The organism is Achromobacter veterisilvae, from assembly GCF_900496975.1.
Lineage (GTDB): Bacteria > Pseudomonadota > Gammaproteobacteria > Burkholderiales > Burkholderiaceae_B > Achromobacter > Achromobacter veterisilvae.
The window spans coordinates 1-55270 of record NZ_UFQC01000009.1 but is presented as its reverse complement, the minus strand read 5'-3'; the positions used below and the strand labels follow the sequence as shown (position 1 = coordinate 55270).

At 69.5% G+C, this 55270-nt stretch carries 56 protein-coding genes (1 of these 56 cut by a window edge); 38 read left to right on the top strand and 18 right to left on the bottom strand.

Annotation, left to right across the window (positions count from 1 at the left end):
- Both AVE30378_RS10005 and AVE30378_RS10000 read right to left on the bottom strand, forming a co-directional pair.
- Positions 1-609: the 5' portion of an Ldh family oxidoreductase gene (locus AVE30378_RS10005; protein ID WP_129240701.1), read on the bottom strand. It extends 444 nt beyond the left edge of the window; 609 of the gene's 1053 nt are visible here — the first part of the coding sequence; its start codon is at positions 607-609; its stop codon lies beyond the left edge, outside the window.
- A 43-nt stretch (positions 610-652) separates the two neighbouring features.
- The gene (locus AVE30378_RS10000; RefSeq protein ID WP_129240700.1) at positions 653-1651 is read right to left on the bottom strand and encodes a Bug family tripartite tricarboxylate transporter substrate binding protein; all 999 of its coding nucleotides are present in this window, start codon (positions 1649-1651) and stop codon (positions 653-655) included.
- 108 nt (positions 1652-1759) lie between these two features.
- On the opposite strand from AVE30378_RS10000, the gene AVE30378_RS09995 reads away from it, so the two are divergent.
- The gene (locus tag AVE30378_RS09995; RefSeq protein WP_129240699.1) at positions 1760-2662 is read left to right on the top strand and encodes a LysR family transcriptional regulator; all 903 of its coding nucleotides are present in this window, start codon (positions 1760-1762) and stop codon (positions 2660-2662) included.
- A 33-nt stretch (positions 2663-2695) separates the two neighbouring features.
- On the opposite strand, the gene AVE30378_RS09990 is transcribed toward AVE30378_RS09995, so the two are convergent.
- From AVE30378_RS09990 to AVE30378_RS09965, 6 genes are all read right to left on the bottom strand, one after another.
- A complete protein-coding gene (locus AVE30378_RS09990) occupies positions 2696-4426 on the bottom strand; it encodes an ABC transporter substrate-binding protein (protein ID WP_129240698.1) in 1731 nt (576 codons plus the stop codon).
- Between the two features lie 116 nt (positions 4427-4542).
- Entirely contained in the window at positions 4543-4851 is a 309-nt protein-coding gene (locus AVE30378_RS09985; RefSeq protein ID WP_129240697.1) for a DUF2160 domain-containing protein, read from the bottom strand.
- 28 nt (positions 4852-4879) lie between these two features.
- Positions 4880-5692 (bottom strand): carbohydrate ABC transporter permease, encoded by an 813-nt coding sequence (locus tag AVE30378_RS09980; RefSeq protein WP_129240696.1) that lies wholly within the window; start codon positions 5690-5692, stop codon positions 4880-4882.
- Positions 5685-6575, bottom strand: a complete 891-nt coding sequence (locus AVE30378_RS09975; RefSeq protein WP_129240695.1) for a carbohydrate ABC transporter permease — start codon at positions 6573-6575, stop codon at positions 5685-5687. Before AVE30378_RS09975 ends, AVE30378_RS09980 begins: the two co-directional genes overlap by 8 nt.
- Entirely contained in the window at positions 6572-7660 is a 1089-nt protein-coding gene (locus AVE30378_RS09970) for an ABC transporter ATP-binding protein (protein WP_129240694.1), read from the bottom strand. The genes AVE30378_RS09975 and AVE30378_RS09970 overlap by 4 nt, the downstream gene beginning before the upstream one ends.
- Entirely contained in the window at positions 7660-8751 is a 1092-nt protein-coding gene (locus AVE30378_RS09965) for an ABC transporter ATP-binding protein (RefSeq protein ID WP_129240693.1), read from the bottom strand. Before AVE30378_RS09965 ends, AVE30378_RS09970 begins: the two co-directional genes overlap by 1 nt.
- Positions 8752-8961: 210 nt before the next feature.
- Here AVE30378_RS09965 and AVE30378_RS09960 point away from each other — a divergent pair, with 210 nt between their 5' ends.
- Together AVE30378_RS09960 and AVE30378_RS09955 are read left to right on the top strand one after the other, a co-directional pair.
- Positions 8962-9753: a DeoR/GlpR family DNA-binding transcription regulator gene (locus tag AVE30378_RS09960; protein ID WP_244235012.1), complete on the top strand. Its 792-nt coding sequence runs from the start codon at positions 8962-8964 to the stop codon at positions 9751-9753.
- Positions 9754-9758: 5 nt separating this feature from the next.
- Complete coding sequence (locus AVE30378_RS09955; RefSeq protein ID WP_129240691.1) at positions 9759-11354, top strand: glycerol-3-phosphate dehydrogenase/oxidase; 1596 nt, start codon at positions 9759-9761, stop codon at positions 11352-11354.
- A 725-nt stretch (positions 11355-12079) separates the two neighbouring features.
- Here AVE30378_RS09955 and AVE30378_RS09950 read toward each other — a convergent pair.
- The 3 genes from AVE30378_RS09950 to AVE30378_RS09940 form a co-directional block, all read right to left on the bottom strand.
- Complete coding sequence (locus AVE30378_RS09950; protein ID WP_129240690.1) at positions 12080-12679, bottom strand: HD-GYP domain-containing protein; 600 nt, start codon at positions 12677-12679, stop codon at positions 12080-12082.
- Between the two features lie 129 nt (positions 12680-12808).
- A complete protein-coding gene (locus AVE30378_RS09945; protein WP_129240689.1) occupies positions 12809-13489 on the bottom strand; it encodes a type 1 glutamine amidotransferase domain-containing protein in 681 nt (226 codons plus the stop codon).
- Positions 13486-14535 (bottom strand): NADP-dependent oxidoreductase, encoded by a 1050-nt coding sequence (locus tag AVE30378_RS09940; protein WP_129240688.1) that lies wholly within the window; start codon positions 14533-14535, stop codon positions 13486-13488. Before AVE30378_RS09940 ends, AVE30378_RS09945 begins: the two co-directional genes overlap by 4 nt.
- 166 nt (positions 14536-14701) lie before the next feature.
- On the opposite strand from AVE30378_RS09940, the gene AVE30378_RS09935 reads away from it, so the two are divergent.
- The 10 genes from AVE30378_RS09935 (at position 14702) to AVE30378_RS09890 (ending at position 24772) form a co-directional block, all read left to right on the top strand.
- The gene (locus AVE30378_RS09935) at positions 14702-15430 is read left to right on the top strand and encodes a TetR/AcrR family transcriptional regulator (protein ID WP_129240687.1); all 729 of its coding nucleotides are present in this window, start codon (positions 14702-14704) and stop codon (positions 15428-15430) included.
- A gap of 4 nt (positions 15431-15434) precedes the next feature.
- Positions 15435-16403 (top strand): HlyD family secretion protein, encoded by a 969-nt coding sequence (locus AVE30378_RS09930; protein ID WP_129240686.1) that lies wholly within the window; start codon positions 15435-15437, stop codon positions 16401-16403.
- The gene (locus AVE30378_RS09925) at positions 16400-17359 is read left to right on the top strand and encodes an ABC transporter ATP-binding protein (RefSeq protein WP_129240685.1); all 960 of its coding nucleotides are present in this window, start codon (positions 16400-16402) and stop codon (positions 17357-17359) included. Before AVE30378_RS09930 ends, AVE30378_RS09925 begins: the two co-directional genes overlap by 4 nt.
- The gene (locus AVE30378_RS09920) at positions 17356-18501 is read left to right on the top strand and encodes an ABC transporter permease (RefSeq protein ID WP_129240684.1); all 1146 of its coding nucleotides are present in this window, start codon (positions 17356-17358) and stop codon (positions 18499-18501) included. The genes AVE30378_RS09925 and AVE30378_RS09920 overlap by 4 nt, the downstream gene beginning before the upstream one ends.
- A 6-nt stretch (positions 18502-18507) precedes the next feature.
- Positions 18508-19986, top strand: coding sequence for an efflux transporter outer membrane subunit (locus AVE30378_RS09915; protein ID WP_129240683.1), 1479 nt, complete (start codon positions 18508-18510; stop codon positions 19984-19986).
- Between the two features lie 152 nt (positions 19987-20138).
- Positions 20139-20858 (top strand): response regulator transcription factor, encoded by a 720-nt coding sequence (locus AVE30378_RS09910; protein WP_129240682.1) that lies wholly within the window; start codon positions 20139-20141, stop codon positions 20856-20858.
- 79 nt (positions 20859-20937) lie between these two features.
- The gene (locus tag AVE30378_RS09905) at positions 20938-21420 is read left to right on the top strand and encodes a YbaK/prolyl-tRNA synthetase associated domain-containing protein (protein WP_129240681.1); all 483 of its coding nucleotides are present in this window, start codon (positions 20938-20940) and stop codon (positions 21418-21420) included.
- 15 nt (positions 21421-21435) lie between these two features.
- Entirely contained in the window at positions 21436-23415 is a 1980-nt protein-coding gene (locus AVE30378_RS09900; protein ID WP_244235011.1) for an FUSC family protein, read from the top strand.
- A gap of 3 nt (positions 23416-23418) precedes the next feature.
- Complete coding sequence (locus AVE30378_RS09895) at positions 23419-24210, top strand: NRDE family protein (protein WP_129240680.1); 792 nt, start codon at positions 23419-23421, stop codon at positions 24208-24210.
- A gap of 127 nt (positions 24211-24337) precedes the next feature.
- Positions 24338-24772, top strand: a complete 435-nt coding sequence (locus AVE30378_RS09890) for a carboxypeptidase-like regulatory domain-containing protein (protein WP_129240679.1) — start codon at positions 24338-24340, stop codon at positions 24770-24772.
- A gap of 7 nt (positions 24773-24779) precedes the next feature.
- Here the strand turns inward: AVE30378_RS09890 and AVE30378_RS09885 are convergent, their stop codons facing one another.
- Complete coding sequence (locus AVE30378_RS09885) at positions 24780-25154, bottom strand: MAPEG family protein (protein WP_129240678.1); 375 nt, start codon at positions 25152-25154, stop codon at positions 24780-24782.
- A gap of 302 nt (positions 25155-25456) precedes the next feature.
- On the opposite strand from AVE30378_RS09885, the gene AVE30378_RS09880 reads away from it, so the two are divergent.
- A complete protein-coding gene (locus AVE30378_RS09880; RefSeq protein ID WP_129240834.1) occupies positions 25457-26260 on the top strand; it encodes a CPBP family glutamic-type intramembrane protease in 804 nt (267 codons plus the stop codon).
- 13 nt (positions 26261-26273) lie between these two features.
- Here AVE30378_RS09880 and AVE30378_RS09875 read toward each other — a convergent pair whose 3' ends face one another.
- The 4 genes from AVE30378_RS09875 to arfB all read right to left on the bottom strand — a co-directional run bounded on the left by AVE30378_RS09875 (position 26274) and on the right by arfB (position 28894).
- On the bottom strand, positions 26274-27329 hold the full coding sequence (locus AVE30378_RS09875; protein WP_129240677.1) for an alkene reductase: 1056 nt from the start codon (positions 27327-27329) through the stop codon (positions 26274-26276).
- 45 nt (positions 27330-27374) lie between these two features.
- Positions 27375-27716: an ArsR/SmtB family transcription factor gene (locus AVE30378_RS09870; protein ID WP_129240676.1), complete on the bottom strand. Its 342-nt coding sequence runs from the start codon at positions 27714-27716 to the stop codon at positions 27375-27377.
- 75 nt (positions 27717-27791) lie between these two features.
- Entirely contained in the window at positions 27792-28475 is a 684-nt protein-coding gene (locus tag AVE30378_RS09865) for a DUF2238 domain-containing protein (RefSeq protein WP_165360140.1), read from the bottom strand.
- Positions 28476-28477: 2 nt separating this feature from the next.
- Complete coding sequence (gene arfB / locus AVE30378_RS09860; protein ID WP_129240675.1) at positions 28478-28894, bottom strand: alternative ribosome rescue aminoacyl-tRNA hydrolase ArfB; 417 nt, start codon at positions 28892-28894, stop codon at positions 28478-28480.
- Positions 28895-29021: 127 nt separating this feature from the next.
- Between arfB and queE the strand changes: the two genes are divergently transcribed.
- The 11 genes from queE (at position 29022) to AVE30378_RS09805 (ending at position 40026) form a co-directional block, all read left to right on the top strand.
- A complete protein-coding gene (queE, locus tag AVE30378_RS09855) occupies positions 29022-29654 on the top strand; it encodes a 7-carboxy-7-deazaguanine synthase (protein WP_129240674.1) in 633 nt (210 codons plus the stop codon).
- A 28-nt stretch (positions 29655-29682) separates the two neighbouring features.
- On the top strand, positions 29683-30126 hold the full coding sequence (gene queD / locus AVE30378_RS09850; RefSeq protein WP_129240673.1) for a 6-carboxytetrahydropterin synthase QueD: 444 nt from the start codon (positions 29683-29685) through the stop codon (positions 30124-30126).
- Between the two features lie 135 nt (positions 30127-30261).
- Entirely contained in the window at positions 30262-30738 is a 477-nt protein-coding gene (locus AVE30378_RS09845; RefSeq protein WP_129240672.1) for a MarR family winged helix-turn-helix transcriptional regulator, read from the top strand.
- Positions 30735-32786: an FUSC family protein gene (locus AVE30378_RS09840; RefSeq protein WP_129240671.1), complete on the top strand. Its 2052-nt coding sequence runs from the start codon at positions 30735-30737 to the stop codon at positions 32784-32786. The genes AVE30378_RS09845 and AVE30378_RS09840 overlap by 4 nt, the downstream gene beginning before the upstream one ends.
- The gene (locus AVE30378_RS09835) at positions 32783-32995 is read left to right on the top strand and encodes a DUF1656 domain-containing protein (protein WP_129240670.1); all 213 of its coding nucleotides are present in this window, start codon (positions 32783-32785) and stop codon (positions 32993-32995) included. Before AVE30378_RS09840 ends, AVE30378_RS09835 begins: the two co-directional genes overlap by 4 nt.
- 2 nt (positions 32996-32997) lie before the next feature.
- Positions 32998-33912: an efflux RND transporter periplasmic adaptor subunit gene (locus AVE30378_RS09830; protein WP_129240669.1), complete on the top strand. Its 915-nt coding sequence runs from the start codon at positions 32998-33000 to the stop codon at positions 33910-33912.
- A gap of 49 nt (positions 33913-33961) precedes the next feature.
- Entirely contained in the window at positions 33962-35383 is a 1422-nt protein-coding gene (locus AVE30378_RS09825; protein WP_129240668.1) for an efflux transporter outer membrane subunit, read from the top strand.
- Positions 35384-35647: 264 nt separating this feature from the next.
- Positions 35648-36460 (top strand): hypothetical protein, encoded by an 813-nt coding sequence (locus AVE30378_RS09820; RefSeq protein ID WP_244235009.1) that lies wholly within the window; start codon positions 35648-35650, stop codon positions 36458-36460.
- Positions 36461-36473: 13 nt separating this feature from the next.
- Positions 36474-38207 (top strand): thiamine pyrophosphate-binding protein, encoded by a 1734-nt coding sequence (locus tag AVE30378_RS09815; RefSeq protein ID WP_129240666.1) that lies wholly within the window; start codon positions 36474-36476, stop codon positions 38205-38207.
- A gap of 45 nt (positions 38208-38252) precedes the next feature.
- Positions 38253-39230 (top strand): Bug family tripartite tricarboxylate transporter substrate binding protein, encoded by a 978-nt coding sequence (locus tag AVE30378_RS09810; protein WP_129240665.1) that lies wholly within the window; start codon positions 38253-38255, stop codon positions 39228-39230.
- A 1-nt stretch (position 39231) separates the two neighbouring features.
- Positions 39232-40026 carry an SDR family NAD(P)-dependent oxidoreductase gene (locus AVE30378_RS09805; protein ID WP_129240664.1) on the top strand — a complete coding sequence of 265 codons (795 nt, stop codon included), beginning with the start codon at positions 39232-39234 and terminating at the stop codon, positions 40024-40026.
- A gap of 30 nt (positions 40027-40056) precedes the next feature.
- On the opposite strand, the gene AVE30378_RS09800 is transcribed toward AVE30378_RS09805, so the two are convergent.
- Positions 40057-40866: an IclR family transcriptional regulator gene (locus AVE30378_RS09800; RefSeq protein WP_129240663.1), complete on the bottom strand. Its 810-nt coding sequence runs from the start codon at positions 40864-40866 to the stop codon at positions 40057-40059.
- Positions 40867-41070: 204 nt separating this feature from the next.
- On the opposite strand from AVE30378_RS09800, the gene AVE30378_RS09795 reads away from it, so the two are divergent.
- The 10 genes from AVE30378_RS09795 (at position 41071) to AVE30378_RS09750 (ending at position 51421) form a co-directional block, all read left to right on the top strand.
- Entirely contained in the window at positions 41071-42255 is a 1185-nt protein-coding gene (locus tag AVE30378_RS09795) for an ABC transporter substrate-binding protein (protein ID WP_129240662.1), read from the top strand.
- A gap of 2 nt (positions 42256-42257) precedes the next feature.
- Positions 42258-43286 (top strand): branched-chain amino acid ABC transporter permease, encoded by a 1029-nt coding sequence (locus tag AVE30378_RS09790; RefSeq protein ID WP_129240661.1) that lies wholly within the window; start codon positions 42258-42260, stop codon positions 43284-43286.
- Positions 43287-43302: 16 nt separating this feature from the next.
- Positions 43303-45054 carry a branched-chain amino acid ABC transporter ATP-binding protein/permease gene (locus AVE30378_RS09785; RefSeq protein WP_244235008.1) on the top strand — a complete coding sequence of 584 codons (1752 nt, stop codon included), beginning with the start codon at positions 43303-43305 and terminating at the stop codon, positions 45052-45054.
- The gene (locus AVE30378_RS09780; RefSeq protein ID WP_129240660.1) at positions 45051-45773 is read left to right on the top strand and encodes an ABC transporter ATP-binding protein; all 723 of its coding nucleotides are present in this window, start codon (positions 45051-45053) and stop codon (positions 45771-45773) included. The genes AVE30378_RS09785 and AVE30378_RS09780 overlap by 4 nt, the downstream gene beginning before the upstream one ends.
- A gap of 28 nt (positions 45774-45801) precedes the next feature.
- The gene (locus tag AVE30378_RS09775; RefSeq protein WP_129240659.1) at positions 45802-47184 is read left to right on the top strand and encodes an amidase family protein; all 1383 of its coding nucleotides are present in this window, start codon (positions 45802-45804) and stop codon (positions 47182-47184) included.
- A gap of 99 nt (positions 47185-47283) precedes the next feature.
- Entirely contained in the window at positions 47284-48294 is a 1011-nt protein-coding gene (gene hpaD, locus AVE30378_RS09770; RefSeq protein ID WP_129240658.1) for a 3,4-dihydroxyphenylacetate 2,3-dioxygenase, read from the top strand.
- Between the two features lie 28 nt (positions 48295-48322).
- On the top strand, positions 48323-48718 hold the full coding sequence (locus AVE30378_RS09765) for a RidA family protein (protein WP_129240657.1): 396 nt from the start codon (positions 48323-48325) through the stop codon (positions 48716-48718).
- 22 nt (positions 48719-48740) lie between these two features.
- Positions 48741-49118: a RidA family protein gene (locus tag AVE30378_RS09760; RefSeq protein WP_129240656.1), complete on the top strand. Its 378-nt coding sequence runs from the start codon at positions 48741-48743 to the stop codon at positions 49116-49118.
- Between the two features lie 35 nt (positions 49119-49153).
- Complete coding sequence (hpaE, locus tag AVE30378_RS09755) at positions 49154-50614, top strand: 5-carboxymethyl-2-hydroxymuconate semialdehyde dehydrogenase (RefSeq protein WP_208742372.1); 1461 nt, start codon at positions 49154-49156, stop codon at positions 50612-50614.
- 102 nt (positions 50615-50716) lie between these two features.
- Complete coding sequence (locus tag AVE30378_RS09750) at positions 50717-51421, top strand: Crp/Fnr family transcriptional regulator (protein ID WP_129240655.1); 705 nt, start codon at positions 50717-50719, stop codon at positions 51419-51421.
- A 15-nt stretch (positions 51422-51436) separates the two neighbouring features.
- Here AVE30378_RS09750 and ypfH read toward each other — a convergent pair whose 3' ends face one another.
- Positions 51437-52141: an esterase gene (gene ypfH / locus AVE30378_RS09745; RefSeq protein WP_129240654.1), complete on the bottom strand. Its 705-nt coding sequence runs from the start codon at positions 52139-52141 to the stop codon at positions 51437-51439.
- A gap of 175 nt (positions 52142-52316) precedes the next feature.
- Between ypfH and AVE30378_RS09740 the strand changes: the two genes are divergently transcribed.
- The 3 genes from AVE30378_RS09740 to AVE30378_RS09725 form a co-directional block, all read left to right on the top strand.
- The gene (locus AVE30378_RS09740; RefSeq protein WP_129240653.1) at positions 52317-53852 is read left to right on the top strand and encodes an amino acid permease; all 1536 of its coding nucleotides are present in this window, start codon (positions 52317-52319) and stop codon (positions 53850-53852) included.
- A gap of 333 nt (positions 53853-54185) precedes the next feature.
- Positions 54186-54890 carry a translesion DNA synthesis-associated protein ImuA gene (gene imuA / locus AVE30378_RS09730; RefSeq protein WP_129240651.1) on the top strand — a complete coding sequence of 235 codons (705 nt, stop codon included), beginning with the start codon at positions 54186-54188 and terminating at the stop codon, positions 54888-54890.
- A partial coding sequence (locus AVE30378_RS09725) for a Y-family DNA polymerase (protein WP_482756577.1) occupies positions 54820-55270 on the top strand: 451 nt, incomplete at its 3' end. The genes imuA and AVE30378_RS09725, both read left to right, overlap by 71 nt.

Here is a 55270-nt window from a genome sequence, read left to right as displayed (position 1 = left end):
GATCTCCTGCCCCGCCTTCAAGGCATTGCGGATCTTGGCGCGCGCCACCACGCTCATGGCCATGTCCAGCAGGAAATGCGCGCCGCCGGGATTCGGCACGGCAAAGCCGATGGGGCTGTTGCCCACCCGCGCGTCGGTGCCGCCCCAGGGCGCGATGGTGGTGGTCGCGTTGCTGCCGATGATGCTGGCGTAGCCCGCTTCCGCGGCGATCAGGCCATAGGGCGAAATGGGCCCGAAATGGTTGCTTTGCCGCGCGAAGGCCATGCCGATCCCGCATTCGCTCGCCGCCTCCATCGCGGCGCGCAGGGCGTGCATGCCGACCAGCGGCCCCACGCCGTTGTCGCCGTCGACCAGGCGCAGGCCGGGCGCGGGCCGTTCCACGCGGATATGGGCGCGGGGGTTGATGCCGCCCACGCGCAGCCGTTCGCCGTACGATTCGATGCGGCTCAGGCCGTGGGTGGACAGGCCGAACAGGTCCGCCAGCACCAGCACCTGAACCACGTCGGCGGCGTCCTGCCGCGGCAGGCCCAGGCTTTCGAATGCGCGCATGCCCAGTTCGGTCAGCTCGCCTTCGGGGATCGGGGGGGTATCTTGCGGTTGGGTACTCATGAATGTGCTTCCTGGGAAGTAACGGAAATGCGGAGGTGTCGGGTCATTCGGAGGACAGGCGCGCGTCGCGCACCACCTTCCCCCAGCGGCGCTCTTCGGCGTCGATGAAGGCCGCGAATTCGGCGGGCCCGGCCCCGGAGGCTTCGCTCGCGTCGTGGGCAAGCCGTTCGCGCACGGAGTCGGTGCCCAGCGCCTTGACGGCCGCCTGGTGCAGGCGTTCGACCACGGGCGCCGGCGTGCCGGCGGGCGCCAGCAGGCCGAACCATTGGGAACTCTCGAATCCGGGATAGCCCTGCTCGGCCACGGTGGGCACGTCGGGCAGCACCGGCAGGCGGCGTTCCGACCCCACGGCCACGATGCGGATCTTTCCCGCCTGGGCGTGCGGCAGCAGCCCGGGAGTGCCGGCCGCCGCAGCGTCGATATTGCCGGCCAGCAGGTCGCTCACCTGGGCGCCGGTCCCTTTGTAGGGCACGTGGACCACGTCGATGCCGGTCGCCGTCTTGAGCATCTCGAACGCCAGATGGCCCGCGCTGCCGTTGCCGGCGGATCCGTAGTTCAGGGCGCCGGGACGGGCGCGCGCCAGGGCCACGAATTCGGGCAGCGTCGACGCCTGGACCTTGCCGCCCACCGCGAACACCATCGGCAGCTTGGCCAGCAGCACGATGGGCGCGAAGTCGCGGCGCGGGTCGTAGGGCAGCTTGGGCACCATGGACGGGTTCACCGCCAGCGTGCCCACGTGGCCCAGGATGAGCGTGTAGCCGTCGGGCGCGGCGCGGGCCGCTTCCATCGTCGCGATCATGCCCTGGCCGCCGCCCTTGTTCTCCACGATGACCTGCTTGCCCAGGTCGCGCGACATTTCCACGGCCACGGCGCGGGCCACCACGTCCGAGCTTCCGCCCGGGCCATAGGGCACCAGCAGCCGGATCGGGCGCTGGGGCCAGTCGCCGCCCTCGGCATGGGCGGCGGGCGCGGACAAGAGCATCAACGGGGCGCAGGCCAGCGCAAGAACAAGCTGCCGGCGTAGGCGGCGGACGCGAATCATGGGGTCGTCTCCTGTGAATGCCGCGCTCGGGGCGGCTTGGGAGACATGATGCGCAGCGCGCACAGTAGTGTAAAGTGCAAAAATTAGATCAATTCTTGTCCAAAACGCATGAAATTCGATTTGGCCGATCTGCGCGCCTTCCTGGCCGTCGCGGACCTGGGCAGCTTCCGGGCCGCTTCCGAAGCCCTGCACCTTTCGCAGTCGGCGCTGTCGCGCCGCGCCGACAAACTGGAAGCCGCGCTCGGCGTGCAGTTGCTGACGCGCACCACCCGCAAGGTCGAACTGACGACCCTGGGACGCGGGTTCGTGCCGCGCGCGCGCAACGTGCTCAATGAACTGGAAAGCGCCCTGGTCGGCATACAGGACGTGGCCGAGCGCCTGTCGGGCCTGGTCACCATTGCCTGCGTGCCCTCGGCGGTGGCCTACTTCCTGCCCGGCGTGATCCGCAGCTATCACGAGCAGTATCCCCGCATCCGCATCCGGATCATCGACGAGTCCTCGTCGCAGATCCTCACGGCGGTCGCGCGCGGCGATGCCGATTTCGGCCTGACCTACATCGGCGCGAACGACGCGGACATCGAATTCAAGCCGTTGCTGGAAGAACCGTTCGTGGCGGCGGTCAGCCGCGAGCACCCGTTCGCCAGGCGAGAGTCGGTCACCTGGGCCGACCTGAACGCCCATCCCTACATCAGCCTGGCCCAGGGCAGCGGCAACCGCTTCCTGATCGACCAGGCCCTGGCGCACAGCGGCATGCGCCCCCGCCATTTCTGTGAAGTCCAGCACGTGCCGGCGCTGGTCAGCATGGTCGAAGCGGGCCTGGGCGTGGGCGTCGTGCCGCGGCTCGCCATGCCCGCGGGGGGACACGCCGCGCTGGTCAGCGTGCCGCTGCGCGAGCCCGCCATCACTCGGACCATCGGATTGATCCATTGCCGGGGCAAGGAGATCAATCCGGTGGCCAAGCTGTTTTACGACCTGCTGGCGGCCAGGGTCGGGGCGCGGCAGGATGCCTGATCGCGCCCCGAGGGATGCCGGTGCCCCGGCCCCTTACCTGACCTTGCCCTCCTTCCACGCGTCCAGCAGCTTTTCATAAGGAATGGTCTCGCCCTTGGGCTTTTCGTTGGCGAGCTTCTTCCAGGGCGCGTGCTGGTCGGACAGCCACTTGGCGGGGTCGCTCCGGGCGTTCAGCTTCGGCGCGCACTGCGCCATCCCGGCGCGCTCCAGCCGCGCCATGACCTGGTCCATTTCGTTGGCCAGGCTGTCCATGGCGGCCTGCGGCGTCTTTTCTCCGGTGACCGCGGTCGCGACGTTCTTCCACCAGAGCTGCGCCAGCTTCGGATAGTCGGGCACATTGTTGCCGGTGGGCGTCCACGCCACGCGCGCGGGGCTGCGGTAGAACTCGATCAGGCCGCCGTAGTTCGCCGCGTTCTTGGTGAAGAACTCGCTGTGGATGTCGCTGTCGCGGATGAACGTCAGGCCGGTGATGGACTTCTTCAGCGACACCGATTTGGACGTGACGAACTGCGCGTAGAGCCAGGCCGCCGCCATCTTGTCCGGGTTGGTGGATTTGAAGAAGGTCCAGGAACCCACGTCCTGGTAGCCGTTCTGCATGCCGTCCTTCCAGTACGGGCCATAGGGCGACGGGGCCATGCGCCACTTCGGCGTGCCGTCGTCGTTGACCACCGGCAGGCCCTTCTTGGTCATGTCGGCGGTGAAGGCCGTGTACCAGAAGATCTGCTGGGCGATCTGCCCCTGGGCGGGCACCGGGCCGGATTCCGAGAAGGTCATGCCCATGGCCTGCTGCGGCGCGTACTTCTTCATCCAGTCCACGTACTTGGTCAGCGCGTAGACCGCGGCCGGGCTGTTGGTGGCGCCGCCGCGGGCCACCGACGCGCCCACCGGCGTGCACTTGTCGTCGGCCACGCGGATGCCCCATTCGTCCACCGGCATGCCGTTGGGCAGGCCCTTATCCGCGGCGCCGGCCATGGATAGCCAGGCGTCGGTGAAGCGCCAGCCCAGGGACGGGTCCTTCTTGCCGTAGTCCATGTGGCCGTAGACCTTCTTGCCGTCCAGTTCCTTGACGTCGTTGGAGAAGAAGTCGGCGATGTCCTCGTAGGCCGACCAGTTGGTGGGCACGCCCAGGTCGTAGCCGTACTTGGCCTTGAACTTGTCCTTCAGGTCCTGGCGCGCGAACCAGTCCGCGCGGAACCAGTACACATTGGCGAACTGCTGGTCGGGCAACTGGTAGAGCTTGCCGTCGGGCGCCGTGGTGAACTTGGTGCCGATGAAGTCCTTTAGGTCCAGGTTGGGGTTGGTCCATTCCTTGCCCGCGCCGGCCATGTAGTCCGACAGCGGCAGGATGGCGCCGTAGCGGTAATGGGTGCCGATCAGGTCCGAATCGGAGATCCAGCCGTCGTAGATGGACTTCCCGGACTGCATGGAAGTCTGCAATTTCTCCACGACGTCGCCTTCCTGGATCAGGTCGTGGTTGACCTTGATGCCGGTGATCTCCGTGAAGGCCTTGGCCAGCGTCTTGGATTCGTACTCGTGCGTGGTGATGGTCTCGGACACCACGCTGATTTCGTTGACTCCCTTTGCCTTGAGCCTGGCCGCGGCGTCGATGAACCACTTCATCTCGGCCATCTGCTGGTCCTTGGACAGCGTAGAGGGCTGGAACTCCGAATCGACCCACTTCTTCGCCTCGGGCTCGCCGGCCCATGCTCCCGACGTTCCGATCAGGGCGATAGCGGCCGCCATGGCGTGCATGCGCAATTTCATGACCTGTCTCCTCGATAAGCCTTCCCCTATATTTGCTGCGGACCGCGGGCCGGGGAAGACGCTGGCCGATAGTCCTTCCGTACCGATTGCATAACAGAGGGGTCTGGCGCCCCTCTTCAGCCCTTCCTCATGACGAACGCCAGCACCAACATCGACGCGGCGAACCCGATCCACACAGACGGGGGCTCGTCCAGCGACAGCCATTCGGCCGCCTTCTCGCCGAACCCCACGAAGGCCAGGTTGACCCAGGCCGCCGCCATCAGGCCGATGAACAGGCGGTCGCCCCGGGTGGTGCGCAGGGGCAGGAAGCCCTTGCGCTCGACCGTGGGCGATTTCAGTTCCCACACCGTCATGCCGACCAGCATCAGGACGATGCAGGAAAAGAACACGGCGACGGGGGTGGTCCATACCATCCAGCTAAACATGGGGCAGCCCTCCCGCTGGCTTCCAGCGCTATACCCGGCCCATCGCGAAGCCCTTCGCGATGTAGTGCCGCACGAACCAGATGACGATGCCGCCGGGCACGATGGTCAGCACGCCCGCCGCGGCCAGCACGCCCCAGTCCATGCCCGAGGCGGACACGGTGCGGGTCATGGTGGCGACGATGGGCTTGGCGTTGACCGAAGTGAGCGTGCGCGCCAGCAGCAGTTCCACCCAACTGAACATGAAGCAGAAAAACGCCGCCACGCCCACGCCCGACTTGATCAGCGGCAGGAAGATCGTCAGGAAGAAGCGCGGGAAGGAATAGCCGTCGACGTAGGCGGTTTCGTCGATTTCGCGCGGGACGCCCGACATGAAGCCCTCCAGGATCCACACCGCCAGCGGCACGTTGAACACCAGGTGCGCCAGGGCGACCGCCAGGTGCGTGTCCATCAGGCCGAACGAACTGTAGAGCTGGAAGAACGGCAGCAGGAACACCGCGGGCGGCGTCATGCGGTTGGTCAGCAGCCAGAAGAACACGTGCTTGTCGCCGATGAAGCGGTAGCGCGAGAACGCGTAGGCGGCCGGCAGCGCCACGGCCAGCGAAATGACGGTGTTGATGACGACGTAGATCAGCGAATTGATGTAGCCCGAATACCAGGCCGGGTCCGTGAAGATGGTGCGGTAGTGCTCGAAGGTGAAGTCAGTGGGCCAGAACGTGAGCGTGCTGACGATTTCGGTGTTCGTCTTGAACGACATGTTCAGCATCCAGTACAGCGGCAGGATGGCGAAGACGAGGTACAGGGTCAGGAAGGCGCCGCGCCACCAGGTGTTGTTGTCACGCATTTGCGCGCTCCTCGTCGAAGCCCCCGGTCGTGCCGGCGCGCTGCATCCAGTTGTAGAGGATGAAGCACAAGAGCAGGATGATCAGGAAGTAGATGATGGAAAAGGCGGCCGCCGGCCCCAGGTCGAACTGGCCCACGGCCTTCTGCGTCAGGTACTGCGACAGGAAGGTGGTGGCGTTGCCGGGCCCGCCGCCGGTCAGCACGAAGGGCTCGGTGTAGATCATGAAGCTGTCCATGAAGCGCAGCAGCACCGCGATCATCAGGACGCCGCGCATCTTGGGCAACTGGATATACCGGAACACCGCCATGCGCGAGGCGCCGTCGATACGCGCGGCCTGGTAATAGGCGTCGGGAATGGCGCGCAGGCCGGCATAGCAGAGCAGCGCCACCAGCGGCGTCCAGTGCCAGACGTCCATGACCAGCACCGTGACCCAGGCGTCCACGTCGTTGCCGGTGTAGTTGTAGTCCACGCCCAGCCAGGACAGCGCGGCGCCCAGCAGGCCGATGTCGGTGCGGCCGAACACCTGCCAGATGGTGCCCACCACGTTCCACGGAATCAGCAGCGACAGCGCGATGATCACCAGCACGGCGGAGGCCCGCCAGCCGGCGGCCGGCATGGACAGCGCCAGCAGGATGCCCAGCGGGATCTCGATGGCCAGCACGGCCAGCGAAAAGCCGATCTGGCGCAGCAGCGCGCCGTGCAGCTCTTCGTCCTGCAAGACCGCCGCGTACCACTCGGTGCCGACGAACACGCGGCGCTCGGGCGAAATGATGTCCTGCACCGAATAGTTGACGATGGTCATCAGCGGCAGGATGGCCGAGAACGCCACGCACAGCACCACGGGCAGGACCAGGAACCAGGCCCGGTGATCTATCGGTTTCATCGGATCAGCTCCTCGTCGCGGTAGAAGCAGGTATGCGGATTGACGACGGACAGCCAGACCGTGCCGCCGGCGGCCGCCGGGACGGCGTCGCCGCCCAGGCGGGCGCGCACCGGCGTGCCCTCGAAATCCGCCACCAGCAGCGTGTAGGTGCCCACGTCCTGCACCCGCTCCACGCGCATGGGCACGGCGCCGGGCGCGTCCGGCCCGGCCAGGCGCAGGTACTCCGGGCGCATGCCCAGCTTCACGGGGCCCGCGCCGGCCAGCTTGGCGGCCATGGCTTCGGGCACGCCCGCCACGCGGCGGCGGCCCACTTCGAGCGCGCCGTCGCGCCATTGCGCGGGCAGGAAATTCATGCCGGGCGAGCCGATGAAATGGCCCACGAAGGTATGCGCCGGCCGCTGGAACAGGTCGTCCGCGGTGCCCACCTGCACGGCGCGGCCCCGCGCCATCACCATGACCTGGTCGGCGAAGGTCAGCGCCTCGGTCTGGTCGTGCGTGACGTAGATCAGCGTCAGCTTGAATTCGTGGTGGATTTCCTTGAGCTTGCGCCGCAGTTCCCATTTGAGCTGCGGGTCGATGACGGTCAGCGGCTCGTCGAACAGGATGGCCGACACGTCGCTGCGCACCAGCCCGCGGCCCAGGGAGATCTTCTGCTTGGCGTCGGCCGTGAGCCCGCTGGCGCGGCGGTCCAGCACGGCGGACATTTCCAGCATTTCGGCGATGCGCCCCACCCGCTCGCGGATGCGGTCGGGCGCGATGCCGCGGTTGCGCAGCGGAAACGCCAGGTTCTCGGCCACCGTCATGGTGTCGTACACGACCGGGAACTGGAAGACCTGGGCAATGTTGCGCGCCTGCGGCGTCTTGCCGGTGACGTCCTGGCCGTCGAACAGGATGCGGCCGCGCGAAGGACGCAGCAGCCCCGACACGCAGTTCAGCAGCGTGGTCTTGCCGCAGCCGGACGGCCCCAGCAAGGCATAGGCGCCGCCGTCCCGGAACGTGAATTTCAGCGGCAGCAGCGCGTAGTCTTCATCGGTCCTGGGATCCGCCACGTAGGAATGGGAGAGGTCCAGCTCGATCTGCGCCATCAGGCCGCCTCCCCCGCGCCCGCGGGCTGCCGAGGCGCGGCCAGCAAGGCGCCGTCCGCGCCGAAGGCGTAGGTCTGCGCGGGATCGAAATAGAGCTGCACGCGCTGGTCCAGCGTATAGCGGTGGACGCCGGGCAATTGCGCCACCACGCCGCCCGCCGCCGTCTCGGCGTGCACGTAGGTGTCGGACCCCGAGATCTCCGCCAGCTTCACGATGCCCGGCAGGCCGATGTGGCCGGGCCGCGGCTCCACGTCCAGCGCGCCGGCGCGCAGGCCGGCGGTGATGTCCGCGCTGCCGCCGGCGTCCGGCGGCAGCGCGCGATCCACCGCCATGTCCCCGTGCAGCACGAAGCCGGCCGCCGTCCGGCGCGCCGGGAACAGGTTCATGGGCGGATCGCTGAAGGCGCGCGCCACGCGCAGGGAATTGGGGCGGTGGAAGACCTCGGCGGTGGGCCCGTATTGCAGCAGTTCGCCCGCGTCCAGCACCGCCGTGTGGCCTCCCAGCAACAGCGCCTCGCCGGGTTCGGTGGTGGCGTAGACGACCGTGGAGCGCCCTTCGGCGAACAGTTCCGACAGCTCGTCGCGCAGCTCTTCGCGCAGTTTGTAGTCCAGGTTGACCAGGGGCTCGTCCAGCAGGATGAGCGGCGCGTCCTTGGCCAGGGCCCGCGCCAGCGCCACGCGCTGCTGCTGCCCGCCCGACAGTTCCGACGGGTAGCGTTCCAGCAGGTGGTCGATGTGCAGCCGGGCCGCCATGGCGCGGACTTTTTCGCGGATGTCCCCCGCCCCGCGCAGTTTCAGCGGCGAAGCGATGTTGTCGTAGACCGACATGGACGGGTAATTGATGAACTGCTGGTACACCATGGCGACGTTGCGCTGGCGCACCGGCACGCCGGTGACGTCGGCGCCGTCGGCCAGCACGCGGCCCTCGGTGGGCCGGTCCAGCCCGGCCATGATGCGCATCAGCGAGGTCTTGCCCGCCAGCGTCGCGCCCAGCAACACCGTCATGGCGCCCTCGACCGGGGCGAGGCTCATGGGATACAGGTGCGTCTGCGAGCCGGCCCGCAAACCTACCCTGTCCAGGTTTAGCTGCATCTGATCTCCTCTACCTACTTATACGTCCCTGTTTATTCAGCGCGGACTTCGGTATTCGGTACAGCGGCTCGACCCGCGGCCAGCAGGCCACGGAATGAGCATACTCTTTCAGATCGCTTTCGTTTTTTGTGCGTTTTACTCAAGAAGCGAACAAAAAACAATCTTGCAGCGCGTCATTATTTTTCGCTTTTGTTGTTTTATCATGTGAACATGACACTGAATCCTCGACAGAGCGCGCTGATCGAAATGGTGCGGGCCCAGGGCTCCGCCACGATCGAAGAGCTCGCCAAACGCTTCGACGTCACGCTGCAGACCGTGCGGCGTGACGTCAATATCCTTTCGGAAGCCGGGTTGCTGTCGCGCTTCCACGGCGGCGTGCGAATCGAAGCCTCGACCATCGAGAACATCGCCTACCGCAAGCGCCAGGGCCTGCACGCGGCCGGCAAGCAGCGCATCGCCGAAGCGGTGGCGCGCGCCGTGCCGGACGGCTGTTCGCTGATCCTGAACATCGGCACCACCACTGAAGCGATCGCGCGCGCCCTGCTGCGCCACCGCGGCCTGCGCGTCATCACGAACAACCTGCACGTCGCCGACATTCTGTCGGACAACCCGGACTGCGAAGTCATCGTGGCCGGCGGCGTGGTGCGTTCGCGCGACCGCGGCATCGTGGGCGAAGCGACGATGGACTTCATCCGCCAGTTCAAGGTGGACATCGGCCTGATCGGCATTTCCGGCATCGAGGCCGACGGCACGCTGCGCGACTACGACTTCCGCGAGGTGCGCGTCGCGCGGACCATCATCGAACAATCGCGCGAAGTCTGGCTGGCCGCCGACAGCAGCAAATTCAAGCGCCAGGCCATGGTGGAACTGGCGCACATCTCGCAGATAGACCGGTTTTTCACCGACGCGCATCCCCAGGAACCGCTGGCGCAGGTCCTGCTGGACGCCGGCGTGCGCTGCGACGTCGCCGCGGTCCCGAATACTTTGAAGCAAACACCTTGATCTCCATGAACTCCTCCCCCGCCTCCGTCGCCCCGCCCGACCGCAACCGCCTCCTGGCCACGCTGGACAACACGCATTCCTGGGACGTGATCGTCATCGGCGGCGGCGCCACCGGCCTGGGCACCGCGGTCGACGCCGCGTCGCGCGGCTACCGCACGCTGCTGATCGAAGGCGCCGACTTCGCCAAGGGCACGTCCAGCAAGGCCACCAAGCTCGTGCACGGCGGCGTGCGCTACCTGGCGCAAGGCAATGTCAGCCTGGTGCGCGAAGCCCTGCATGAACGCGGGCTGCTCAACCGCAACGCGCCGCACCTGGTGTGGCCGCTGGGCTTCGTGGTGCCCGCCTACAACCTGCTGGACCAGCCCTTCTACGGCATCGGCCTGAAGATGTACGACATGCTGGCCGGCAAGCTGAACCTGTCGCCCAGCCGCTGGCTGTCGCGCCGCGATACGCTGGCCAACGCGCCGACCCTGGCCGAGAACGTCAACGGCCGCAAGCTGAAAGGCGGGGTGCTGTACTACGACGGCCAGTTCGACGACGCGCGCCTGGCGGTCAGCCTGATGCGCACGCTGTTCGACCTGGGCGGCACGGCGGTGAACTACGTGCGCGCCACGGGCCTGACCATGACCGGCGGCAAGGTCGACGGCGTGACGGCGCAGGACGCGCTTGGCGGCTCGAACTTCACGCTGCGCGCGCGCTGCGTGGTCAACGCCACCGGCGTCTGGGTCGACGCGGTGCGGCGCATGGAAGACAAGAACGCGCAGACCATGGTCGCGCCCAGCCAGGGCGTGCACCTGACCCTGCCGCGAGAGTTCCTGCCGGGCAATCGCGCCATCCTGATCCCCAAGACCGACGACGGCCGCGTGCTGTTCGTGGTGCCGTGGAACGGCCACACCATCGTCGGCACCACCGACACCCCGCGCGACGACCTGCCGCTGGACCCAAAGGCCGGCGCCCAGGACGTGGACTTCATCCTGGGCACGGCGGCCCGCTACCTCAGCCGCAAGCCCACGCGCGACGACGTCACCAGCGTCTGGGCCGGGCTGCGCCCGCTGGTGAAGGCCACGGGCGAGGCGTCCACCAAGTCCCTGTCGCGCGAGCACACCATCCTCGTGTCCAAGGCCGGGCTGGTGACGGTGACCGGCGGCAAATGGACCACGTACCGCCGCATGGCGCAGGACGTGGTGGACACCGCCATCCAGCACCAGTTGCTGACGCAAGCGAGCTGCCGCACCGAATCGCTGGCGCTGCACGGCGCCTCGGGCCTCGCCCCGTCGCAGGAACACGCCGGCACCCCGGACAGCTACTACGGCAGCGACCTGGCGGCATTGAAGGCGCTGCCGGGCGCGGACCGCATGCTGGTCAAGAGCAGCGGCCTGTCGGAAGCGCACGTCCGGTTCGCCGCGCGCTTCGAACTCGCGCGCAGCGCCGAAGACGTGCTGGCGCGCCGCAACCGCGCGCTGTTCCTGGACAGCGAGGCCGCGATGCTGGCCGCGCCCGAAGTGGCGCGCATCCTGGCCGAAGAACTGGGACACGACGCCGCCTGGCAGCAGCGCACGTTGCAGGAACTGGAAGCGATCGCGGCGAACTACCGGTTGTAGGATGGGTGGAGCGCGAGAGTTCTTAAGAAAGAACTCAAGTATCCAGCGCGCGCAACCCATGCTGCCGCAATCGATTGTTTTCCGGCCGATGCCAGGCATTGTCTGCCCACGGCAGCATGGGTTCCGCGGTTCTTGCCTAAGCCCCCCCGCGCTCCCCCCATCTTTGCATGGTTCTGTAGCCCCCACCGAAATGTGTTCAGTGGGACCAGGGGATCGGGACACACCCATCCATCAGCCGTTTGCCCGTACTGACGTCGGTAGATATCCCACCCGGCGTGCTTGCCCGGGTGTCTGACACCCGAGGAGACAATGCTTCGGCTTGCACCGGCGTTTCAGGGGTGTCAGACACCTGCATCGTCACCCAAATCCCCCCCCGGGTGTCTGACACCCGAGGAGACAAGGCTTCGGCTTGCACCGGCGTTTCAGGGGTGTCAGACACCTGCATCGTCACCCAAATCCTCCCCCGGGGTGTCTGACACCCGAGGAGACAAGGCTTCGGCTTGCACCGGCGTTTCAGGGGTGTCAGACACCTGCATCGTCACCCAAATCCTCCCCGAGTGTCTGACACCCGAGGAGATAAGGCTTCGGCTTGCACCGGCGTTTCAGGGGTGTCAGACACCTGCATTGTTTTCGGCCGGTGCCGGGCATTGTCTGCCCATGGCCGCATGGGTTTCGCGCGTTGGATACTTGAGTTCTTTCTTAAGAACTCTCGCGCTCCACCCATCCTACGGCACCCGTAGCGGGCTGTCCTCGATCAGTTCCCCGAAGACGCGCAAGAGGCCAGGATCGCATTTGGAGCCGGCCTCCCGGTTCAGGATGCGCATGATTTCCGCATGCGGAAGCGCGGGGTGGTAGGGCCGCGCGTCGCCCAGGGCGTCGTAGGAATCCGCCAGCGAAATGATGCGCGCGTGCAGCGGGATGTCCTCGCCGGCCAGGCCATCGGGATAGCCGGATCCGTCGAAATGCTCGTGGTGGTGGCGCACCGCCAGCGCGATCTGTTCGCGCTGCGGAATGTCGCTGTGCATGATGATGCCGGCGCCCGTCGCGGCATGCAACTTCATGATTTCCCAGTCTTCCCTGTCCAGGCGCGTGGGCGAAAACAGCACGCGGTCCGGCGTGCCGATCTTGCCCACGTCGTGCAGCCTGGCCGCGATGGCGATCACCTCCTGTTCGCTTTCGGGCAAGCCGCAAGCCTGGGCCAGGGCCACGCTCAGGGCCACGACCCTGTCGCAGTGCCTGCCGGTGGCCGGATCGCGCGCCCGCATGGCGGCGAACAATGCCGCCATGCAGGAGCCTTGGGAGAGTTCGGGTACGTCTGGAGGCATCGGGACTGGGACGTGCGGGCGGCCTGGCGCCATGCACATGTTTCAAGAAGCAGCGATTCTGACACAATGCGCCGCAATTCTTGCCAATCGGATCGTGTCTCGCCCCTTCTGCCCGCAGGCGGCCCGGGATCAGTTCTTGAGCCGCTCCAACAGCGCTTCGGCCACCCCCACCGACGAGGCCGGATTCTGGCCGGTGATCAGCAGGCCGTCGCCGACCACGTGCGGCTGCCAGTCCGGGCCGCTGGAATACAACCCGCCCAGTTGCTTCAGTTCGTCCTCGACCAGGAACGGCACCACGTCGCTCAGTTGCACCGCGTCCTCTTCCGCGTTGGAAAAGCCGGTGACCTGCCTGCCCTGCACCAGAGGGTTGCCGTCGGCCGTCTTGGCGTGGCGCAGCACGCCCGGCGCGTGGCACACCGCCGCCACCGGCTTGCCCGCCGCCAGCATGGTCTCGATCAGCGACACCGACTTCGGATCTTCCGCCAGGTCCCACAGCGGGCCATGGCCGCCGGGGTAGAAAACGGCGTCGTAGTCGGCCGCCTGCGTCTCGCCCAGCGGGCGCGTCGAGGCCAGCAGCCGCTGGGCCTCGGCGTCCTGCCTGAAGCGGCGCGTGTCGTCGGTCTGGGCGCCGGGATCGTCGCTCTTGGGATCCAGCGGGGGCTGCCCGCCCGCGGGCGAGGCCAGCGTGACCTTGGCGCCCGCGTCGACGAACGCGTAGTACGGCGCGGCGAACTCCTCCAGCCAGAAGCCGGTCTTGCGACCGGTGTCGCCCAGCGTGTCGTGGGAAGTCAGAACGATCAGGATCTTCATAGTGCGCTCCGTTCATCCGGGCCGACGCGCACGATGCGCTTGCCGGCGTTCTCGCCCCTGAGCAGCCCGATCAGGCCGCGCGGCGCGTTTTCCAGGCCCTCGACCACGTCTTCGCGGTACTTGACGCGGCCGTCCCGGACCAGGCCTTCCATCGCCTGCCGGAACTCTCCGTACCGGTGCGCGTATTCGTTGAAAATGATGAAGCCCTGGAGTTTCAGGCGCTTGGTGAGGATCGTGCGCATCAACAGGGCCAGGCGGTCCGGGCCGTCGGGCAGGCTGGTGGCGTTATAGGCCGATATCAAGCCGCAGACCGGCACGCGGGCGCGCGGATTCAGCAGCGGCAGCACGGCGTCGAAGACGGCTCCGCCGACGTTCTCGAAGTACACGTCGATGCCCTGCGGCACGGCCCGCGCCAGGCGGCCCGGCAGGTCGGGCGCCTTGTGGTCCAGGCAGTCGTCGAAGCCCAGTTCGTCGACCACGTAGCGGCATTTGTCCGCGCCGCCGGCGATGCCCACGACCCGGCAGCCATGGATCTTGGCGACTTGGCCGACCACCGCGCCCACCGCGCCGCTGGCGGCGGCCACCACCACCGTCTCGCCCGCCTTGGGCTGGCCGATGTCCAGCAGGCCCATGTAGCCGGTGAAACCGGGCATGCCCAGCACGCCCAGCGAATAGGACGGGTGCTCGGGATCGGGGCCGAGGTGCAGCAGGCCGGCGCCGTCCGACAGCGCGTAATCCTGCCAGCCCGATTGCGCCAGCACCCAGTCGCCCGGCCGGTAGTCGGGATGGCTGGATGCCTCGACGCGCGCGACCGTGCCGCCGACCATGGGTTCGCCGACCTTCACGGGTTCGGCGTAGGACGGCGCATCGCTCATGCGCCCGCGCATATAGGGATCCAGCGACAGATAGACGGTGCGCAGCAGCACCTGGCCCGGGCCGGGCTGCGGCACGTCGCCGGTTTCCAGGCGGAAGTCGCTGTCCGCCGGTTCGCCGTGCGGACGGGCGGCAAGCACGATGCGGCGGTTGAGGGAAGACGATTGCGGCATGACGGTCCAGTCTCCTACGGAAAGCCGCCCGGGCCTGGCGGGCAGCGCCCGGGGCGGCGGCATGGGGGGTCCGCCCCATTACACCATCCTTGTCGCGGGCCCCGGCGTGTAACCCTGGCGCCCGCCCCCCTTTTAATTAATTAATAATTTAATTAACATACGCGGCATGAGTCCCGTACCGCCTCCGCCCCCCCGCCGGCCCGGCCGGCCCCCGCGCCCCGACAACGCCGCCATGCGCGGCCAGTTGCTGGATCTCGCCACGGAGCTGTTCGCCGCGCGCGGCGTAGCGGCCACCACCATCGCCCATATCGCGCAGCGCGCCGGCGTCACGCCGGCGATGGTGCATTACTACTTCAAGAGCCGCGACCAGTTGATCGACGCGGTCGTGCTGGAACGGATCGTGCCGGTCATCGGCTACGTCTGGGCGCCCGTGCCGCTGGGGCAAGGCGCCGGACAGGCGCCGGTTCCGGATCCCGCCGCCGCGGCCCGCGCCTTCATCGCCGAAATCGTCGGCCGCCTGGTCCAGTGCGCGGCCGAGCGGCCCTGGCTGCCCTCGCTGTGGCTGCACGAGGTGGTGAACGAAGGCGGCCAGTTGCGCGAACGCGTGCTGCGCCACCTGCCCTCCGACCGCCTGCACGCCTTCGCCGGCCTGATCGCCGACAGTCAGCGCCTGGGCGCCATCACGCCCGGCGTGGAGCCGCGCCTGGTGTTCCTTTCCATCCTGGGCCTGACCCTGCTGCCCCTGGCCACCTCCGCCCTGTGGCGGCGCGTCTGGCAGGGCGACGCCCAGGCGCAGGCCATCGACACCCAGGCGATCGCGGCCCACGCCATCGCCATGCTCACGGGCGGCCTGTTCTCGCCGTCCGCCCCGACCACCGCCCCTCCAGGACGCTGAGACCATGCGCATCCCTCCCGCCTTGCGCCGCCCCCTGCCCGCCGCCACGGCGCTGGCCCTGCTGCTGGGCGGCTGCGGCAACGACGACGGCGCCTTCTTCCAGGGCTACGCGGAAGGCGAATATGTCTATGTGGCGTCATCCGAACCCGGGCGGCTGGCCGAACTGCCGGTGCGGCGCGGCCAGCAGGTCGAGGCCGGCGCCCCGCTGTTCGCGCTGGAGGCCGGGCGCGAAACCGCGGCGCGCGACCAGGCCGGCGCGCAACTGGCCGCCGCCGCGGCCCAGTTGGAAGACATCGCCACCGGCAAGCGCCCTGCCGAAGTGGACGTCACCCGGGCGCAGTTGGCGCAGGCCGAGGCCGCCAGCCGGCGTTCGGCCGCGCAACTGCGGCGCGACACCGACCAGTTCCGCATCGGCGGCATCGCGCGGTCGCAGTTGGACGACAGCCGCGAGCAGGCCCAGTCCGACGCGGCGCGGGTGCGCGAACTGAAAGCCCAACTGGACGTGGCCGCCCTGCCCGGCCGCGACGACCAGCGGCTCGCCCAGGCCGCCCAGGTCGAGGCGGCCCGGGCGGCGCTGGCGCAGGCGGACTGGACCCTGGCGCAGAAGCGCCAGGCCGCGCCCGCCGCCGGCCTGGTGTTCGACACGCTGTACCGCGTGGGCGAATGGGTGCCCGCGGGCAGCCCCGTCGTCAGCCTGCTGCCCCCCGGCAATATCAAGGTGCGGCTCTTCGTGCCGCAGGAAGCCCTGGGCGCCTTGAAGATCGGGCAGCAGCTCATGGTGCGCTGCGATGGCTGCGGCGATCCCATCCCGGTGCGCATCGATTACGTTTCCACCCAGGCCGAGTACACGCCGCCCGTCATCTACAGCCGGGAAAGCCGCAGCAAGCTGGTCTACATGATCCAGGCGCGGCCGGCGCCCGAGGCGGCGGCGCGGCTGCATCCGGGCCAGCCCCTCGAAGCGGCGCCCCGATGAACGCGCCGCCCGCCCCGCCGGAGGCCGGCTCCCTCGTCATCGACGTGCAGGGCCTGAACAAGCGCTTCGGCGACAAGCAGGTCGTCGACGACGTGTCGCTCCAGGTGCGGGAAGGCGAGATCTTCGGCTTCCTGGGCCCCAACGGCAGCGGCAAGACCACCTGCATCCGGCTGATGTGCGGGCTGCTGACGCCGGATTCGGGCAGCGGCACCTGCATGGGGTACGACATCCTGCGCGACAGCGAGCAGATCAAGCGGCACGTCGGCTACATGACGCAGAAATTCTCGTACTGGGACGACCTGACCATCCGCGAGAACCTGGACTTCGTCGCGCGCATGTACGGCATGCCCAGGCGCCGGGAAACGGTGGACGAGGCCCTGGAAAGCCTGGGGCTGCAAACCCGCGCCGCGCAACTGACCGGATCGTTGTCGGGCGGCTGGAAGCAGCGGCTGGCGCTGGCCGCCTGCCTGCTGCACCGGCCGCGCCTGCTGCTGCTGGACGAACCCACCGCCGGCGTGGATCCCACCGCGCGGCGCGACTTCTGGGAACAGTTGCACGAGCTGGCCGCGCGCGGCATATCGGTGCTGGTCAGCACGCACTACATGGACGAGGCCGAGCGCTGCCACAAGCTGGCCTATCTTTCGTACGGCCGGCTGCTGACGCAGGGCACGGCGGACGACGTGATCGCCGAGCAGCGCCTGGCCACCTGGGCCATCCGCGGCCACAACCTGGTGCCGCTGGCGCAGCGCCTGCGCGGCGCGCCGGGCGTGGACCAGACGGTGGCCTTCGGTTCCGCGCTGCACATCAGCGGCCGCGACGCGGCGCTGCTGGAACGCACGCTGCGGGATGCCATCGCCGGACAGGACCTGAGCCTGGAACGCATCGACACCAGCCTGGAGGACGTCTTCATCTATCTGATGAACCGCTCCGCCGACAACTACGCGAGCCCGCCATGATCCGCCGCCTGCAAGGCTTTTCCTGGTCGCGCTGGTGGAGCATGGTGCTCAAGGAGTTCCTGCAACTGCGCCGCGACCGCGTCACCTTCGGCATGATCGTGGGCCTGCCCATCATGCAGTTGGCGCTGTTCGGGTACGCCATCAACACCGATCCCAAGCAGATGCCCACCGCCATCGTCGCGGCGGACCACAGCCCCTTCACGCGCAGCTTCGTCGCGGCGATGAAATCATCGGATTACTTCCGCATCACCGAGGAGCTGGACGACGAGGAAGCCGGACGCGCGGCGCTGGCGCGGGGCCGGGTGCTGTTCGTGCTGACCATCCCGCCGGACTTCAGCCGCAGCCTGCTGCGCGGCGAGCGTCCGGCGCTGCTGATCGAGGCCGACGCGACCGATCCGACGGCCACCGGCTTGGCCATCGGCGCGGCCACCCAGCTATCGCAGGCGGTGGCGGACAAGGACCTGACCGGCCCGCTGGCCGGCCTGGCCGGCAGCCAGCCGCCCTTCGAAGTGCGCGTGCACCGGCTCTACAACGAAGAGCAGGTCTCGCAGTACAACACCGTGCCGGGCCTGATGGGCGTGATCCTGACCATGACGCTGGTGATGATGACCGGCCTGGCCATGACGCGCGAGCGCGAACGCGGCACGATGGAGAACCTGCTGGCGATGCCGGTGCGGCCCATCGAAGTGATGACCGGCAAGATCGTGCCCTACATCGCGATCGGGCTGATCCAGGCCAGCATCATCCTGCTGGCCGCGCGCTTCGTCTTCCACGTGCCGTTCCAGGGTTCGCTGCTGAGCGTGTACCTGGCGGCGCTGCTGTTCATCGCGGCCAACCTGACGGTGGGCATCACGCTGTCGTCGCTGGCGCAGAACCAGTTGCAGGCCATGCAACTGACCATGTTCTATTTCCTGCCCAGCATCCTGCTGTCGGGCTTCATGTTCCCGTTCCAGGGCATGCCGGTGTGGGCGCAATACCTGGGCAACCTGCTGCCGCTGACGTATTTCAACCGGCTGATCCGCGGCATCCTGCTCAAGGGCAACGGCTGGTGGGACCTCTGGCCCAGCATCTGGCCGCTGCTGCTGTTCACCGCGGTCGTCATGACCGCCGCCGTGAAGTTCTACCGCCGCACCCTGGATTGAGCCGCCATGTCCCGCTCCCTGCCCACGCCCTTTCTTTCTGACTTCGCGCCGCGGCGCCTGGCCCCGCTGGTCCTGGGCGCGCTGCTCGCGGGCTGCGCCGCCGGGCCGGACTTCCAGGCCCCGGCGGCCCCGGAAACCGACGCCTATCTCGCGCCCGGGGCCGGCGCGCCGACCGGCGGCGCCCAGCGGCTGGCGGCCGGCGCCGACATCCCCGCCCAATGGTGGCGGCTGTTCCGTTCCGACAAGCTGGACGACCTGCTGCGGCAGGCCCTGCAGGCCAGCCCGACGCTGGAGCAGGCCCGCGCCCGCCTGCGCCAGGCCGGCGAAACGCTGAACGCCGAGACCGGCGGACGCCTGCTGCCCTCGGTCGACGGCAACCTGTCCGTGGCGCGGCAGAAGGTGGACCCCTCGGCCTTCGGCGTGCCGGTGGCCGAGCCGCCCGCGCCCTTCACGCTCTACAACGCCTCGATCGACGTTTCCTACACGCTGGACGTATTCGGCGCCAACCGCCGCGCGCTGGAAGGGCTGGCCGCGCAGGTGGACTATCAGCGCCACGAATTGCAGGCCGCGCGCATGGCGCTGGCGGCCAACGTGGTCACGGCCGCCATCCGGCAGGCCGACCTGAGCGAACGGCTGGACGCCACGCGCGAACTGCTGGCGGCGCAGGTCCGGCAGCGCGACATCATGCGCCAGCGCCTGGACGCGGGCGGCGTCTCGCGGGCCGACCTGAGCAACCAGGAACTGCTGGTCGCGCAGACGCGTGCCACGCTGCCGCCGCTGGACTATCAACTGGCGCAGGTCACGCACCAACTGGCGGTCTACCTGGGCCAGCCGCCGGCGGCCTTGCGGCAGCCGCCGATGCGGCTGGCGGACCTGACCCTGCCCGCCGACGTGCCCACCGGCGTTCCGTCGGCGCTGACGCGCCAGCGCCCCGACGTCCTGGCCGCCGAAGCGCTGTGGCACCAGGCCTCGGCCGACGTGGGCGTGGCCACCGCCAACCTGTATCCGCAGTTCACGCTGACGGCGAGCTTCGGCTCGCAGCGCACCCGCGCCGGCGACCTGTCCGACGGAGTGAACGTGTGGAACCTCGGGCTGGGGCTGGTGCAGCCGCTGTTCCACGGCGGCGAACTGCGCGCCCGCCAGCGCGCCGCCCAGGCCGCGTACGACGCCGCGGCGGCGGCCTACCGCCAGACCGTGCTGGACGGTTTCCGGCAGGTCGCCGACGCCCTGCGGGCGCTGCAGACCGACGGCGACGCGTTCCAGGCCCACGACGACGCGTGGCGCCGGGCGGACGAGGCCGAACGCATCGCGCAGGGCCGCTACCGCGCCGGCGGCATCAGCCACCTGAGCCTGCTGGACAGCCAGCGGCAGCAGTTGCAGGCCCGCATCGCGCGCACCGCGGCCGACGCGGCGCGCTACGCCGACACCGCCGCGCTGCTGCAAGCGCTGGGCGGAGGCTGGTGGAACGAAGCGCCCGCGCCCTGACGCGCCGCCGCGCACCACAACGGTGCGCCCGGCGTCCGGCGCGCGCCCATCTCCGAGAATTCGGGCCGGAAAGTGGCGTTGTGCGAGGTTTGGGAAATCGCTGTATCCGTTGCATCATGCAAGTGCTTATGCTGCACAGATCACAACGATTCATGAATGACCTCCTCGACTTGATCGTCTTCTCCCCCGATGCCGGTCAACGCAAGCGCCGTAGCGGCGCGCTGGCCGAAATGGGCTTCTCGCCGCGCCAGTGCGAAGATTCCAACGGCCTGTTCCGCCTGTTCCAGGCACGCCGTACCCCATTGCTCGTGATGGAAGCCGATCTTTCCGATCTGTGCATGGCCGTCGCGGGCCTGCGGGCCATGGACACCACCGCCGGCATCATCGCCATTTCCAGTTTCGATTCCCCCGAAAACCGCATCCTCGGCCTGCATTGCGGCGCCGACGCCTGCTTCCAGGCCGACGTGGGCACCCCGGAAATCGCCGCGGCGCTGCAGGCGCTGGTGCGCCGCGTGCCCGCCGCGGGCCGCCGTCCCGCCGCCGACGCCGAACCGCGTCCACCCGCGCCCGCCCCCGAGCCCGCGGGCAAGTGGCAATTCCACGACGCCGCCTGGACGCTGGTCAGCCCGCAGGGCACGCGCCTGTCGCTGACCCAGGCCGAACGCGAATTCCTGCTCAAGCTGACGGCGTCGCCCGACAAGCGCCTGCCGCGCGGCGATTCGCCGGGCATGGACTCCCACGGCGGCCGCGAATCCGTGCGCCGCACCGACGTCGTGGTAAGCCGTTTGCGGCGCAAGGCGCAGGACATGAACGTGGAACTGCCGATCCGCACCGTCTGGGGATGGGGCTACGCCTTCACCGGGGACATCTAGACGCCCGCCGTCCGGCGTATCATGCGGCGTACGGCGCCGAATCCCGTCGCCGGCCCGATCCCCAGTGCCCGCGCCCGACATGGAAGTCTTTGAACGCCTGCAAGCCCTGCTTGCCCAGAACCACGCCCGCTACCGCCTGCTCGAACATCCCGCCGCCGGGCGCTCCGTCGAAGTCGCCGCGATCCGCGGCACCGAGGTCAGCCAGGGCGCGAAGGCGCTGGTTTGCCGCGTGAAGATATCGTCCAACCAGCGCAAGAACGTGCTGGCGGTCTTCCCGGCCGACAGGCAGGCCGACCTGGACGCCATCGCCCGCGCCGCCGGCGGCAAGAAGGCGTCGCTGGCCTCGCAGGACCTGGCGCGGGAACTGACCGGCTGCGAGATCGGCGCCATTCCTCCCTTCACCTTCAATCCCGAACTGCACCTGCTGGTGGATCCCAGCCTGCGGGAACGCCATGGCGAGATCGTGTTCAACGCCGGCCGCCTGGACGCCTCCATCCTCCTGAACACAGAGGATTACTTCCGGCTGGCCGCGCCCGACGAGGCGCCGCTGATCAAGGCCTAGGGCCATGAGGCCGCCGTGTCCCGCCCTTCGATGAACCGCGGCGCGCGCACCTCCAACATGCGCTGGCTGATGAGCCTGGCGCACATGGAGCCGTCTCCGGTCAGCCGCTGGGTGGCGCTGCGCGCCGCCCTGGCGATCGGCCTGCCCGCCGCCGCGGGCCTGGCGCTGGACCAGAGCGCGGCGGCGGCGCTGGTGTCGCTGGGCGCGCTGCCCGCCATCACCGGCGACAACGGCGGCCCCTACCGCAACCGCGCGCTGTCCATCGGATCGACCGTGTTCGGCGGCGCGCTGGGGTATTTGCTGGGCAACCTGATCTCCGGGCACGGCCTGTGGACCGCCGGCGCCATGACGCTGCTGGTGCTGGCGGCCAGCCTGGTCGGCACGTTCAACAACATCGCGGCGGTAGCCACGCTGCAGTTCGCCGTGTATGTGATCGTGGGCGCGAGCCTGACGTCCTCCCTGCCGCCCTGGCTGCCCTCGGTGCTGGTGGGGGCCGGCGGCCTGTTCGGCCTGGCGCTGACCCTGTCGGGCTGGGTGGTCAACCCCATCGCCCCCGAGCGCGCCGCGGTGGCCATGGCCTACCGCAAGCTGGCGGCCATGTTCACGGCCATCGGCACGTCGCGCACCATGGCCGCGCGGCGCGATATGGAAGCGGCCATGACCACCGCCTACGACACCGTGCTGGCGGCAAGGCGCCGCGCGGCCGGCCCCTCGCCCCGCCTGGCGCGCCTGGCGGCCCAGTTGCAGGCCTGCACGCCGCTGACCAACGCCGCCCTGGCGCTGGCGCGCGCCGGCCGCGTGCTGCCGGCCGACTGCGCGCGCGTCATGAACCGGCTGGCCGACCGCGTGGAAAACGACGCCGTGCCGGATCCCCGCGACGACATCGCCGCGCTGCGGCGCGCGGACATGCCGCAACTGGCCGACGCGCTGGCGCAGGTGCAGCCGCTGCTGGACGGCGGCAGGCTGAGCGAAGCCGACGCCTTCGCCGGCCTGCCGCCGGCGCGGCCGCGCACGCCCTGGCGGGTGCTGGCGCGCACCTACCGGCCCGGGCCGACGACGGTGCGCTACCTGGTCCGCCTGGGCCTGTGCCTGATCGCCGCCGAAGCCGTGGCGCGGGCGGCGGCGCTGCCGCGCTCGTACTGGGTGCCGCTCATCGTGGTGGTGGTGTTCAAGCCCAACTTCGGCTCGGTCTTCGCGCGGGCGCTGCAAAGCTGCGCGGGCAGCGTGATCGGCGTGGCGATCAGCGCGACCGTGCTGGCGCTGGACCGCAACGGGATCGTCAGCCTGCTCACGGTGGCCGGGCTGGCGTCCCTGCTGCCGTGGTCCATCCGGCGCAACTACGGCCTGTTCTCGGCCATCCTGCTGCCCATCCTCATGCTGCTGATCGGCGCGTTGCAGCCGGGCAGTTGGCCGATCGCGCTGGCGCGCCTGATCGACGTGGGCGTGGCGGCGGCCGTCGTGCTGCTGGTCGGCTACCTGCCCTGGATACGCATCGAACGCAGCAACCTGGACAACGCCGTCGCCGCCGCCATGGACACGCTGGCCGCCTACCTGAACACGGTGTTCCAGGCCGATCCCGCCAGCCGGCACGGCCTGCGCGCCAGCGCCTACGCGCGGCTGTCCGATTTGCGCATCGCGCTGCAGCGCGGCCTGTCGGAACCCCGCCTGGTCAGCCGCCGGGCGCTGGCCTGGTGGCCGGTCGAAGTGGCCCTGGAACGCGTGGCCAACGCCATCTCCGACACCGCCTGGTCCGCGCCGGCGGACCAGGTTCCGCCCTCCGCGGCGCAACTGGGGCAACTGGCCGCGTCCCTGCACGCCATGAGCGTCGCCGTCGCCCAGGGCTCGCCGATGCCGCCCGCCGCCATCGCCTCGCCCTCGCCCGCGCTGCGGGACGTGGCCGCCCAGATCGAAACCCTGCGCGCGGCGCTGGCCGGCCCCGATTTCGCGGCCGCGCCCTTCCGCGCCGCCCCCGACAAACCCGCCAACCAGGTCTGAACCATGTGTCTTGCCGTACTGGCCCTGCACGCCCTGCCGGGCATCCCCGTCCTGATCGCCGCCAACCGCGACGAATTCCACGAACGCCCCACGCTCGCCGCCGCGCAATGGCCCGACGCGCCCGGCATCTACGCCGGGCGCGACGCCCGGGCCGGCGGCACCTGGATGGGCGTGACCGACAGCGGACGCTACGCGCTGGTGACCAATTTCCGCGAACCCGGCAGTTTCCTCGAGAACGCGCCGTCCCGCGGCGCGCTGGTGGAAGACTACCTGCGCGGCGCCGAGACGCCGGCCGGCTACCTGGCCCGCGTGCATGAAGCCGGCCAGGCCTACAACGGTTTCAACCTGATCGTGGGCGACACGCGCGAGGCCTGGTATCTCAGCAACCGGGACGGCGGGCCGCGCGCCCTCGCGCCCGGCGTCTATGCCTTGTCCAACCACCTGCTGGACACGCCCTGGCCCAAGCTGGCCCGCACCAAGGCGGCCTTCGCGGCCGTGCTGCGCAGCGGACCGCAGCCCGACCTGCCCGCGCTCATGGCCGCCCTGGCCGACCGCGACCCCGCGGACGACGCCGACCTGCCCGCCACCGGCTTGCCGCTGGACCGGGAAAGGCTATTGAGCAGCCCCTTCATCGTCAGTCCGAACTATGGCACGCGCAGCTCCAGCGTGTTGACGCTGCGCGACGGCGGAGCCGGACAGCTCGATGAAAGGCGTTTCGCTCCCGACGGTTCGGTCGGCGGTGAAAGCCGGCTGACGTTTTCCTGGCGGGCGGCAGGCGCCGGAAACAATCGGTAGACATCGAAGGCCGCGCCCGCGCGAACTCCGCGCGGGCGCGAGGGTCGAATTTGCTGTCGCCCCCGTGGCGCGGCGACGACCGCGGCCGGTGCGAAAACGCGCCGGCCATCCTATCAAGGAGAACCTCATGAACAAGCGTATCGAACGCTGCACCATGGCCGCCGCGATGGCCCTGGGCAGCATGGCCTTTGCCGGAGTGCTGTCCACCGTCCAGGCCGGCTTGCCGCCGGTGCAGCACCAGGGCGCCGTGGAATACGTCAGCGGCGGCATCGGCCTGGACGAATCCGAGGCCATGAAGGCCGCCGCCAAAGATTATCCGCTGGCGCTGACGTTCGCCGCGCAACGTGACGGCAAGGCCGATTACGTCGCCAACGTCGGCGTGTCGATCCAGGACGCGCAAGGCAAGCCGGTCCTGCAGGCCACCGCCGAAGGCCCCTACATGCTGGTGAAGCTGCCGGCGGGCCGCTACAAGGTATCGGCCACTTATAACGGCGCGGCGCAGAACCGCGAAATCTCGGTGCAGAACGGCGGCACCGCCCGCGCCGTATTCGAATGGAAATAGTCTGCCGCTAGGCGCCCGCGAACAGGATCGCGATCACGAAGCCCACCCCGATCGCCCAGACCAGCGAGCGCAGCGCGCCCCAGCCCGCCAGGTACATCGCCAGATAGCCCAGGCGCACGCCCAGCCAGCAGGCCATCAGCGTGGCCACGTGCGCGACGGGCGCCTGGTTGTATAACGCGAACAGCACCGCCGCGAAGAAGAACGGCAGCGCCTCGAAGGTGTTGACCTGCGCCGCGTTGGCGCGGGCGCGCCAGCCTTCCTGGCGCGCGAGCCAGGCGCGCGGATCGTTGTTGTCGAATTGCCTGCCCCCGGCCTTGGCGATGATTGTCGATACGAAAGGCAGCAGCGCCGCCGCCAGCATCAACCACGCGATCGTTTTCATTGTGCGGTTCCTTGGTGTGCGATAGGTGGGGGGACGATAACTCAAGGTTGGGGTGGGTGTCAGACACCCGGGTGGCGGCGGGGCGGATTGACGGTTATCTCGTACGGGTGTCAGACACCTGCGATAACGGGGTGTCCGACACTTCAGGTGTCAGACACCCCTACGAAACGGTCTCCGAACTTGCGCCGGCGTTCCCGGGTGTCTGACACCTCCCCGCACCGCGTACACTCCCCGCTTCCCCCCCACCACCCCCTCCCGTGCCCCTCCTCACCCCCTGGTCCGCCCTGTTCCTCGCCGCCGCCATGCTCTGGCCGCCCGCGACGCGGCGCTGGGCGCTGGTTGCGCTGGCGGCCGCCTGGGGCTGGGCCTGGATGGACGGCGCGATCGATCCCGTGGCGCTCGCCTGGCCCGCGCTGCTGGCCGTGGCGGCGGCGCTGGTCCGGCCGGCATCGGGGCCGACCGCGCGCGCGGCGGGGCATGCCCTGTTCCTGCTGCTGGCCGCGCTATTGTTCCTGCATCTGCTGCCGGGTTTCCACAATCTCCAGGCCATCGCCCCGGCCCCGCTGAGCGCGGACGCCGTCCCTTTCGGCATGTACCTGAACCTGGACAAGCCGCTGGTGGCGTTCTGGGTGGTGCTGGCGCTGGCGCCGCCCATGGCGGGCCCGGACGCGCGCGCCACGCTGGGCCCGGCGACCCTGGCTTGCGCCGCCGCGGCGGCCGTGTGCCTGGGGTTCGGGCTGGCCCTGGGCGTCGTGGGCTGGGCGCCCAAATGGCCGGAGGCGGGAACGATCTGGCTGCTGAATAACGCCCTGCTCGTCACGCTGGCCGAGGAGGCGCTGTTCCGCGGCTACCTGCAGCAGCAATTGAGCCTGCGGTGGCGCGGGCGCCCCTGGGGCGATTGGGCGGCGCTGGCCGTCGCGGCCGCGCTGTTCGGGCTGGCGCATTACGCGGGCGGCTGGCAGTGGGTGCTGCTGGCCGCGCTGGCGGGCGCCGCCTACGGGGCGGCCTACCGCCATGGCGGCCTGGCCGCCGCCGTGCTGGCGCACCTGGGCTTGAACGCGGCGCACTTCGGGCTGTTCACCTACCCGATGCGCGCCGCGTTCTGAGGCCCGCGCCGGCTTATGCCGGCAAGGCCGGATAGTCCGTATAGCCTCCGGGGCCCGGCGCGTAGAACGTGGCGGGATCGGGCCGGTTCAGCGGCGCCTTGAGCGCGTAGCGGCGCGCCAGGTCGGGGTTGGCGATGTACGACACGCCGAAAGCCACGGCGTCCACCTTGCCCGCCGCGATGGCGGCTTCGGCGGATTCCCGCGTATAGCCTTCATTGCCGATATAGACGCCGCCGAACGCGGCCTTGAGCGCCGGGCCCAGGCTGTCGGCGGCCTCGTGTTCGCGCACGCACAGGAAGGCGATGCCGCGCTTGCCCAGTTCGCGGGCGACGTAGCCGAAGGTGGCGGCCGGGTCCGAATCGCCCATGCTGTGGACTTCGCCGCGCGGCGACAGGTGCACGCCCACCCGGCCCGGTCCCCAGACCGACACGCAGGCGTCCACCGCTTCCAGCAGCAGGCGCGCGCGGTTCTCCACCGGACCGCCGTAGGCGTCGGTGCGCTTATTGGTGCTGTCCTGCAGGAACTGGTCCAGCAGGTAGCCGTTGGCGGCATGCACTTCCACACCGTCGAAGCCCGCCTCCTGCGCCATCCGCGCGCCGTGGCGGTAGGCCTCGACCACGCCCGGAAGCTCGGCGGTGTCCAGCGCGCGCGGCGTGACATAGGCGCGCAGCGGACGCACATGGCTGACGTGGCCCTCGGCCGCGATGGCGCTGGGCGCCACGGGCAGGTCGCCGTCCAGGAACATCGGATCGGAAATGCGGCCCACGTGCCACAGTTGCGCCACGATCCGGCCGCCGGCGGCGTGCACGGCGGACGTGACCTTGCGCCATCCCGCGACCTGCTCCGGCGTCCACAGCCCCGGCGTGTCCGCGTAGCCGACGCCCTGCGGCGTGACGGCCGTGGCCTCGGTCAGGATCATGCCGGCGCCGGCGCGCTGGGTGTAGTACTCGACCATCAGGTCGTTGGGCACGCGGCCCGGGCCGGCGTGCATGCGCGTCAGGGGCGCCATGATGACGCGGTTGGGCAGCGTCAGGTCGCCGACGCGCAGGGGTTCGAATAGCTGGCTCATGCAAAATCCTTCGGCCCCGCATCCGGGGCGCTGGTCGTAGCGGGGCTACATATCCTGGTTGAGTTGCCGCAGGAACGCGGCGATAACGGCTTCGTTGCGACGGAAAAACACCCACTGCCCCACCTTCGTCGCCGAAATCAGGCCCGCGCGCTGCAAAACGGCCAGATGCGAGGACACGGTCGACTGGGACAACCCGCAGCGGCTGTCGATGTGGCCCGCGCATACGCCATGCTCGAAGGTATGGCCCGGGCGTTCCTCGAAGTACGCATGCGGCGTCTTCAGCCACGCGAGGATGTCGCGCCGCACCGGATTGGCCAGCGCCTTGAGGATGGCGTCGGCGTCGATGGCGGATACGGCGGTATCGGGGCTGGAAGAAGAGGCAGTCATATCTGAATATCGCAATTTATCGAATCTTATATCGTAACTACACGATATATAGTCATGCCCCTGCGGGGCGCAGGGCTATCGGGCGGGTTCGCGCCGCGGTTTGAGGCTGTCCGCCCAGTCGCGGGCCAGGTCCCGCCGGGCCCGCCAATTGACCAGCGCGGTAATGGCCATGGCGATGACCGCGCCGGCGGCCGCCAGCGCCATGTCCTTCTGGGCGTCCCAGATGTCGCCCTGCGTGCCCAGGTAGGCCGCGCCCAGGTCGCCGCCGACGGCGGCGGCGGCGCCCCACTCCATCAGTTCGTACAGGGCGGATGTCGACAGCGTGACGTCCATGGGCAGGAAATACGCCCAGAATCCGCGCACTTCGACCACGCGCAGGAAGATCTCGCGGATCGGATAGGCCAGCAGCAGGCCGTAGGAAAAATGCACGACGCGGTCGAAATTGTTCCGTTCCCAGCCGACCAGGCTGTTGAAGCTGCGGCCCGTCAGGGCGCGCCACCAGTCGTCGTAGGGCACCAGCGAGTACGTATAGTGCGCGCCGATGGCGTGCAGGCACAGGTACAGGAAGATCAGCGTGTAGGACGTCCGCGAAAACGCGAACCAGCGGCGCGTGACCAGGAGCGCCCCGCCGAAGGCCAGCACCAGCGCGTTCTCCAGCGCCCAATCGGCGCGGTCGTGCGGCGCGATGGCCAGCGCCAGCCAGATCGCGGCGAACAGCGCGCCCAGCGTGTACAGGTAGCGCCGCCGCGCGTCGGCCACGGTCAGTCTCCCTGGACCCGGCCGCGCAGGCGCTTGACCTCGCCGTGCTGCACCTTGCGCTGGACGCGCCGGCGCTGCGAGGCCCGGGTCGGCCGGGTGGCGCGGCGCGGCTTGTCGGGCTGCGCCACCGAGCGCACCATCGCGATCAGGCGTTCGATGGCTTCGGCCCGGTTCTTTTCCTGGCTGCGGAACGACTGCGACTTGATGACGATGACGCCGTCCTTGGAGACGCGGTGGTCGTTCAATGCGCACAGCGCGTCCTGGATTTCGGCCGGCAGGCTGGACGCCCGCACGTCGAACCTCAGGTGGACCGCGCTGGACACTTTGTTGACGTTCTGGCCGCCCGCGCCCTGGGCGCGGATCATGGTGAACGCCAGTTCGCGCTCATCCAGGTAAAGGGAATCTTGGACGTGATACATAGCCCGAGAGTATATAGAGGGACGGCCGGCCGCCGGTTACCCGAAGGTTCTACCGCCCGATGCGCCGCCGCAAGTAAAATAATCCGCTTTGCCCGCTATTTCCGGCGTCCGGCCGCCGGCACCACTCATGACCTATTCCGCCAAAGAAATCTTCAAGACGCTGCAGGGCGAAGGCGCCCATGCGGGCCGCGCGGCGGTATTCTGCCGGTTTGCGGGCTGCAACCTGTGGACGGGCCGCGAAAGCGACCGCGCCAGCGCCGCCTGCACCTTCTGCGACACCGACTTCGTCGGCACCGACGGCGAGGGCGGCGGCAAGTTCGCCACGCCCGAGTCGCTGGCCGACGCCATCGCGGCATGCTGGGGCCCCGGCGCCGAAGACCGCTACGTGGTCTTCACGGGCGGCGAACCCCTGCTTCAACTGGACGCGCCGCTGCTCACGGCCGTCCACGCGCGCGGCTTCACGGTGGCCATCGAAACCAACGGCACCGTCAAGCCGCCCGCCGGCATCGACTGGATCTGCGTCAGCCCCAAGGGCTCGGCCCCGGTCGTGCTGGAACGCGGCGACGAACTGAAGCTCGTCTACCCGCAAGCCAACGCGCTGCCCGAGGCCTTCGCGCACCTGGACTTCGACCACTTCTTCCTGCAACCCATGGACGGCCCCGCGCGCGCGGCCAATACCGAGCAAGCCGTCCAGTACTGTATGCAGCACCCGCAATGGCGGCTCAGCCTGCAGACCCACAAATACATAGGCATTCCATGATTTACCCCCGTCCCCTGCGGAGCGCGCCATGATTTCCGTGACCCGCAGGCTGGAGTTCGACGCCGGCCACCGCATTCCCGACCACCGCAGCCAGTGCCGCAACCTGCACGGCCACCGCTACGTGCTGGAGATCACCCTGACCGGCGACGTGGTGCAGGCGCCGGGCGAGTCCGACAACGGCATGTTGATGGACTTCTCCGAAATCAAGCAGATCGCCAAGACCCACGTCGTCGACGTCTGGGACCACGCCTTCCTGGTCTACGAGGGCGACGCCGCCGTGCGCGCCTTCCTGGACTCGCTGCCCGGCCACAAGACGGTGGTGCTGGACCGCATCCCCACGGCCGAAAACCTGGCGGCCATCGTCTTCGATATCCTGGCGCCCCACTACCACGGCCACTATGGCGCGGACCTGCGCCTGACTCGCGTGCGCCTGTACGAAACCCCCAACTGCTGGGCGGACTGCAACGGCTGATCCCCCCGGGGTCGGCGCGGCCGGGTTTTCCATGAGTGGAAAACCCATTCCCTATTTTCCCGATTGAGAGAATCTATGGAGATATTCGCCATTTTCAATTATTAGTAAGCTAATAGATAGGATACAATCTATTCCATGAACACGCCCTCCGACTCCCGACTCATGGCCACCACCGCCAACCTGATGGTGCTGTCGCGCGCCTACCGCGGCGCCGCCGACAAAGCGCTGGCCGACTACGGCCTTTCCCAGGCCACGGCCTGGCCCGTCATCCTGGCCGGCCGCCTGGGAGACGGCGTGCGCCAGGGCACCCTGGCCGAAGCGCTGGGCGTCGAAGGCCCCTCGCTGGTGCGGGTGCTGGACCAGTTGGTGGCCGCGGGCCTGATGGAGCGCCGCGAAGATCCGCACGACCGCCGCGCCAAGACCCTGCACCTGACCGACGCCGGCCATGCGCTGCGCGCGCAGGTCGAGGAAGTGCTGGTCGAACTGCGCCGCCGCCTGTTCCGGGGCGTCAGCGAAGCGGACCTGGAAGCCTGCCTGCGCGTCTTCGAAACCCTGAAGGTTTCGCTGGGCCGCAGCGGCGCCGGCGCGCGGCAACAGGACGAGCAGCCGTGAAACTGCCGAACGTCCGCGAAACCATCTTCTCGCTGAAGAGCTACCTGAGCGCCATCACGGCGCTCTACCTGGCCTACAGCATCGGGTTGCCGCGTCCGTTCTGGGCCATGACCACCGCCTACGTCGTGGCCCAGCCCTGGTCGGGCGCGGTGCGCTCCAAGGCGCTGTACCGCCTGACGGGCACCTTCTTCGGCTCGGCCGCCACGGTCTACATGGTGCCGCGCCTGTCGAATTCCCCGGTCGTCATGACCGCCGCCATGGTGCTGTGGGTGGGCGCCTGCCTGTACCTGTCCGTGCTGGACCGCACGCCGCGCTCGTACCTGTTCATGCTGGCGGGCTACACCGCCGCGATGATCGGCTTTCCCAGCGTGACGGACCCTTCCCTGGTGTTCGACACCGCGCTCGCCCGCGTCGAGGAAATCAGCCTGGGCATCGTCTGCGCCACGCTGATCCACAGCGTCGTGCTGCCGCGCGGCCTGGCCCCGGCGCTGACCTTAATGCTGGACAAGGCGGTGCGCGATGCCCGCAACTGGATGCACGACACGCTCAGCGGCCAGGCCGCCGAACAGAAGGACCGCGACCGCCGCGTGCTGGCCAACGACATCACCCAGTTGCGCCTGCTGTCCACGCACGTGCCGTTCGACACCGGCAATCTGCGCTGGACCTCGGGCGCGGTGCGCGCCATGCAGGACCAGATCGCGGCCCTGACGCCCGCCGTCTCCGCCGTCGAAGACCGCATGCGCGCCCTGCAGGCCGGCGGCCAGCCGCTGCCGGAAGCGGTGTCGGCGCTGCTGAGCGACATTTCCGAATGGATCAACGCGGGCGCCCACGCCACCCATGAAACCGCCGTGCGCCTGCGCGCCGCGGTCACCCGGCTCACGCCTTCGATCGACAGCCGCTCCACCTGGCGCGACGCCTTGCTGGCCAGCCTGATGACGCGCCTGCGCGAACTCATCGATACCTACGACGAATGCCTGGCGCTGCGCCGCGAAATCCGCGCCGGGCTGCAAGGCGCGCCGCTGCGCTCGCCGCGCTCCAAGCGCGCGCCCAAGACGGTGCTGCACCGCGACCGCGGCATGGCGCTGCTGTCGGCGCTGGCCGCAGGCGTGGCCATCTCGGTCTGCTGCGCCTTCTGGATCGGCACGGCCTGGAGCAACGGCGCCACCGCCGCGCTCATGGCCGCCATCTTCAGTTGCTTCTTCGCCTCGCAGGACAACCCGGTTCCCGGCATCATGCAGTTCCTGACCTACACGGTCTATTCGATCCCGCTGTCCGCGCTGTACCTGCTGGGCATCATGCCCGCCATACATTCGTTCGAGATGCTGGCACTGGCGATGCTGCCCACGGCCTTCGTGCTGGGCATCTTCATCGCCCGGCCCGCCAGCGCCGGCAAGGCCATGGCCATGCTGTTCGGGTTCCTGGGCACGATGGCGCTGCAGGACACCAACACCGCCGACGTCGTGTCCTTCATCGACACGCAGGTCGCGCAGTGCATGGGGGTGGCCACGGCGGCTATCATCGCCGCCATCTTCCGCACGGTCAGCGCCGACTGGAGCGCGCGCCGCATCCAGGCCGCCAACTGGAAGGAACTGGAAACGCTGGCCAGCTCGCCGCGGGCGCCGTCGCGCCATACCTACGCCGCCCGCATGCTGGACCGCATCGGCCTGCTGCAGCCGCGCCTGGCGCTGGCCAAGCGCCCGGACGACGTGGTCGCCGCCGACGCGCTGAAGGACTTGCGCGTGGGCCGCGACATCACCGAACTGCAACGCGCGCGCCGCCACCTGCCCATGGCCGAGGCCACCATCGAGCCGGTGCTCGACAGCCTGGCCGGCTTCTTCCGCGCCCGCTCGGCGTGGCGGATCGGCGAGAAGACGCCTGAATTCCTGGTGCAGATCGACCGCGCGCTGTCCAGCGTCGCCGCCGCGCCGCAAGGCGCCGCCGCGCGCGACCGCGCCGTGGTCGCCCTGGTGGGCATCCGCCGCGCCTTCTTCCCCGACGCGCCCGACTACCAACCCGCCCACCCGACGCTGGAGGGCCAGACATCATGATCGGCGAATTCAATCTCTACGGCATTTACTTCCCCTGGCTGCTGGTGCTGGGCGTGGTCACCCTGGGCGTCGCCTGGGCGGTGCGCCGCGTGCTGGCCCGCGCCGGGCTGTACCGCCTGGTGTGGCACCCCGCGCTGTTCGACCTCGCGCTGTTCGTGGTGCTGCTGTATGGCGTATCCCTCATTTCCCCGCATTTTCTCCCGAGATAGGTATGAAACTCCCCAATGCCCTGCGCCCTGCCGCCATCGGCAAATTCGCGGTAACGGCCGTCGTCGTCGCCGCGGCCGCCTACGCCGGCTGGCAGCTCTGGGTGCACTATGAAGTCGAACCCTGGACGCGCGACGGCCGAGTCAAGGCCTATGTGGTGCAGGTCGCGCCCGATGTCTCCGGCCTGGTGACCAGCGTGCCCGTGCACGACAACCAGGACGTGAAGGCCGGCGACCTGCTGTTCGAAATCGACCGCGCCCGCTTCCAGCTCGCCTTCGACCAGGCCCAGGCCTCGGTGCGTTCGCAGCAGGTGGCGCGCGACCAGGCGCTGCGCGACGCCAAGCGCAACCGCTCGCTGGGCCAACTGGTGGCCGCCGAAGCCCTGGAACAGAGCCAGACGCGCCTGCAGCAGACCGAAGCCGCGCTGGCGCAGGCCGAAGTGCAACTGGACACCGCGCGCCTGAACCTCGAACGCAGCCGCGTGCTGGCCGCCAACGACGGCCGCATCACCAACCTGGACCTGCGCGCGGGTTCCTACGCCACCGCCGGCCATGGCGTGATGGCGCTGGTGGACGCCGGCTCCTTCTACGTGGAAGGCTACTTCGAGGAAACCAAGCTGCCCGGCATCCACGAAGGCGACCCCGTCACGGTGACGCTGATGGGCGATTCGCGCCGCATCCGCGGCCACGTGGAGAGCATCGCCCTGGGCATCGCCGACCGCGACCGCAGCACCGGCGCCAACCTGCTGCCCAACGTGAACCCCACCTTCAACTGGGTGCGCCTGGCGCAGCGCATCCCGGTGCGCGTGAAGATCGACGACGTGCCCCCGGGGGTGCGCCTGGTGGCCGGCCAGACGGCCACCGTGTCGGTGGACGCCAAACCCGCCCAGGCGCCGGCCGACGCGCGCCTGCCGTCCTGATCCCTTTGCCCGGCCCCAACCTTTTTATCGACGCCCAGCCGTAACTACCATGAACACCAGAAACCTCCTGCCGCTGATGCTGGCCCTCGCGCTGGCCGGATGCACCACCGTGGGCCCTGACTATCAGGTGCCCCCGGACGCGGTGGCCGAGCGGCAGAGCGCGCGGGCGCCCTTCGCGCAAGCGCAGGAAAACGTGTTCCGGCAGGAGGCGGTGCCCGGCCGCTGGTGGCGCCTGTACAACGATCCCGTGCTGGACGGGCTGGTGGAAAAGGCCCTGGCCGCCAACACCGACCTGCGCGCGGCCAGCGCCAACCTGGAGCGCGCGCAAGCCGCCTTGCGGGAAACGCAGGCGCAGCAGCAGCCCGGCATCGGCGTCAATGCCTCGCCCACCTTCGGCCACGCGTCCGGCCTGCAGGAACTGCAGCCCGGCATCGATCCGCCCGACCGCTGGTCCTACTCCGCGGGCGCCGGCGTGTCCTACCAGTTGGACCTCTTCGGCCAGATCCGCCGCGCCGTGGAAGCCTCCACCGGCGACGCCCAGGCCGCGCAGGCCGCCTACGACGCCACCCGCGTCACCGTGGCCGCCGAAACCGCCCGCGCCTACGCCAATATCTGCTCGGCCGGCATGCAGCTTGCCTCCGCCCGGCATTCCGTGCAGGTGCAGAAGGAATCCCTGGACGCCGTGGCGCGGCTGCAACGCGCCGGCCGCGGCACGGCGCTGGACGTGACCCGCGCCCGCAGCCAGCTCGAACAATTGCAGGCCAACCTGCCGCCCTTCGAAGCCCAGCAGCGCACCGCGCTGTACCGCCTGGCGGCGCTGACCGGCCAGACGCCGGCCGAAGCCTCGCCCGCGCTGCTGCAATGCGCCGCGCCGCCCCGGCTGGCCGAGACCATCCCGGTCGGAGACGGCGCCGCGCTGCTGCGCCGCCGCCCGGACATCCGCCAGGCTGAACGCACCCTGGCCGCGGCCACCGCGCGCATCGGCGTCGCCACCGCGGATCTCTATCCCAAGATCACGCTGGGCCTGTCGGCCGCCTCGGGCGGCCCGGCCAGCATGTTCGGCGACCGCGGCACGTTCAGTTGGAGCGTGGGCCCCCTGATCTCCTGGACGATCCCCAACACCGGCGCCGCGCAGGCCCGCATCGCGCAGGCGCAGGCCGGCACCAAGGCCGCGGCGGCCCACTTCGACGCGGCCGTGCTGAACGCCCTGCGGGAGACGGAAAGCGCGCTGGTGGTCTACGCCCGGCAACTGGACCGCGACGCCTCGCTGCGCGCCGCGCGCGACCAGAGCGCCGAGGCCGCCTCCCAGGCCAGCCAGTTATTCCGCTACGGCAAGACCGACTACCTGACGGTGCTGGACGCCGAACGCACGCTGGCCACCAATGAAAGCGCGCTGGCGGCCTCGCAGGCCGACCTCAGCAACGACCAGATCGCCCTGTTCCTGGCGCTGGGCGGCGGCTGGGAAAAATAAGCGCGGCCCTCTTCCCCTCCGCGGACGGCCTCATGCCGTCCGCCCCCCTCCCTTCCCCCTCGGCGTCCGCCCCGCGGCGTCCCCCACCAAACAATTTCCATAATATGGATTTGATATTGATCCATGGAAATTCGCGACAGTAGAATCGTCGCTACTCCATCAGAATCCGGAATGGGCTCCGCAACACGAAAGCCTGGGCCCCAGACGCCTTCCAAGGCAAGACGCCGGAAATTTATCCATAATATGGAATATCAGCCACCCACCATGAACGCGCGCATCCTGGACAGCATCACCAAGCTCGGGCCGGCCGATGCCGGCCAGGTGGTGATCGCCGGCTCTCATGGCGGCCGCTACGCCGCCTATTGCGCGGCGCGCGGACAGGTCCGGGCCGTGGTGCTCAACGATGCCGGAGTCGGCTGGCGGCAGGCCGGCATTGCCGGCCTGGCCGACCTGGAAACCTGGGGCATCGCCGCCGCCGCCGCCGATTACCGCAGTTGCCGGATCGGCGACGGCGCCGATATGGCCCGGCATGGCCTCGTCAGCCACGTCAATGCGCTCGCGTCCGCGTTGCAGTGCCGGCCCGGCATGCCGGTGGCCGAGGCCGCGAGGCTGCTGGAGCAGGCCGTCGCGCCGCGAACCCGCCCCGAAGCCAGGGAAGAATTGCGCACCGCACTCAGAATGGCCCCCGACGGCGCGCCGCTGGTGATCGGCGTGGATTCCGTCTCCCTCCTCAACGGCGAAGACGATGGCCTGATCGCCGTCACGGCCTCCCATGGCGAAGCCCTGGCGACGCTGGGAACCGACGGCGTCGGCCCGGCCCCGAGGCTGGTCACGTTCAACGACGCGGGCATCGGCAAGGACGGTGCCGGCACGGGCCGCTTGCCGCTGCTGCAACGGCGCGGCATCGCGGCGGTGACCGTCTCGGCCGGCAGCGCGCGCATCGGCGACGCGCGGTCCTGCCATGACGAAGGCGTGATTTCCCGCGCCAACGCGGCGGCCCTTGAACTCGGCTGCCGCCCCGGCACCCCATTGAAAACGTTTATCGATGCCCTGCTTGCAGCGCGCGACATCCACTAGGAGCAAGACCCGCATGTCGGAAAAACTGGAAATCACGGGCGGCGAAGCCATCGCGCGCATGTTCGCGGCGCATGAGGTGGGCCTGATGTTCGGCATGGGCGGCTTCCAGCTACTGCCGTTCTATGACGCCGTCCGCCGCCTGAAGCTGAATCACAACCTCATCAACGACGAACGCTGCGCGGTCTTCGCGGCCGACGCCTACACCAAGGTCAGCGGCCGTCCGGGCGTATGCGACGCCACCCTGGGACCGGGCGCCACCAATCTGGTGACGGGCCTGGCCGAGGCCTACAACGCGGGCACCGCGATGGTCGCCCTGGTGGGTGATTCGCACCGGATGCACTCGTGGAAGAACATGACGCAGGAAGCGCGCCAACTGGAAGTGCTGCGCCCCGTCGTCAAGGATGTGCTGCGCGTGGAGAAGATCGAGCGCATTCCGGAACTGGTGCGCCGCGCGTTCGCGGTCGCCACCAGCGGCCGCCCCGGCCCCGTGGTGCTGGACGTGCCCGAAGACATCGCGCACGAGATCCACGCCTTCGACGCGGACGCGTTCCATTCCAGCCCCAGCTATCGCCGCGCGCCCGCCCTGCGCTGCCGGCCGGCAAGCGGCGATCTCCAGCAGGCCGCCGCCATGCTGGCCGGCGCCGCCCGCCCCCTGATGCTGTGCGGCGGCGGCGTCCATATCAGCGACGCGGCCGACACGGTGCAGGCATTCGCCCGGCGCTTCGGCATCCCGGTGGCGCACACCATGAGCGGCAAGGGCGCCATCTCCTGCGGCGATCCCTTGAACGCCGGTCTGTTCGGCCGCTACAGCCGCATCGCCAACGAGCTGATCGCCAAGTCCGATTGCCTGTTCGTGGTGGGCTGCAAGCTGGGCGAAGTCGCGACACGCCGCTACGACCTGCTGCCGGCCGGCACGCCGCTCATCCACCTGGACATCGTGGCCGAAGAATTCGACCGCACCGCCACCCCGTCGTTGCGGTTGTGGGGCGATGTGCAGGCCACGCTGCAGGATCTGGGGGAACGCATGGCGGCCCAGGCCGGCGCCCCCTCGGCCAGACGCGAGGACTACCTGGCCGAGGTCGATCAGGCCATGCGGACGTGGCGCGAGTCCGTCCATGCCAAGCTGACCGCGGCGGAGACGCCCATCGGCATGGCGCGCCTGATGCATGAAATCAACGCGACGCTGCCCGAAGACGGCATCCTGGTGGCCGACGGCGGCTTCGCCGCGCATTGGGGCGGACTGCTGTTCGACACCAAGCGCGCCGGGCGCGGCTTCGTGCCGGACCGCGGCTTCGCGTCGATCGGCTACGGCATTCCGGGCGCCATCGGCGCCGCCGCCGCGGCGCCGGGCCGGCAGGTGGTCAGCCTGACGGGCGACGGCGGCTGCAATATGTCCCTGGGCGAACTGGAAACCGCGGTGCGGATGGGCCTGGCCTTTACGCTGATCGTCGTCAACAACGCGGCGTCCGGATACATCAAGGCGCTGCAGCACCTGATGTACGGCAGCGGAAGCTACCAATCCTCCGACCTGGCGGAAACCAACTACGCCAACGTGGCGCGCGCGCTGGGCTGCAACGGTATCCGTGTCGAGGATCCGGCCGGCATCCAGGCCGCGCTTCAAGCCGCCTATGCCTGCAAGGACCGCCCGACCATCCTGGACGTGGTGGTAACGCGCGACCCCGCGCACATGCTGCCCGGCGTGGACAGCCGGGCGGCCAAGATCAAGCCGGGCGACCGCATCGCCTGACGGCGGCGCCGACAACGAAAAAAACCTGAGCGAGGAGACAACACCATGAAGATCCGTACCTGGCTGACCCTGGCCGCGGCCGCCCTGGCCGTATCGGCGGCGGGCGCCGCGGCAGCGCAAGGCAGCTATCCCGACCGCCCCATCCGCCTGATCGTGCCCTTCCCACCGGGCGGCACCTCCGACGTGGTGGGCCGCATCTTCGCCGAAGCGCTGGGCCGGCAGATCGGCCAGACCGTGGTGGTCGAAAACCGCGGCGGCGCGGGCGGCACCGTGGGCACCCGGGCGGTGGCCTCGGCCCCGCCCGACGGCTACACCCTGCTGCTGGGCACGTCCAGCACCAACGGCACCAATTCCGCCGTCTATAAAAGCCTGCCGTACGATGCCGTGAAGGACTTCACGCCGGTGACGCAGATCATCCGGGTGCCGGGCGTGATCGTGGTGAACAAGGACTTCCCGGCCAAGGACTACGCTTCCTTCGTCGCCCTGATCAAGGGCGCGCCGGGCAAGTATTCCTATGCGTCCTCCGGCAACGGCGGCGCCACGCACATGGCCATGGAGTACTACAAATCGCTGTCCGGACTGGACATGATGCATGTGCCCTACCGGGGCACGGGGCCGGCGCTGAACGACGTCATCGCCGGCCAGGTCCCGATCTTGTGGGACACCGCCGCGTCGTCGATGGCGCACATCCAGTCCGGCAGCCTGCGGCCCATCGTCGTGGCCGCCAAGACGCGGCTGGCGCAATTGCCCGACGTGCCGACGTTCGCGGAAGCCGGCCTGCCGGACTACGACGCGGAGATGTGGAATGGCCTGCTGGCGCCGGCCGGTCTGCCCGCCGACGTGCTCGCCAAGCTGAGCGACGCCTCGCGCAAGGCGCTGGCGGCACCCGAGGTGCAGGCCAAGTATGCCGGCGTCGGCGCCTACGTGGTGGCGGACACGCCCGGGGAATTCAAGACCATGATCGAAGCCGACGTGGCCAAATGGAAGAAAGTCGCCGAATTCGCGCACATTTCGGTGGAATAGCATGGGCGAGCGTCTGAAAGGCAAGACCGCCCTGGTCTTCGGCGCCGGATCCTCGGGGCCGGGCTGGGGCAACGGCAAGGCCGCGGCCACGCTGTACGCGCGCGAAGGGGCACGGGTGTTCGCCGTGGACCTGCGCGCGGAAGCGGCCCGGGAAACCCAGCGCATCATCGAGGAAGAAGGCGGGCAATGCACCGCGCTTGCCGCCGACGTGACGGATTCGGCGCAAATCCTGGACGCGGTGAAGATGGTGCTGGCCGCCGCCGGCCGGATCGACGTGCTGCACAACAATGTGGGCATCACGGAGATGGGCGGCCCCATCGAAGCCAGCGAAGCAAGCTGGCGCCGCGTGATCGACACCAACCTGACCAGCGTATTCCTGACCTGCAAGCACGTGCTGCCGGCCATGCTGGCCCAGGGCGCGGGCAGCATCGTGAACATCTCGTCGCTGGCGTCGATCCAGGTCAACACCTATCCGTATACGTCCTACTACGCCGCCAAGGCCGGGTTGAACCACCTGACCCGCTCGCTTGCCGTGCAGTATGCGCCCCACAATATCCGGGTCAACGCCGTGCTGCCGGGCGTGATCGACACGCCGTTGATCTACACGCAGATCGCCGGGCAATTCGACGACGTCGAGGAAATGCGCCGGCGGCGCAACGCGGCCAGCCCCATGGGCCGGATGGGCGACGCCTGGGACGTGGCGCACGCCGCGCTGTTCCTGGCCAGCGACGAAGCCAGGTACATCACCGGGGTATGCCTGCCGGTCGACGGCGGCAAGGCCTGCGCGGGGCGCTGAGCCGCCCGGCCCTCGCCGGACGGCGGTTCCTCAGGGGCGCGGCGCCAGGTCGGCCGCCAGCTCGGCGGCGGCGCGCTGCAAGGCCGCCACCACTTCCTGCAGCCGGGCGCCGGACAATCTGGAGCGGATCGCGGCCACGCTCAGCGCGGCCACCACGTGCTGCCCGCGGTCGAATACGGGCACGCCCACCCCCAGCATGTCGGGAATAATGCGGCCCGGGTTGAGCGCATAGCCGTTCTTGCGAGCCGCCGCGATATCGGCGCGCAGGAGATCGGTGGAAGGCAGGTCCGGCGCGGCCGAGGCGTCGTAGCGCGCCAGCACGCGTTCGATATCGTCGTTGGGCAGGAAGGCCAGCAGCGCCAGGCTGCCGGCCCCTACGCCGAGCGGACGGCGATGCCCGACTTCGAGCGTCAGGATCTTGATCGGGAAATCGCCCGTCTGACGGTCGACGCAGACGGCCTCGTGGCCGGAACGGACGGAAAGAAAACTCGTATCGCCCGTAGACTGGGCCAGGCGCAGCACGGCCGACTCGGCGATCGCCTTGATGCCATGCCTGTTTTCCGCCGCCAGCCCGAGAATGTAGGACTCGCGGCCCAGGCTATAGGTTTTGAGTTTCGGATTCAGCGAGAGGAATCCCTCTTGCAGCAACGCGGCCAGCATGCGATGCGCGGTGGGAGGCGTCAGGCCGATATCCCGCACCACGTCGGTCAGGCCCACGCCTCGCGCGGGCGCCGCCCCCACATATTTCAGGATGCGCAGCACGCGGAAGATGCTCTGCGCGCCGCCCACGGCATCTGCGTGGCGCGACGGAATGGACGCGGAAGATTTGGCGGCTTTCATGAGGTGGACATGGTAGCCGCAAAAGCCGCGATCCGGCGCCGGACCGGCCCCTTCCGATAACCGATAGCTGAGGAAAACCCCGAGTCCGCGCGGCCGCGCTTTGTATCGCGGGATACATCCCCGCCCCCGCGTCCCTGCCAGACTAGCTCCCACCCTGACGCGTGCCGCGCCGGCACGCTGTCTTGTCCTCTTCGGGAGCTATTGATGAGCAGATTCAACCCCTTGCTGGCCTGCCTCGCGTGCGCCGGCCTTTTGCTGGCCCCGGCCGCGCATGCCGACGACCGCCCGGAACTGCGCATCGGCGTGGTCAGTTCGGTCACCGGCGGCGCCTCGGCCATCGCCACCGGCGCGGTGGCCGCCATCAACCTGATGGAAGAGCGCGCGGCGGCCGACGCCACCCTGCCGTTCCGCGTCAGCTTCGTCAAGTATGACGACGGTTCCGACCCCGCGCGCGCCGTCAACGCGACGCGCAAGCTGATCCAGGAAGACCGCGTGCACCTGGTGATCTGCTGCACCACCACGCCGGCCTCGCTGGCCGTGAACAAGGTGATCGAGGAAGAGCGCGTGCCCAACCTGTCGCTGGCCGCGGCGGCCTCGGTGATCGAGCCGGCCGAGGCCCACCGGTTCACCTTCAAGACGCCGCTGACCGACCGGCTGATGATCGACCACACCGTCGACTACATGCTCAAGCAGGGCTGGAAGAAAGTGGCCTTCATGGGCCTGGAGGACTCGTACGGCGAAGGCGGCTGGGTGGAATTCAACCAGATCGCCAAGCGCAAGGGCCTGGAAATCATCGCGGCCGAGCGTTTCTCGCGCGGCGACACCAACTTCACGCCGCAGGCCCTGCGCGTCGCGCAGAAAAAGCCCGACGCGGTCTACTTCCACGCCATCCCGCCCTCGTCCGCGCTCGCCACCGAGACGCTGCGCCGCGTCGGCTACAAGGGGCCGGTGCTGCACGGCGCCGGCTCCGCCACGCCGGCCTTCATCGCCGTCGGCAAGAAGGCCGCCGAGGGCGCCATCGTCGGCACCTCGGCCCTGACGGTGTACCGGCAACTGCCCGACGACCATCCGCTCAAGTCCGTCATCGCCGGCTTCATCCAGGCGTACGACGGCAAGTACGGCGCGGGCAAGACCGACATGTTCGCCGCCCAGGCCCACGACACGGTGCAGATCCCGCTGCTGGCCTATCGGCAAGTGGTGGCGGCCGGCAAGGCCGGCGACCTGGCCCAGGCGCGGCTCGCGCTGCGCGACGCCATCGAGGCCACCCACGAGTACCGCGGCGTGAATGGCTTCTTCAGCTACAGCCCCGCCGACCACCTGGGGCTGGACCGCCGCAGCACCTTCCTGGTGACGGTGAAGGACGGCAAGTTCGAGCTGCTGGGTGAGTAGGGATGGATCTCACCACTACCCTGTTCCTGGCGACGGACGGCCTGACCAACGGCGCCGTCTACACGCTGGTCGGCCTGAGCCTGGTGCTGGTCTACACCACCACCCGCGTGGTCAACATCGCGCAAGGCGAATACGTGACCTTCGGCGCGCTGACGCTCGCCAGCTTCATCGAGGGCACGCTCGCCCCCGTGGTCTACGTGGTGGGCGCGGGCGGCGCGGCCTGCCTGCTGCTGGATCTGCTGCGGGCCCGGGCGGACGGCCGTTCGCTGCTGCGGCCGCTCGCCACCTACGGCGCGGCGGGCGCGGTGCTGGCCGCGCTGGCGGCGCTGGCGTGGCGCGTGCCCTCGCCCGCCCTGCAAATGCTGGCGGCGCTGGCGCTGGTCGCGGCGCTGGGCCCCATCGTCTACCGCCTGACGGTCGAGCCCAATCCGGGCAACTCCACCGTCGTGCTGGTGATCATCGGCGTCGGCGTGTCGATGATCATGCACCCTCTGGCCCTGCTGCTGTGGGGCGCCGATCCGCGCCCCGTCCCGCCCATCAGCGAGGCGCGCCTGGAGCTGGCCGGCGTGGACATCGCGGCGCAGTCGCTCTTCATCATGGCGTTCTCGCTGCTGGCGGCGCTGGCGCTGTACCTGTTCTTCCGCTGCACCCTGACCGGCAAGGCCCTGCGAGCGGCGTCGGTCAACCGGGAAGGCGCGCAATACTGCGGCATCCCCGTGGTAATGGCGGGCCGGCTGAGCTATTTCCTGGCCGCCGCGCTGTCCGGCGCCAGCGGCATGCTGCTGGCGCCGCTGGTGACGGCGCACTACGAGATGGGCTTCGTCGTCGGGCTCAAGGGCTTCGTGGGCGCCGCGATGGGCGGGCTGGTGAACTACCCGCTGTCGGTCGCCGGCGTCTTCATCGTGGGCGTGCTGGAGTCTTTCGCTTCTTTCCTCAGCAGTTCCTACCGCGACGCGCTGGTGTTCGCGATGGTGATTCCCATCCTGCTCTGGCGCAACAGCCGCGCCGGCGCCGACCTGGACGAACATTGAAAACGCTACTCCGCCCATGCCGATGAAACCCGAAAAACTGTACTTGCCCGGCGCCGCCCTCGCGGTGGCGGCGCTGATCCTGCTGCTGCCGACCTACTACGTCGGCCTGCTGACGCTCGCCGGCACCAATGCCCTGGTCTGCCTCGGACTGGCCTTTCTGCTGGCGGCCGGACAACTGTCGCTGGGCCATGCCGCCTTCCTGGGCGGCGGCGCGTACGCCACCGCCATCCTGGCGCGCGACTACGGCGTGCCGCCGCCGCTGGCCATCGCCCTGGCGGTGGCGGCGTGCGCGGCGGCCGCCTACGTGATCGGCCGGCTCACGCTGCGCCTGCGCGGCCACTACCTGCCGCTGGCCACGCTGGCCTGGGGCATCGCCGCCTATGTCTGCCTCGTGGCCGCCACCGACCTCACCGGCGGCGCCTCCGGCCTGTCCGACATTCCGCCGCCGCGCGTCTTCGGCCTGGAATTCGGCACCCGGGGCATGGGCGCGGTGGCGTGGATCGCGGTGGGGCTGGCCTTCATCGCCTACTGCCGGATCTACCGCGGCCGCATGGGCCGCGCCGCCCGCGCCATCAAGGCCAGCCCCACCATGGCCGCGGCCTTCGGCGTGGACGTGGCCGCGGCCAAGATCCGCATCTTCGTCCTGTCGGCCGCGCTGGCGGCGCTGGCGGGCGGGCTGTACGCCTTCTACATGAGCTTCCTCAGCCCCACCTCGTTCTCCATCGGCGTCTCCTTCAATCTGCTGATCATGGTGGTGCTGGGCGGCTGCCTCCATCCGCTGGGCCCCTTGCTGGGCGTGCTGGCCTTCACCGCGATCGAACTCGCCGCGCAATACCTGATCGCCAACCTGCTGGGCATTCCGGGCCAGATGGAAACCATGCTGTTCGGGCTGATCCTGATCGTGGCGCTGCTGCGCTGGCCCAACGGCCTGCTGACCTGGGTGCGGCTGAAGCCGCCCGCGCGCCCGGCCGCCGCGGACGAGCCCGAGGCCGCGCCGCATCCCGTGTCCGCCGGCCGGCGCCTGAGCGTGGATGCCGTGCACAAGCGCTTCGGCGGATTGCAGGCGCTGAAGGACGTGACGCTGGACATCCCGCCGGGACGCATCACCGGGCTGATCGGGCCCAACGGCGCGGGCAAGTCCACCCTGTTCAACGTAATGACCGCGGTGCTGCCGGCCAGCGGCGGCCGGGTCGCGCTGGACGGCGACGCGCTGCCGGCGCGGGCGCATGAAGTCGTGCGGCGCGGCATCGCCCGCAGCTTCCAGCACGTGCAGCTCGTGCCCGAACTGACGGTGCTGGACAACGTGCTGATCGGCGGCCACATCCAGGGCAAGGCCGGGCTGCTGGCCGCCGCGCTGGGCCTGGACCGCGCCGAGGAACGCCGCCTGGCGCGCGAGGCGCGCGCCGCGCTGGAGCTGGTCGGCCTGGCGGACCAGGCGCTGCGCCCGGCCGCCAGCCTGACCCTGGGCAGCCAGCGCCTGGTCGAAGTGGCGCGCGCGTTGATGGCGCGTCCCGGCGTGCTGCTGCTGGACGAACCGGCCGCGGGCCTGCGCGGCCCCGAGAAAACCGTGCTGGTCCAGTTGATGCGCAAGCTGCGCGACGAACAGGGCATGGCCGTCCTGCTGGTCGAGCACGACATGGAGCTGGTCATGGGCTGCGTGGACTATCTCTTCGTCCTGAACTACGGCGCGCTGCTGGCGCAGGGCGAACGCCAGGAAGTGCAGCGCAACCCGGCCGTGGTGGCCGCCTATCTCGGAGCCGAGGCATGAACGCGATCGAAGTGAAGGACCTGGCGGTCAGCTACGGCCAGGTCGACGCCCTGCATGGCATCGACTTCGACGTGCCCGAGGGCACGCTGGTGTCGCTCATCGGCGCCAACGGCGCCGGCAAGACCACCCTGCTCAAGGCGCTGATGGGCGCCCTGCCCGCCCGCGCCGGCCGGGTGCTGCTGCATGGCGACGCCCTGGGCAACGCCCCGGTCGAAGAGCGCGTGCGCCGCGGCATGTGCCTGGTGCCCGAAAAGCGTTCGCTGTTCGCCTCGATGAAGGTGGAGGACAACCTGCGCCTGGGCGCCTATGCGTTCCGCCGGCGCACCGACTTCGCGCGCGAACTGGACCGCGTCTACGCCCTGTTCCCGGTGCTGGCCCAGCGCCGCGAACAACTGGCCGGCACCCTGTCCGGCGGCGAACAGCAGATGGTCGCCATCGGCCGCGCCCTGATCGCCCACCCGCGGGTGCTGCTGCTGGACGAGCCGTCCATCGGACTGGCGCCCTTGATCGTGCAGCAGATCATGGACGTGGTGGTGGACCTGCGCCAGCGCGAGGGCCTGACCGTCATCCTGGTCGAGCAGAACGCGCGCATCGCGCTCAAGAGCGCCGACCTAGCCTACCTGATCGAACTGGGCCGCATCGTAAAACAAGGCAGCGGCGCGGAACTCGCGCAGGATCCGGACCTGCTGGCCAGTTATCTCGGGGCCTGCGCCAACTGAGGCCGCCGACACCAGGAGCAAAAAAACCATGTTGCATCAACTTCCTTTGCGCCGCCTGCGCGAACTCTATCTTCAGGGCGGCGCCTCGCCCGTGGACGTGGCGCGCAGCGCGCTGGACCACGCCGAACGCGCCAATCCGGCGCTCAATGCCTTCGCCCTGATCGACCGCGAGGGCGCGCTGGCCGGCGCGCGGCAGTCCGAGGAACGCTGGCGCCGCGGCGCGCCGCTGGGCCCGCTGGACGGCATGCCGCTGGCGATCAAGGAATTCGCCGCCGTGCGCGGCTGGCCCACGCGGCGCGGCTCGGCGGTCACGTCCGACGAGCCGGCCGCGGCCCATACCGTTTTCGTCCAGCGGCTGGCCGACGCCGGCGCCGTCCTGCTGGGCAAGACGCGGGCGCCCGAATTCAACTGGAAAGGCGTCACCGACAGCCCGGCCTTCGGCGTCACCCGCAACCCCTGGAACCCGGCCCTCACGCCGGGCGGCAGCAGCGGCGGCTGCGCCGCGGCGGTCGCCGCCGGCATCGTGCGCGTGTCGATGGGCAGCGACGCGGGCGGCTCGGTCCGCATCCCGGCCGCGTTCACCGGCACCATCGGGCTGAAGCCCACGCACGGGCGGATCCCCCTGTCGCCCATGCCCAGCGCCTTCTCGAACATCGTGCACACAGGGCCCATCGCCGCCGGCATGGACGAACTGGAAGCGGCCTATCTCGCCGCGCGCGGCGCGTCGCCGCTGGACTGGACCTCGTGCCTGGGCGCGGACGGCGCCGCCGACGCGCCCGCCGGCCGGCCGCGCATCGGCCTGCTGTCGCCCCGGCGCTGGGGTCCGCGCTGCGCGGCCCCGGTGCGCGCCGCCATGGACGAGGCGCTGGCCGCGCTGCGCGCCGACGGCATGGACGTGCTGGAAATCGATTACGACGTCGAAGCGGCTTCGCGCGTCGGCCAGGACCTGTACCGGCTGGGCTGCGCGGCCGCGGTGCGCGCCGTCGCGCCCGACCTGCGCGGGCGGCTCGATCCCGGGCTGACGGCCTTCGTGCGCGGGGTCGACGACTGGCCCATTTCGCGCTACCACGCCATCTGCCAGCAGCGCGACCAGCACGCGAACGAACTGGCCCGGCTGTTCGGCCAGGTCGACCTGCTGATGCTGCCGACCGTCCCGCTGTGCGCCTTCGAAGCCGGCCGCGACGTGCCGCCGGACCAGCCCGGCGACGACTGGATGTCCTGGAACCCCTATACGCCCGCGTTCAACGCCGCCCAGGTCCCCGCCCTGTCCTACCCCGTGTGGCCTGCGGGCGGCGCGCTGCCCGCCGGGGTGCAGTGGGTGGCGCCCAAGTACCGCGAAGACCGGCTGCTGGCGCTGGGCCGCTGGCTGGAGGCGCGCTTCCCCGTGCGCACCGCGGCCGAACCGGGATAGCGCGGTGTATCCCGCGATACAGACGCCGCGCCCCCATGGCGCGCAGAATTTCATCGACACGAACCGGACCGCGCCGCGAGTTCCGCAAGGAGACCCCCAATGATCGACTACGCACCGGGCAAGCCCGACTTCAACATCCTCAGACTGGGACACATCGAATACCTGGTCTCCGACCTGGCCCGCGCCCGCGATTTCTACGTGGACGTGGTGGGCCTGTTCGAGACCGAATCCGACGCCGACCACGTCTACCTGCGCGCCATCGAGGACCGCGAGCACCACAGCGTGGTGCTGACGCGCTCGCCCTCGCCCGGCATCGGCCATTTCAGCTTCCGCGTGTCCTGCGAGGAAGACCTGGATCGCCTGGCCGCCAAGTTCAAGGGCCTGGGCCTGCCGATGCGCTGGCTGGAACCCGGCGAAGAGCGCGGCCAGGGCCGCGCGCTGCGGGTGCAGGACCCCTTCGGTTTTCCGGTCGAGTACTACGCCCACATGGAACAGGCGCCGTGGATGCTGCAGCAGTACCACCTGCACCGCCACGGCTGCCCGACGCGGCTGGACCACCTGAACGTGCTGGTGCCCGACGCGCAGGCCGGCTTCGACTGGTACACGCGCGAACTCGGCTTCTACTGCTCCGAATACACCGTGTCGGCGCCGCCCGAGGAACGCGTGTGGGCAAGCTGGCTGTACCGCAAGGCCACCATCCACGACATCGCCGTGATGACGGGCAAGGGCCCCAGCGTGCATCACGCCGGCTTCTCGCTGATGGAGCCCATGGGCGTGATCCGCGCCTGCGACGCCCTGGCCGCGGCCGGCTACGCCGACAACATCGAACGCGGCCCGGCCCGCCACGGCATTTCCAACGCGCTGTTCGTCTACGTGCGCGACCCCGACGGCAACCGCTTCGAGCTGTACACCGGCGACTACCTGACGGTGGACCGCGACCAGGTTCCCAAGCGCTGGGAACTGGACAATCCGCGCCGCCAGAGCCTCTGGGGCACGCCGCCTCCGCGCCGCTGGTACGAGGAATCCATGACCGTCGCGTCGCTGGCCGACGGCCGCCCGCAACCGGTGTCCGATCCCATCACCCGCGCCATCCCGACCTATGTCGACTGACCCGACCTCCACGCAGGATTTTCCGCCCATGAACCGACAAGTCATCGTCCCGCCCACCGGCCTGCTGCCGCACCGCCCCTATTCGCCCGCCGTCCTGATCGACCGCCTGCTCTTCGTCTCCGGCCACACCGGCGCCGACCCCGTCACGCGCGCCTTCTCCGACGACATCACCGAGCAGACGGAACAGGCCTTCCGCAACCTCCGTTCCGTCATCGAGGCCGCGGGCGGCAGCATGGCGGACGTGGCCAAGGCCACCGTCTTCATGACCGACATGGACGCGGACTTCCAGGCCATGAACGCCGTGTTCAAGCGCGTCTTCCCCGACCGGCCGCCCGCCCGCTCCACCGTGGGCGTGGCCCACCTGGCCCGCCCCGGCCTGAAGGTCGAGATCGAAGTGGTGGCCGTGATCGGATCGGCCGCCTGACGCGCCGCCAAGGACATACGCGATGGAAAAACAGATCATCGGCCGCGATGCCGGCCTGCCGCATGCGCCCGCCGTGGCCTGGCGCGACCTGGTGTTCGTATCCGGACAGGTCGGCTTCGCGCCCGGCACGCGCGAATTCGCCCCCGATATCGAGTCGCAGACGCGCCAGGCGCTGAACAACGTGCTGGACCTGCTGGCCGCCTCCGGCTGCGAGGCCGGCGGCGTGCTGCAGATGACGGTGCACATGACCGACATGATCGGCGAGTTCGGCGCCATGAACGCCGTGTTCCGCGAGTTCTTTCCCGACCGGCCGCCCAGCCGCACGACCGTGGGCATCTCCCACCTGGGCCGGCCCGGCCTGAAGATCGAGATCGACGCCATCGCCGCGCGCGGCGCCTGAGCCCCGTTTCCATTCCTCCAGACCAAGAGAACGCAGTGATGATCCCCCACCTGATCGACGGCAAGGATGTCGAAAGCCCCGCCGTACTGGAAAACACCAACCCCGCCACCGGCGACGCGCTGGCCGAGATCGCGCTCGGCGGCGAACGTGAAATCGCCCTGGCCGTGGCCGCCGCCAAGGAAGCCTTCCCCAAGTGGGCCGGCCTGCCCGCCAAGGAGCGGGCCCGCATAATGCGCCGCCTGGGCGACCTGATCGAACGCCACGTGCCCGAGCTGGCCGAGCTGGAAACCGACGACACCGGCCTGCCCATCCACCAGACCTCGCGCCAGCTCATTCCCCGCGCCAGCGAGAATTTCTATTTCTTTTCCGAAGTGGCCACGCGCGTCAACGGCCAGACCTTCCCGGTCGATTCGGCCATGCTCAATTACACGCTGCTGCAGCCGGTGGGCGTGTGCGGGCTGATTTCCCCCTGGAACGTGCCGCTGATGACGGCCACCTGGAAAGTCGCGCCCTGCCTGGCGCTGGGCAACACCGCGGTGTTGAAAATGTCCGAACTCTCGCCCATGACCGCCGACCGGCTGGGCCGCCTGGCGCTGGAGGCCGGCGTGCCCAAGGGCGTGCTCAACATCGTGCACGGCTATGGCGCGGAAGCCGGCGACGCGCTGGTGCGGCATCCCGACGTGCGCACCATCTCGTTTACCGGCGGCACCGCCACCGGCCGGCGCATCGCCGAGCGCGCCGGCATCAAGCGGCTGTCGATGGAACTGGGCGGCAAGTCGCCCGTGCTGGTGTTCGACGACGCCGACCAGGAGCGCGCGCTGGACGCGGCGCTGTTCACCATTTTCTCGATCAACGGAGAACGCTGCACGGCCGGCTCGCGCGTCTTCGTGCAGCGCTCGATCTACGACCGCTTCGCGCGCGAATTCGCCGAACGCGCCGCGCGCCTCACGGTGGGCGACCCGCGGGATCCGGGCACCAACGTGGGTTCCATGATCACGCGCCAGCATTGGGAAAGGGTCACCGGCTACATCGAGATCGGGCGCCGCGAGGGCGCCGTGGTGGCGGCCGGCGGCGGCGTGCCGCAGGGCCTGCCCGCGCGGGTGGCCAAGGGCAATTTCGTGCAGCCCACGGTGCTCACGGGCGTGGACAACCGCATGCGCGTGGCGCAGGAAGAAATCTTCGGCCCGGTGGTCTGCCTGATTCCCTTCGACGACGAGGACGAGGGCCTGCGCCTGGCCAACGACAGCCGCTACGGACTGGCCTCGTACGTCTGGACCCAGGACGTGGGCAAGGCGCACCGCCTGGCACGCGGCATCGAGGCCGGCATGGTCTTCGTCAACAGCCAGAACGTGCGCGACCTGCGCCAGCCCTTCGGCGGCATCAAGGATTCCGGCGTGGGGCGCGAAGGCGGCGACGCCAGCCTGGAGACCTTCTGCGAAATGAAGAACGTCTGCATCTCGATGGGCAGCCACCCCATCCCCCGCTGGGGCGTCTGAACCGCGCCCGTTCCCAGATCCGGCCGCGAGCGGCCGGATCGTCCCTGGCCGGCCGTATAATCCGGAGGCATACAGAACGACAAACACAAATCAAGGGAAATCGTGGCCAAACCAGCGAGTGGCCCGGCGCGCCATGTCGCCACCGAAACCTGGTTGCCCCAGGGCGAACAGGCGGCCTACCTGCGCTCGCTCAGCCACGTGGGCCAGCCCGTCTCGCTGCCCAGCGGCGCCAGCCTCTTCAGCCAGGGGCAGGTCGAGAATGTCTTCTACGTGGTCGTGACCGGCAAGGTCCACGTCCACATGCTGAGCGAAGACGGCCACGAGTCCATCCTCAACATCATGGGGCCGGGCAGCGTCATCGGCGAAGCGGCCGCCTTCCTCGGCCAGCCCCGCTACTCCAGCGCGCGCGCCATCGAAGACACGTCCCTGCTGCGCTTCGAGACCGGGCGCATCCCCGCCCTGGTGCGGCAGGATCCCGACTTCGCGCTGGCCCTGATCTACCTGCTGAGCGTCAAGCAGCGCCAGATGGTCGCGCGCCTGCGCCAGGCCATCTTCGACCCGCCCGAACAGCGCGTGATCCGCTTCTTCGACCAGTTCCGGCAGACCCACCAGGATGCTTGCGGCCCGCAGGCCCCGATCACGGTCAACCTCACGCACGAACAGATCGGAAGCCTCGTCGATCTGTCCCGCGTCACCGTCACCCGCGTGCTCAACCGGCTCAAGCGCGAAGGGCTGCTGGACCTGGACGGCAAGAAGATCATGCTGGCCGAAGGCTTCTCGGAGCGCATCCGCGGCGAAGCGCCCTGAACGGGGCGCGCCGGCTCAGTGCACGGTGGTGCCGTCCGGCGGCGTCTGGTTCAGGCCCAGCGCCGCCTCCCAGCTTCGCAGCGGCACGCAGGTCTGCAGGCGCATGATGGCGCGCTCGATCAGGGCCGGGTGCAGTTCATGCCCGACGTGGGTGGCGACGTCGATGGTCGAATCGCCGTGCAGCTCCGTCAGCCGCGCCTGGGCGGCCTGGATGTCCGCCACGTTCATGACCGGATCGTCGGCCCCGTGCAGCAGATGCAGCGTGGTGTATTGCGGCGCGGACCGGGGCAACTGGGCATAGCGGCCCGAAAACGCGATGACGCGGCCGGCCATGCCGTCGTGGGCCTGGACCAGTTCCAGCGCCATGATGGCGCCCTGCGAAAACCCCGCCAGCGCCGTATCGGATTGCAGCAGGCCGAAGCGGGCCTGCGCCTGGCGCACATAGGCTTCCAGGGGCGGCAAGGCCTGCGCCACGCGCTCGGGGCGGTTTTCCTCGGTCACGCCGCGCACCGAGAACCATTGCCGGCCCGCGCCGCCGCCATCGAAGGGCTCGAAACCTTCGGGAAGCAGCACCGCCGCCGCCGGAAACGCCTTGCGCAAGGCCAGGGCCAGGGGCTCCAGGTTGTCGGGCGAGCCGCCCACCCCATGCAGCAGGATGAATAACTGGCGCACCTCGGCGCCCGGATCGGGAAGAAATTCGATAGAACTGGAAGACGCCATGAAACCGCTCCATGCTGGCCTGGGGCCGCCGAACCGAGCCCCGATTGCCGCATTGTAAAATGCGCGCCCAGTGTCGGCCGAACCTTCCGGGTGCCCGGCACCGGGCGGTGCCAGGCACCGGCCGAATCCGAAGGGACACGCCCTCTCCGCCCCGGCGGCCATCACTCACCCAGCAATGCAAACACCGACCACGGAAGCCGGCGCCACGCCTGCCGGCCAGAACCAGCTACACCGCGTGCTCAAGGCGCGCCACCTCACGATGATAGCGCTAGGCGGGGCCATCGGCACCGGCCTGTTCGTCGCCTCCGGCGCCGCGATCGCGCAGGCGGGCCCGGGCGGCGCCCTGCTGGTCTACCTGACGATCGGGCTGATGGTCTATTTCATCATGACCAGCCTGGGCGAACTGGCGACCTTCATGCCGGTATCCGGTTCGTTCTGCACCTACGCGTCGCGCTACGTGGACAAAGGCTTCGGCTTTGCGCTGGGATGGAATTTCTGGATCAGTTGGGCCACGGTCGTGGCCGTGGACGTCGTGGCCGCGCAGTTGGTCATGGCGTACTGGTTCCCCGACACGCCCGGATGGATATGGAGCGTGGCGTTCCTGGCCCTGACCTTCGGGCTGAACGCGTTTTCGGCGCGCAGCTTCGGCGAGGCCGAATACTGGTTCGCCATCGTCAAGGTCGCCGCCGTGCTGTGCTTCATCGGCGTAGGCCTGGCGATGCTGGCGGGCATCATCCATGGCGGCGTCCCCGTGGGCCTGGCGAACTGGACGGCGGGCGACGCGCCTTTCGTGGGCAACGCCGCCACCTGGGTCGGCGTGGCGATGGTGGTGGCCTATTCCTTCCAGGGCACGGAACTGGTGGCCGTGGCCGCCGGCGAATCCGAAAACCCCAGGCGCAACGTGCCGCGCGCGATCAACCACGTATTCTGGCGCATCCTGCTGTTCTACGTGCTGGCCATCCTGATCATCGGCCTGCTGCTGCCCTATACCGACCCGCAGTTGCTGCGCAACGACGTCGAGGACATCGCCGTCAGCCCCTTCACCCTGGTGTTCCAGCACGCGGGGCTGCTGTCGGCGGCCACCGTGATGAACGCCGTCATCCTGACCTCGGTGCTGTCCGCCGGCAACTCGGGCATGTACGCCGCCACGCGGATGCTGTTCAACATGGCGGCCGAAGGCCAGGCCCCGGCCGTGTTCCGGTACGTGACCGGCAAGGGCGTGCCGCTGTACGCGCTGCTGGCCACGGCGCTGCTGGCCTGCCTGTGCCTGTTCAGCCTGGTGTACAGCCCCAAGGCGGTCTACATCTGGCTGCTGAACTTCGCGGGCATGACCGAATTCATCGTTTGGCTGAGCATCGCGGTCAGCCATTACCGCTTCCGGCAGGGCTACGTGAAACACGGCCACGACACCGCCGACCTGCCCTACAAGGCCGGCCTGTTCCCCTTCGGCCCGCTGCTCGCCTTCGTCCTGTGCCTGCTGGTCACGCTGGGCCAGAACTACCAGGCCTTCCTGGAAGAACGCATCGACTGGATCGGCGTGGTCTCCACCTACCTGGCGATTCCGCTGTTCCTGGCCCTGTGGCTGGGCCACCGGCTGGTGCGCAAGTCGCGCTGGATCCGGTACGAGGACATGCGTTTCGACGGGGTGGAGCTGGGCCGCGAGGCCGGCGCCCAAGCCGTCTCGCCCGTTGCGGCGGACGCCAGGGCTTAGGAGCGCTGGAGACAGCAAACGCGCGCAGTGTCAACGCGCTGATGACCGCCAGCTACTGGGAGGTCGGCCGCCGTATCGTAGAGGCCGAGCAACAAGGCAAACGGCGAGCCGGCTACGGGGAGCAGTTGATCGTCCGATGCCGTCAGGAGCCGGGCGCAAGTGGTCTGGAACCGCAACGCCGGCGACGCAATGAGGGGCCCGCCCCCCTTGCCCCCTCCCAGGCGCGGACCGGCGCCCCCCTTGCTGACTACTGTATATTCATACAGTTATAATCAATCGTCGGCACTTTTCTTCGATTCCCCTTTTCCCCGGAAACCGGCTTGTCCGCCCGCCATGCAGTCCCCTGAACGCATCCATCCCGCGCTGTGGCGCGCCACCCAGTTGGCCCGGGGCGCCGCACGCACCGTGCCCACCGGGCATGCCGCGCTGTCGGCCGAACTGCCGGATGGCGGCTGGCCGCTGGGTTCGCTCATCGAACTGCTGGCCCCGCATCCCGGCATCGGCGAAATCCGCCTGCTGCGCCCGGCGCTGGCCCAGTTGGAAACCCGCCGCCCCATCGCGCTGGTGCAGCCGCCGCACGCCCCGCACATCGCCAGTTGGATGAGCTGGCGGCTGGACCCCCGCCAACTGCTCTGGATCGCTCCGGAAAAACCCGCCGACACCCTCTGGGCCGCCGAACAGATCCTGAAGAACGGCAGTTGCGGGGCCCTGATCTGCTGGCTGCCCCGCGTGCGCCCCGAATCCCTGCGCCGCCTGCATCTGGCCGCCCAGGCCAGCGACCTGCTCTTCGTCGCAGTGCGCCCCTCCGGGGCGGCGCAGAACGCCACCCCCGCCCCCTTGCGGCTGGCGCTGGCGCCTGCCGCGGGCGGCCTGTCCGTGCACATCCTCAAGCGCCGGGGCCCCGTCAGCGACGCGCCGCTCTATGTCGGCCTGGAACCCGGCGCCGCAACTCCTTCTTCCCCCCGCCATGCGCCTCTGGATCGCCGCCTGCCTGCGCTGCCTGCCGCTGGACGCCCTACGCCCGCACTGGCCGCATGAGGATCTGGCGTTCGCCGTCCTGGACCAGGAACGCGTCGCCGCCCTCACTCCCGCCGCCCGCCAGGCCGGCGTCCGGCCCGGCATGCGCCGCGCCGGCGCGGCCGCCATCGCGCCCGAAGTCGAATTGCTGGCCCGCGACGCCCAGGCCGAAGCCGAGGCCCTGCAGGGCGCGGCGCTGGCCCTGCTTCAATACACGCCCGAAGTCGCCCTGGCGGACGACTGCACCGTGCTGCTGAACGTCGGCGCCAGCCTGATGTTCTTCCGCGGCCCCCGGGCCCTGGGCCAGCGCGTGGCCGCCACCTTGCGGGCGCTGGACCTGCGCGTCACGCTGGGCATGGCGCCCACCGCCGCGGGCGCCTGGCTGCTGGCGCACCGCCCGG

Bases quoted from the DNA above. Each gene is read 5' to 3' on its own strand.
- AVE30378_RS10000 (WP_129240700.1), bottom strand. From the start codon at position 1,651: ATGATTCGCGTCCGCCGCCTACGCCGGCAGCTTGTTCTTGCGCTGGCC.
- AVE30378_RS09995 (WP_129240699.1), top strand. From the start codon at position 1,760: ATGAAATTCGATTTGGCCGATCTGCGCGCCTTCCTGGCCGTCGCGGAC.
- AVE30378_RS09990 (WP_129240698.1), bottom strand. From the start codon at position 4,426: ATGAAATTGCGCATGCACGCCATGGCGGCCGCTATCGCCCTGATCGGA.
- AVE30378_RS09985 (WP_129240697.1), bottom strand. From the start codon at position 4,851: ATGTTTAGCTGGATGGTATGGACCACCCCCGTCGCCGTGTTCTTTTCC.
- AVE30378_RS09980 (WP_129240696.1), bottom strand. From the start codon at position 5,692: ATGCGTGACAACAACACCTGGTGGCGCGGCGCCTTCCTGACCCTGTAC.
- AVE30378_RS09975 (WP_129240695.1), bottom strand. From the start codon at position 6,575: ATGAAACCGATAGATCACCGGGCCTGGTTCCTGGTCCTGCCCGTGGTG.
- AVE30378_RS09970 (WP_129240694.1), bottom strand. From the start codon at position 7,660: ATGGCGCAGATCGAGCTGGACCTCTCCCATTCCTACGTGGCGGATCCC.
- AVE30378_RS09965 (WP_129240693.1), bottom strand. From the start codon at position 8,751: ATGCAGCTAAACCTGGACAGGGTAGGTTTGCGGGCCGGCTCGCAGACG.
- AVE30378_RS09960 (WP_244235012.1), top strand. From the start codon at position 8,962: ATGACACTGAATCCTCGACAGAGCGCGCTGATCGAAATGGTGCGGGCC.
- AVE30378_RS09955 (WP_129240691.1), top strand. From the start codon at position 9,759: ATGAACTCCTCCCCCGCCTCCGTCGCCCCGCCCGACCGCAACCGCCTC.
- AVE30378_RS09950 (WP_129240690.1), bottom strand. From the start codon at position 12,679: ATGCCTCCAGACGTACCCGAACTCTCCCAAGGCTCCTGCATGGCGGCA.
- AVE30378_RS09945 (WP_129240689.1), bottom strand. From the start codon at position 13,489: ATGAAGATCCTGATCGTTCTGACTTCCCACGACACGCTGGGCGACACC.
- AVE30378_RS09940 (WP_129240688.1), bottom strand. From the start codon at position 14,535: ATGCCGCAATCGTCTTCCCTCAACCGCCGCATCGTGCTTGCCGCCCGT.
- AVE30378_RS09935 (WP_129240687.1), top strand. From the start codon at position 14,702: ATGAGTCCCGTACCGCCTCCGCCCCCCCGCCGGCCCGGCCGGCCCCCG.
- AVE30378_RS09930 (WP_129240686.1), top strand. From the start codon at position 15,435: ATGCGCATCCCTCCCGCCTTGCGCCGCCCCCTGCCCGCCGCCACGGCG.
- AVE30378_RS09925 (WP_129240685.1), top strand. From the start codon at position 16,400: ATGAACGCGCCGCCCGCCCCGCCGGAGGCCGGCTCCCTCGTCATCGAC.
- AVE30378_RS09920 (WP_129240684.1), top strand. From the start codon at position 17,356: ATGATCCGCCGCCTGCAAGGCTTTTCCTGGTCGCGCTGGTGGAGCATG.
- AVE30378_RS09915 (WP_129240683.1), top strand. From the start codon at position 18,508: ATGTCCCGCTCCCTGCCCACGCCCTTTCTTTCTGACTTCGCGCCGCGG.
- AVE30378_RS09910 (WP_129240682.1), top strand. From the start codon at position 20,139: ATGAATGACCTCCTCGACTTGATCGTCTTCTCCCCCGATGCCGGTCAA.
- AVE30378_RS09905 (WP_129240681.1), top strand. From the start codon at position 20,938: ATGGAAGTCTTTGAACGCCTGCAAGCCCTGCTTGCCCAGAACCACGCC.
- AVE30378_RS09895 (WP_129240680.1), top strand. From the start codon at position 23,419: ATGTGTCTTGCCGTACTGGCCCTGCACGCCCTGCCGGGCATCCCCGTC.
- AVE30378_RS09890 (WP_129240679.1), top strand. From the start codon at position 24,338: ATGAACAAGCGTATCGAACGCTGCACCATGGCCGCCGCGATGGCCCTG.
- AVE30378_RS09885 (WP_129240678.1), bottom strand. From the start codon at position 25,154: ATGAAAACGATCGCGTGGTTGATGCTGGCGGCGGCGCTGCTGCCTTTC.
- AVE30378_RS09880 (WP_129240834.1), top strand. From the start codon at position 25,457: ATGCTCTGGCCGCCCGCGACGCGGCGCTGGGCGCTGGTTGCGCTGGCG.
- AVE30378_RS09875 (WP_129240677.1), bottom strand. From the start codon at position 27,329: ATGAGCCAGCTATTCGAACCCCTGCGCGTCGGCGACCTGACGCTGCCC.
- AVE30378_RS09870 (WP_129240676.1), bottom strand. From the start codon at position 27,716: ATGACTGCCTCTTCTTCCAGCCCCGATACCGCCGTATCCGCCATCGAC.
- arfB (WP_129240675.1), bottom strand. From the start codon at position 28,894: ATGTATCACGTCCAAGATTCCCTTTACCTGGATGAGCGCGAACTGGCG.
- queE (WP_129240674.1), top strand. From the start codon at position 29,022: ATGACCTATTCCGCCAAAGAAATCTTCAAGACGCTGCAGGGCGAAGGC.
- queD (WP_129240673.1), top strand. From the start codon at position 29,683: ATGATTTCCGTGACCCGCAGGCTGGAGTTCGACGCCGGCCACCGCATT.
- AVE30378_RS09845 (WP_129240672.1), top strand. From the start codon at position 30,262: ATGAACACGCCCTCCGACTCCCGACTCATGGCCACCACCGCCAACCTG.
- AVE30378_RS09835 (WP_129240670.1), top strand. From the start codon at position 32,783: ATGATCGGCGAATTCAATCTCTACGGCATTTACTTCCCCTGGCTGCTG.
- AVE30378_RS09830 (WP_129240669.1), top strand. From the start codon at position 32,998: ATGAAACTCCCCAATGCCCTGCGCCCTGCCGCCATCGGCAAATTCGCG.
- AVE30378_RS09825 (WP_129240668.1), top strand. From the start codon at position 33,962: ATGAACACCAGAAACCTCCTGCCGCTGATGCTGGCCCTCGCGCTGGCC.
- AVE30378_RS09820 (WP_244235009.1), top strand. From the start codon at position 35,648: ATGAACGCGCGCATCCTGGACAGCATCACCAAGCTCGGGCCGGCCGAT.
- AVE30378_RS09815 (WP_129240666.1), top strand. From the start codon at position 36,474: ATGTCGGAAAAACTGGAAATCACGGGCGGCGAAGCCATCGCGCGCATG.
- AVE30378_RS09810 (WP_129240665.1), top strand. From the start codon at position 38,253: ATGAAGATCCGTACCTGGCTGACCCTGGCCGCGGCCGCCCTGGCCGTA.
- AVE30378_RS09805 (WP_129240664.1), top strand. From the start codon at position 39,232: ATGGGCGAGCGTCTGAAAGGCAAGACCGCCCTGGTCTTCGGCGCCGGA.
- AVE30378_RS09800 (WP_129240663.1), bottom strand. From the start codon at position 40,866: ATGAAAGCCGCCAAATCTTCCGCGTCCATTCCGTCGCGCCACGCAGAT.
- AVE30378_RS09795 (WP_129240662.1), top strand. From the start codon at position 41,071: ATGAGCAGATTCAACCCCTTGCTGGCCTGCCTCGCGTGCGCCGGCCTT.
- AVE30378_RS09790 (WP_129240661.1), top strand. From the start codon at position 42,258: ATGGATCTCACCACTACCCTGTTCCTGGCGACGGACGGCCTGACCAAC.
- AVE30378_RS09785 (WP_244235008.1), top strand. From the start codon at position 43,303: ATGCCGATGAAACCCGAAAAACTGTACTTGCCCGGCGCCGCCCTCGCG.
- AVE30378_RS09780 (WP_129240660.1), top strand. From the start codon at position 45,051: ATGAACGCGATCGAAGTGAAGGACCTGGCGGTCAGCTACGGCCAGGTC.
- AVE30378_RS09775 (WP_129240659.1), top strand. From the start codon at position 45,802: ATGTTGCATCAACTTCCTTTGCGCCGCCTGCGCGAACTCTATCTTCAG.
- hpaD (WP_129240658.1), top strand. From the start codon at position 47,284: ATGATCGACTACGCACCGGGCAAGCCCGACTTCAACATCCTCAGACTG.
- AVE30378_RS09765 (WP_129240657.1), top strand. From the start codon at position 48,323: ATGAACCGACAAGTCATCGTCCCGCCCACCGGCCTGCTGCCGCACCGC.
- AVE30378_RS09760 (WP_129240656.1), top strand. From the start codon at position 48,741: ATGGAAAAACAGATCATCGGCCGCGATGCCGGCCTGCCGCATGCGCCC.
- ypfH (WP_129240654.1), bottom strand. From the start codon at position 52,141: ATGGCGTCTTCCAGTTCTATCGAATTTCTTCCCGATCCGGGCGCCGAG.
- AVE30378_RS09740 (WP_129240653.1), top strand. From the start codon at position 52,317: ATGCAAACACCGACCACGGAAGCCGGCGCCACGCCTGCCGGCCAGAAC.
- imuA (WP_129240651.1), top strand. From the start codon at position 54,186: ATGCAGTCCCCTGAACGCATCCATCCCGCGCTGTGGCGCGCCACCCAG.